The sequence below is a fragment of the Streptococcus infantarius subsp. infantarius ATCC BAA-102 genome (assembly GCF_000154985.1).
GTDB classification, from domain to species: domain Bacteria; phylum Bacillota; class Bacilli; order Lactobacillales; family Streptococcaceae; genus Streptococcus; species Streptococcus infantarius.
In genome coordinates this window covers 57,672-102,100 of the sequence record NZ_DS572682.1, presented here as the reverse complement: position 1 = coordinate 102,100, position 44,429 = coordinate 57,672, and the positions used below count along the sequence as shown (strand labels likewise).

42 protein-coding genes and 1 other RNA gene (1 of these 43 only partly in view) are annotated in these 44,429 nt (G+C 37.4%); 5 read left to right on the top strand and 38 right to left on the bottom strand.

Annotated features, from left to right (window positions below):
* Positions 1-30: 30 nt before the first annotated feature.
* The 3 genes from hpf to STRINF_RS01170 form a co-directional block, all read right to left on the bottom strand.
* Positions 31-579 (bottom strand): ribosome hibernation-promoting factor, HPF/YfiA family, encoded by a 549-nt coding sequence (gene hpf / locus STRINF_RS01180; protein ID WP_006531184.1) that lies wholly within the window; start codon positions 577-579, stop codon positions 31-33.
* A 76-nt stretch (positions 580-655) separates the two neighbouring features.
* Entirely contained in the window at positions 656-1,318 is a 663-nt protein-coding gene (locus STRINF_RS01175; protein WP_006531183.1) for a ComF family protein, read from the bottom strand.
* Positions 1,318-2,616, bottom strand: coding sequence for a DEAD/DEAH box helicase (locus STRINF_RS01170; RefSeq protein WP_006531182.1), 1,299 nt, complete (start codon positions 2,614-2,616; stop codon positions 1,318-1,320). The genes STRINF_RS01175 and STRINF_RS01170 overlap by 1 nt, the downstream gene beginning before the upstream one ends.
* Before the next feature lie 54 nt (positions 2,617-2,670).
* On the opposite strand from STRINF_RS01170, the gene STRINF_RS01165 reads away from it, so the two are divergent.
* Both STRINF_RS01165 and cysK read left to right on the top strand, forming a co-directional pair.
* The gene (locus tag STRINF_RS01165; RefSeq protein ID WP_006531181.1) at positions 2,671-3,297 is read left to right on the top strand and encodes a YigZ family protein; all 627 of its coding nucleotides are present in this window, start codon (positions 2,671-2,673) and stop codon (positions 3,295-3,297) included.
* A 99-nt stretch (positions 3,298-3,396) separates the two neighbouring features.
* Complete coding sequence (cysK, locus tag STRINF_RS01160) at positions 3,397-4,326, top strand: cysteine synthase A (RefSeq protein WP_006531180.1); 930 nt, start codon at positions 3,397-3,399, stop codon at positions 4,324-4,326.
* A gap of 100 nt (positions 4,327-4,426) precedes the next feature.
* Here the strand turns inward: cysK and STRINF_RS01155 are convergent, their stop codons facing one another.
* From STRINF_RS01155 to STRINF_RS01095, 13 genes are all read right to left on the bottom strand, one after another.
* The gene (locus tag STRINF_RS01155; protein WP_006531179.1) at positions 4,427-4,783 is read right to left on the bottom strand and encodes a S1 RNA-binding domain-containing protein; all 357 of its coding nucleotides are present in this window, start codon (positions 4,781-4,783) and stop codon (positions 4,427-4,429) included.
* Positions 4,783-6,183, bottom strand: a complete 1,401-nt coding sequence (locus tag STRINF_RS01150) for a Cof-type HAD-IIB family hydrolase (RefSeq protein ID WP_081442254.1) — start codon at positions 6,181-6,183, stop codon at positions 4,783-4,785. Before STRINF_RS01150 ends, STRINF_RS01155 begins: the two co-directional genes overlap by 1 nt.
* A 123-nt stretch (positions 6,184-6,306) precedes the next feature.
* On the bottom strand, positions 6,307-6,951 hold the full coding sequence (locus STRINF_RS01145; RefSeq protein WP_006531177.1) for a response regulator transcription factor: 645 nt from the start codon (positions 6,949-6,951) through the stop codon (positions 6,307-6,309).
* Positions 6,935-7,960, bottom strand: coding sequence for an envelope stress sensor histidine kinase LiaS (locus STRINF_RS01140; protein ID WP_006531176.1), 1,026 nt, complete (start codon positions 7,958-7,960; stop codon positions 6,935-6,937). Before STRINF_RS01140 ends, STRINF_RS01145 begins: the two co-directional genes overlap by 17 nt.
* Positions 7,957-8,652 carry a cell wall-active antibiotics response protein LiaF gene (liaF, locus tag STRINF_RS01135; RefSeq protein ID WP_006531175.1) on the bottom strand — a complete coding sequence of 232 codons (696 nt, stop codon included), beginning with the start codon at positions 8,650-8,652 and terminating at the stop codon, positions 7,957-7,959. The genes STRINF_RS01140 and liaF overlap by 4 nt, the downstream gene beginning before the upstream one ends.
* Positions 8,653-8,749: 97 nt before the next feature.
* Positions 8,750-10,639, bottom strand: coding sequence for a Stk1 family PASTA domain-containing Ser/Thr kinase (gene pknB, locus STRINF_RS01130; protein ID WP_006531174.1), 1,890 nt, complete (start codon positions 10,637-10,639; stop codon positions 8,750-8,752).
* Complete coding sequence (locus tag STRINF_RS01125) at positions 10,639-11,376, bottom strand: Stp1/IreP family PP2C-type Ser/Thr phosphatase (RefSeq protein ID WP_043878264.1); 738 nt, start codon at positions 11,374-11,376, stop codon at positions 10,639-10,641. The genes pknB and STRINF_RS01125 overlap by 1 nt, the downstream gene beginning before the upstream one ends.
* Positions 11,377-11,413: 37 nt before the next feature.
* Positions 11,414-12,736, bottom strand: coding sequence for a 16S rRNA (cytosine(967)-C(5))-methyltransferase RsmB (gene rsmB / locus STRINF_RS01120; RefSeq protein WP_006531172.1), 1,323 nt, complete (start codon positions 12,734-12,736; stop codon positions 11,414-11,416).
* A complete protein-coding gene (fmt, locus tag STRINF_RS01115; protein WP_006531171.1) occupies positions 12,726-13,661 on the bottom strand; it encodes a methionyl-tRNA formyltransferase in 936 nt (311 codons plus the stop codon). Before fmt ends, rsmB begins: the two co-directional genes overlap by 11 nt.
* 61 nt (positions 13,662-13,722) lie before the next feature.
* On the bottom strand, positions 13,723-16,113 hold the full coding sequence (locus STRINF_RS01110) for a primosomal protein N' (protein ID WP_006531170.1): 2,391 nt from the start codon (positions 16,111-16,113) through the stop codon (positions 13,723-13,725).
* A gap of 134 nt (positions 16,114-16,247) precedes the next feature.
* The gene (gene rpoZ / locus STRINF_RS01105) at positions 16,248-16,562 is read right to left on the bottom strand and encodes a DNA-directed RNA polymerase subunit omega (protein WP_014334364.1); all 315 of its coding nucleotides are present in this window, start codon (positions 16,560-16,562) and stop codon (positions 16,248-16,250) included.
* 24 nt (positions 16,563-16,586) lie between these two features.
* Positions 16,587-17,204: a guanylate kinase gene (gene gmk / locus STRINF_RS01100; RefSeq protein WP_006531168.1), complete on the bottom strand. Its 618-nt coding sequence runs from the start codon at positions 17,202-17,204 to the stop codon at positions 16,587-16,589.
* A 159-nt stretch (positions 17,205-17,363) separates the two neighbouring features.
* Positions 17,364-18,971 carry a ribonuclease Y gene (locus STRINF_RS01095; protein WP_006531167.1) on the bottom strand — a complete coding sequence of 536 codons (1,608 nt, stop codon included), beginning with the start codon at positions 18,969-18,971 and terminating at the stop codon, positions 17,364-17,366.
* Between the two features lie 149 nt (positions 18,972-19,120).
* Between STRINF_RS01095 and STRINF_RS01090 the strand changes: the two genes are divergently transcribed.
* Positions 19,121-19,606 (top strand): S-ribosylhomocysteine lyase, encoded by a 486-nt coding sequence (locus STRINF_RS01090; RefSeq protein ID WP_043878263.1) that lies wholly within the window; start codon positions 19,121-19,123, stop codon positions 19,604-19,606.
* A gap of 46 nt (positions 19,607-19,652) precedes the next feature.
* On the opposite strand, the gene STRINF_RS01085 is transcribed toward STRINF_RS01090, so the two are convergent.
* The 6 genes from STRINF_RS01085 to STRINF_RS01060 all read right to left on the bottom strand — a co-directional run bounded on the left by STRINF_RS01085 (position 19,653) and on the right by STRINF_RS01060 (position 24,911).
* Positions 19,653-20,417 (bottom strand): (S)-acetoin forming diacetyl reductase, encoded by a 765-nt coding sequence (locus tag STRINF_RS01085; protein WP_006531165.1) that lies wholly within the window; start codon positions 20,415-20,417, stop codon positions 19,653-19,655.
* Positions 20,418-20,564: 147 nt separating this feature from the next.
* Positions 20,565-22,079 carry a cell division site-positioning protein MapZ family protein gene (locus STRINF_RS01080; RefSeq protein WP_006531164.1) on the bottom strand — a complete coding sequence of 505 codons (1,515 nt, stop codon included), beginning with the start codon at positions 22,077-22,079 and terminating at the stop codon, positions 20,565-20,567.
* 63 nt (positions 22,080-22,142) lie between these two features.
* Complete coding sequence (locus STRINF_RS01075; RefSeq protein ID WP_006531163.1) at positions 22,143-23,315, bottom strand: THUMP domain-containing class I SAM-dependent RNA methyltransferase; 1,173 nt, start codon at positions 23,313-23,315, stop codon at positions 22,143-22,145.
* Positions 23,316-23,483: 168 nt separating this feature from the next.
* An RNA gene (rnpB, locus tag STRINF_RS01070) (RNase P RNA component class B) lies at positions 23,484-23,849 on the bottom strand.
* An 86-nt stretch (positions 23,850-23,935) separates the two neighbouring features.
* Positions 23,936-24,265 carry a cell division regulator GpsB gene (gpsB, locus tag STRINF_RS01065; protein ID WP_006531162.1) on the bottom strand — a complete coding sequence of 110 codons (330 nt, stop codon included), beginning with the start codon at positions 24,263-24,265 and terminating at the stop codon, positions 23,936-23,938.
* 127 nt (positions 24,266-24,392) lie between these two features.
* The gene (locus tag STRINF_RS01060; protein WP_006531161.1) at positions 24,393-24,911 is read right to left on the bottom strand and encodes an SLOG family protein; all 519 of its coding nucleotides are present in this window, start codon (positions 24,909-24,911) and stop codon (positions 24,393-24,395) included.
* A 74-nt stretch (positions 24,912-24,985) separates the two neighbouring features.
* On the opposite strand from STRINF_RS01060, the gene recU reads away from it, so the two are divergent.
* Together recU and pbp1a are read left to right on the top strand one after the other, a co-directional pair.
* Entirely contained in the window at positions 24,986-25,594 is a 609-nt protein-coding gene (gene recU, locus STRINF_RS01055) for a Holliday junction resolvase RecU (protein WP_043878262.1), read from the top strand.
* Positions 25,581-27,803 carry a penicillin-binding protein PBP1A gene (gene pbp1a / locus STRINF_RS01050; protein ID WP_006531159.1) on the top strand — a complete coding sequence of 741 codons (2,223 nt, stop codon included), beginning with the start codon at positions 25,581-25,583 and terminating at the stop codon, positions 27,801-27,803. Before recU ends, pbp1a begins: the two co-directional genes overlap by 14 nt.
* Before the next feature lie 86 nt (positions 27,804-27,889).
* Here pbp1a and pepC read toward each other — a convergent pair whose 3' ends face one another.
* From pepC to STRINF_RS00970, 16 genes are all read right to left on the bottom strand, one after another.
* On the bottom strand, positions 27,890-29,227 hold the full coding sequence (gene pepC / locus STRINF_RS01045; RefSeq protein ID WP_006531158.1) for an aminopeptidase C: 1,338 nt from the start codon (positions 29,225-29,227) through the stop codon (positions 27,890-27,892).
* 228 nt (positions 29,228-29,455) lie between these two features.
* Complete coding sequence (gene nadE / locus STRINF_RS01040) at positions 29,456-30,280, bottom strand: ammonia-dependent NAD(+) synthetase (RefSeq protein ID WP_006531157.1); 825 nt, start codon at positions 30,278-30,280, stop codon at positions 29,456-29,458.
* Positions 30,280-31,740 carry a nicotinate phosphoribosyltransferase gene (locus tag STRINF_RS01035; protein WP_043878261.1) on the bottom strand — a complete coding sequence of 487 codons (1,461 nt, stop codon included), beginning with the start codon at positions 31,738-31,740 and terminating at the stop codon, positions 30,280-30,282. The genes nadE and STRINF_RS01035 overlap by 1 nt, the downstream gene beginning before the upstream one ends.
* A 247-nt stretch (positions 31,741-31,987) precedes the next feature.
* Positions 31,988-32,902 (bottom strand): thioredoxin-disulfide reductase, encoded by a 915-nt coding sequence (gene trxB / locus STRINF_RS01030; protein ID WP_006531155.1) that lies wholly within the window; start codon positions 32,900-32,902, stop codon positions 31,988-31,990.
* Positions 32,903-32,968: 66 nt separating this feature from the next.
* The gene (locus STRINF_RS01025) at positions 32,969-33,193 is read right to left on the bottom strand and encodes a DUF4059 family protein (RefSeq protein WP_006531154.1); all 225 of its coding nucleotides are present in this window, start codon (positions 33,191-33,193) and stop codon (positions 32,969-32,971) included.
* Positions 33,194-33,275: 82 nt separating this feature from the next.
* Positions 33,276-34,019, bottom strand: a complete 744-nt coding sequence (locus tag STRINF_RS01020) for an amino acid ABC transporter ATP-binding protein (RefSeq protein ID WP_006531153.1) — start codon at positions 34,017-34,019, stop codon at positions 33,276-33,278.
* Positions 34,019-34,822, bottom strand: a complete 804-nt coding sequence (locus STRINF_RS01015; RefSeq protein WP_006531152.1) for an amino acid ABC transporter permease — start codon at positions 34,820-34,822, stop codon at positions 34,019-34,021. The genes STRINF_RS01020 and STRINF_RS01015 overlap by 1 nt, the downstream gene beginning before the upstream one ends.
* Before the next feature lie 14 nt (positions 34,823-34,836).
* Positions 34,837-35,664: a transporter substrate-binding domain-containing protein gene (locus tag STRINF_RS01010; RefSeq protein WP_006531151.1), complete on the bottom strand. Its 828-nt coding sequence runs from the start codon at positions 35,662-35,664 to the stop codon at positions 34,837-34,839.
* A gap of 192 nt (positions 35,665-35,856) precedes the next feature.
* Positions 35,857-37,200, bottom strand: coding sequence for a DEAD/DEAH box helicase (locus tag STRINF_RS01005; protein WP_006531150.1), 1,344 nt, complete (start codon positions 37,198-37,200; stop codon positions 35,857-35,859).
* 200 nt (positions 37,201-37,400) lie between these two features.
* The gene (gene mraY / locus STRINF_RS01000) at positions 37,401-38,414 is read right to left on the bottom strand and encodes a phospho-N-acetylmuramoyl-pentapeptide-transferase (protein WP_006531149.1); all 1,014 of its coding nucleotides are present in this window, start codon (positions 38,412-38,414) and stop codon (positions 37,401-37,403) included.
* A 6-nt stretch (positions 38,415-38,420) separates the two neighbouring features.
* Complete coding sequence (pbp2x, locus tag STRINF_RS00995) at positions 38,421-40,685, bottom strand: penicillin-binding protein PBP2X (RefSeq protein ID WP_006531148.1); 2,265 nt, start codon at positions 40,683-40,685, stop codon at positions 38,421-38,423.
* Positions 40,686-40,688: 3 nt separating this feature from the next.
* Positions 40,689-41,012, bottom strand: a complete 324-nt coding sequence (ftsL, locus tag STRINF_RS00990; RefSeq protein ID WP_006531147.1) for a cell division protein FtsL — start codon at positions 41,010-41,012, stop codon at positions 40,689-40,691.
* On the bottom strand, positions 41,012-41,962 hold the full coding sequence (gene rsmH, locus STRINF_RS00985; RefSeq protein ID WP_043878266.1) for a 16S rRNA (cytosine(1402)-N(4))-methyltransferase RsmH: 951 nt from the start codon (positions 41,960-41,962) through the stop codon (positions 41,012-41,014). Before rsmH ends, ftsL begins: the two co-directional genes overlap by 1 nt.
* Positions 41,963-42,072: 110 nt before the next feature.
* Positions 42,073-43,323, bottom strand: a complete 1,251-nt coding sequence (locus STRINF_RS00980; RefSeq protein ID WP_006531145.1) for a glutamate-5-semialdehyde dehydrogenase — start codon at positions 43,321-43,323, stop codon at positions 42,073-42,075.
* Positions 43,324-43,339: 16 nt separating this feature from the next.
* A complete protein-coding gene (gene proB / locus STRINF_RS00975) occupies positions 43,340-44,143 on the bottom strand; it encodes a glutamate 5-kinase (protein ID WP_006531144.1) in 804 nt (267 codons plus the stop codon).
* A 108-nt stretch (positions 44,144-44,251) separates the two neighbouring features.
* On the bottom strand, positions 44,252-44,429 hold the 3' end of the coding sequence (locus STRINF_RS00970) for a hypothetical protein (protein WP_006531143.1). Its footprint extends 1,445 nt past the window's final position; only the last 178 of its 1,623 coding nucleotides appear in the window; the start codon falls outside the window, past its right edge; its stop codon occupies positions 44,252-44,254.

Here is a 44,429-nt window from a genome sequence, read left to right as displayed (position 1 = left end):
GCTAATTTTTTTAGCAGATTTTTCTACGGGTTATTTGGCTTCGATTAAACCAAGTTCACCATCTTCACGACGATAAAGAATGTTTGTTACACCATCTTCAGCATCTGTGTAGATAAAGAAATCATGTCCCAAAAGGTCCATTTGAAGAAGCGCTTCGTCAAGATCCATCGGTTTCAAGCTAACGTGTTTTGTACGAACGACGTTTACTGCTGGTCCTTCGTCTACAGGTTCAGCTTCAAACTCACTTGTGAAAATTTGGCTAGCTGGAACTTTTTCACGATGTTTTTTAGCAATTTTAGTCTTATTTTTACGAATTTGACGTTCAATCTTGTCAGTTACCAAATCGATTGATCCATACATATCTTGTGAAACGTCTTCAGCTCTAAGAGTGATTGAATTAACCAAAATTGTTACTTCAACTTTTGCAGTTTTTTCACGGTAGACTTTTAGATTAACACGAGCATCTAATTCTTGTTCAGCATTGAAGTATTTTTCAATTTTTCCGAGTTTAGATTCGACATAGTTACGGATAGCATCTGTTACTTCTATGTTTTCTCCACGAACACTATATTTAATCATAAAAACACCTCTTTCTCGCTATAAAGCGCTTTCTTTACTCTTTTATTATACTGCTTTCATGAAAATTTGCAAGCATTTACCGTACAATTGTTAAACTTTTTACAATCTTTGCTCCTTTTTCAAAAAATAAGTGACAAATTCCTTTTAAAGTTGCTCCCGTTGTGTAAATATCATCAAGAATTAATACTTTATCTGGTATCTGAATATCTGATTTAATCCTAAAAGGACAATCACTTGTCAGTCTTTCTTTTCTACTTTTTTCAGATTGCTTTTTAATATCTTTCTTCTCTAAAATATCATGATAGGGAATTTTGGCAGCATTTAGAATGGCTGTAACTTGATTGAATTGTCTTTCTTTCATCCTTTCTTTGCTTAAGGGTACTGGAATAATAGTATAGCCTTTATAATTCTTCAAAACTTGTTTGACTTCTTTTGCAAAAACATGGCTTAGCATAGCATCTCCTTGAAATTTGTACTTTGAAAAATACTCTTTCGTGGCTTCATTGTAAGTATACAGTGCTTGGTGCGAAACTTTATGATTTTCTTTTGCCCACTTCTTGCAATCATCACACTGCTCTTTACTGCCTTTTCGGTAGCACGTTGGACAGTGGTCATCACCAATTTTTTCAAAGTTTTCCTGACACTCTTTGCAAATCAAGTAACGGCTTTTGCGCATTGTAATAATTCCTAGAAAAGTTTCCTTCTCAGAAAATTCTTGTCCGCAAAGCAAACATATCATTAAAAACCTCCTTTATGATTCATTTCTTTTATTTCAGAAATAGCTTTTTTCATAGCTTTTGTTACGCCATCATGCAAGAACAATAGCTCTCCTGTCGGTCTCTCGGCTGCTCGTCCAACTCGACCAGAAATCTGAACAAGTGCACTTTTGCTGTACAATTTATGATTTGCAAGTAGAACAAAAACATCGACACAAGGAAAGGTTACCCCACGTTCTAGAATGGTTGTCGTCACTAGTATGGTTAATTTTCCTTGTCTAAATTCTTCTACCAATTCCAAACGATTTTCAGTTTTACTTGATACAAATCCTATCCTTTCATCTGGAAAAGTGGTTTGAAAGATACTTGTAAATTCTCTACCTTGTTCAATATTTGGGAAAAATATGAGAAGTGGAAACTGGCTTTGCCTTTGTTTTTTTAAAAGAGAGATTAGTTTAGGAGGAAATTTTTTCTTTTTCATTGAAATTAGCACTTTGCTTAACCAAACCATTTTGGGGACTACCAAAGGATTGGCATGAAAACGTCTTGCCAAATGCAGCTTTGTCAACTCTCCTTTTTTCACCTTTTTATCAAGTTCATCAGTCGAAGTCGCTGTTAAAAAGAGTTTAACGCCATCATCTTTTAGCGATTGATTGACAGCGTAATAAAGCATTTTATTATCAACAAAGGGAAAGGCATCAACTTCGTCGATGATTAATAAATCAAAAGCTCGGTAAAATTTTAAAAGCTGATGGGTCGTTGCAATTACCAACTGAGAGCGTTTATACAGCTCAGAATTACCATGTAAAAGTGTAATTGGACAAGAAAAATCTCTTGATAATCGTTTATAAAGTTCTAAACAAACATCAATCCGTGGACTCGCTAAGCAGACACTTCCACCATTATCAATAACTTTAGCTAGAGATTGATAAATCATTTCAGTTTTACCAGCACCAGTCACAGCGTGAATCAATAAATCTTGTTTTTCTGTAATACCTGCAAGCATGCCTTTAGAAACTTCATCTTGATAAGAAGTTAGTTTTCCTTGCCAATTTAACGACTGAGTCTTTGTAAAAGGCTTCTGAGGGAAATAATAAAGATTAGAATCACTAGTATTTCGCCTAAAAACTAAACACTCTCTACAATAAATGCGACCAGTTTGCAACATTTGATTTGCTGCCATTACACTTCCACAGCGATTACAAATCATTTGACCTTTTTCCTTTTTAACCGAAGGAAGGACTTTTGCTTCCTTTTTCAAGTCATCTGTTAATTGACTTTCTGTAAAAATTCTTCCATAGTAATCATTCAACTCTGTCATACCTATTTATTCGAAAATTTTGCTAAATCCCAAAAAATCTTGTAAAATTTTGATATGAACTATAAAACAATTAAAAACGATGGTATTTGCGAGGAAGAGATTAAAAAATCACGCTTTATTTGCCAATTAAAACGCGTTGAAACTGAAGAAGAAGGACGAGAATTTATTGCTCAAATTAAAAAAGAACACTACAAAGCAACTCATTCTTGTTCAGCGATGATTATTGGAGAAAATGCTGAAATTAAGCGTTCTAGTGATGATGGTGAACCAAGCGGGACAGCTGGCGTTCCCATGCTAACTGTTTTAGAAAAACAAGGCTTAACAAACGTTGTTGCTGTTGTCACACGTTATTTCGGTGGTATTAAACTTGGCGCTGGTGGCTTAATTCGTGCTTACGCTGGCAGCGTTGCTAATGCTCTTAAAGAGATTGGTATCGTAGAAGTTAAGGAACAAGACGGGCTAAAACTCACCCTTTCTTACCCACAATACCAAATATTCTCCAACTTCTTACAAGCTGAAAATCTTCAAGAATTTGACACCGAATTTCTAGAAAATGTAACGACTCACATCTACCTTAATCCTGAAAATGTCCAAGAGGTCAGTGACCGTCTTGTTGAATTTTATCAAGGTAAGGTTTCTTTTGAAAAATCTGGTTCAAAAATTGTCGAAGTTGCCTTGTGATAAGATTTCCCTATCACCATGATAAGAATTATATATTTTACAAACAGTCAATTTGAGCATATACTTGACCTATAAATTTTAATTCAAGGAGAATCATTTATGGCAAAAATTTATAACTCAATTACTGAATTAATTGGAAACACTCCTATCATCAAACTTAACAACATTGTTCCTGAAGATGCTGCTGATGTTTACGTCAAAATTGAATCATTTAACCCAGGCTCATCTGTTAAAGACCGCATTGCTCTTCGTATGATTGAAGATGCTGAAAAAGCAGGTACAATCAAACCTGGTGATACAATTGTTGAACCTACATCAGGTAATACTGGTATTGGTCTTGCTTGGGTTGGTGCAGCTAAAGGATACAAAGTCATTATTGTAATGCCTGAAACAATGAGCCTTGAACGTCGTAAAATTATCCAAGCTTATGGTGCTGAACTTGTTTTGACACCAGGAAGCGAAGGAATGAAAGGTGCTATCGCTAAAGCCAAAGAAGTCGCTGCAGAGAAAAATGGATGGGTACCACTTCAATTTGCTAATCCATCTAACCCAGCTGTTCATGAAGCAACAACAGGAGCTGAAATCATTGAAGCTTTCGGTCCAAAAGGCCTTGACGCTTTCGTAGCTGGTGTTGGTACTGGAGGAACTGTTTCTGGTGTTTCTCACGCTCTTAAAAAAGCAAACCCAGACATCAAAGTCTATGCAGTTGAAGCTGATGAATCTGCTGTTCTTTCTGGTGAAAAACCTGGTCCACACAAAATTCAAGGAATTTCAGCTGGCTTTATCCCAGATACCCTTGATACTAAATCTTATGATGATGTCATTCGCGTCACATCAGACGATGCTATTGTAACAAGCCGTAACCTTGGTGGAAAAGAAGGATTCCTTGCTGGTATCTCTTCTGGCGCAGCCATCTTTGCAGCTATTGAAAAAGCCAAAGAACTTGGTAAAGGTAAAAAAGTCTTAGCCCTTCTTCCTGACAACGGCGAACGTTACCTTTCAACTTCTCTTTACGACTTTGGTGAATAAATCTATCTAAAATCAAACAAGGCTAGAGTTCTGCTCTAACCTTGTTTTCTTATAATTATGATATAAAAAATGCTGAGCACTTCGTCTCAGCATTTTTTATTTAATCTTTTGTTAGCCATTCTAGGCTTTCTTTTGTCCATTTTGGCAGATTATCTGCTAATGGTTGAAAACCAATATTTAAATGACTATTTGAAAAACGATGGCGTCTGTGAAGATGATGTTTTTCCTCTTCAAGAGTACGCAAAGAAAGGCTAGCTTTTTGCGTAAATTCATCAAAATCAATCACTTGTACCAAGACTTTCTCACCAACTTTAAGCAGTTGGTAAATATTTTCAATATAGCCTGTTTTAATTTCTGAGATATGAATAAGGCCTGTAGTCCCATTATCCAATGCGACAAAGGCACCATAAGGTTTTATACCTGTTATTGTTCCAGTAATTTTGTCGCCAATTCTCATTAATCTACTACCTCAATTGTTTCAATAACTACATCTTCAACTGGTCGGTCCTGTGCGCCAGTTTCAACGTTTGCAATTTCATCAAGAACTTTGTATGATTCTTCGTCCATGATTTGTCCAAAGACTGTGTGACGACGGTCAAGGTGAGGTGTTCCACCTTTAGCAGCATAAAGTTCTGCGATTGGTTTTGGCCAACCTCCACGTTCTAGTTCTTTTTGAGCGTATGGAATTTTGCTATTTTGAACGATAAAGAACTGGCTTCCGTTTGTATTTGGACCAGCATTTGCCATTGAAAGAGCTCCACGAACATTGTAAAGTTCTTCTGAGAATTCATCTTCAAAGCTATCGCCATAGATAGATTGTCCCCCCATACCAGTACCAGTTGGGTCACCACCTTGAATCATGAATTCAGGAATGATACGGTGGAAGATGATACCGTCATAGTAGCCATCTTTTGACAAAGCAACAAAGTTTGCTACTGTTTTTGGTGCATGATCAGGGAAAAGTTTGATTTTCATGTCACCATGATTTGTTTTAATTATCGCAACTGGACCTTCAACTGTTGATAAATCAACTTGTGGGAAATTTAATTGTTTTTCTACCAAACCGAGTGCCTCCAAAGCATATAAAATGCCATCTTCTTCTACTGTTTTTGTTACAAAGTCTGCTTTTTCTTTGAGTTCAGGTACTGCATTCCCCATGGCAATTTTCAAGCCAACATAATCAAAGATTTCCATATCATTTGGTCCATCGCCAAACATCATGGCATTGAGTGGTTTTAAGTTTTGACTTTCTAAAACGTGGGCAACCCCTGAAGCTTTAGAAACGCCAACCTTAACAACATCAGATGAGTGTTCATGCCAAGGTACCAAACGAATCTCACTAGCTAAGTCTTCTGGCAATTGCAAGTCAGCATTATTTTCAGCAAATGTCCACATTTGATAAACGTCATTTGTTAAATAAAAATCTGACTCAACATCACAAATACCATAAATAGGTTTCATAGCATCATCAATTAAGTCACAGCGTTTTGACACGACTGGTTTATCCTTACCAGTAAAGCCGTACTCAATGCCTTCTGACTTAGCCCAGTTGACGTATTTTTCAACTAAATCACGTGGAAGAGGATCACTAACAATCTCTGCTTCTTTTTTGTCAACAACATATGTTCCATTGATTGTGACAAAATAATCAGGGCTTAAATCACGGATTTCAGGAACAATACCATAGAGAGCGCGTCCCGTAGCAATCCCTGTCATAATTCCTTTTTCTTTCAAGCTTTTAAAAACATACTTGATTGATTCTGGCATATAACCTGTGACTTTGACACGTAAGGTATCATCAATATCAAAGAAAACAATCTTCGTTTTTTTAGCCTTGTATTTTGTTTTTACATCCATCTGTATCATTATGGGAAAGGAAATGGTCACTAAAATCTCATTTTCCATAAAAGTCCTTAGACTTTTGTCCCTTTTTCCTTTCTAACTTTGAAATCAAAGAAAAGCTATGTTTTTATTATAACATTAATCCTCATCTTGCGGTACTAAATGATGCTTAAAGGCATAGACAACTGCTTGTGTGCGGTCATCTACTTCTAGCTTAGCTAAGATGTTTGACACGTGGGTTTTAACTGTTTTTAGTGAAATAAACAATTCATCAGCAATGGTCTGATTGTCATAACCTTTAGCAAGAAGTCTTAAAATATCTCGTTCACGCGCTGTCAAATCTTCATGCAATTCTGGTTTCTGATCGTGGGCTTTGATTTTCTTATCAACTTCTGTTTCGATTGCTAGTTCACCACGCGCTACTTTCTGAATGGCGTTAAGAATTTCAGCGGCACTAGATGTTTTTAACATATAACCTTTAGCACCTGCTTCAATAACTGGGTAGATTTTTTCATTATCAAGATAAGATGTCAGAACAAGGATTTTAGCTTCTTTCCACTCTTTTAAGAGTTTTAAGGTCGCTTCAACGCCACTCATTTCAGGCATTACCAAATCCATTACTACCACATCTGGTTTTAACTCTAAAGCAAGTTTTATCCCTTCAATGCCATTGCCTGCTTCGCCAACAACTTCAACGTCAGGTTGCAAGTTAAAAAAACTTTTCAAACCAAGACGTACCATTTCGTGGTCATCAACTAGGATAACTCTAATTTTCTGGGTCATCTTCTTTCTCCTTGTTTTCTCCCTTAACCAACGGCAAACGAATATCCATTGATACTCCTTTTCCTTTTTGGCTCAATAATGTCATTGTCCCAGCCATGTCATCAACACGTTCTTCAATATTATTCAAGCCATAACTTAAATCATGACGTTCATCCATATCAAAACCGACACCATTATCAACCATTTTTAATTGCAATTCTGTCTCTGTCTGATTAAGGTAAACTTCCAAACGTGTCGCTTTAGCATGTTTGAGTGTGTTACTAATAAACTCTTGAGCAATACGAAAAACATTATCCTCAATCTTTTTAGGTAGTTTTCCAATATTTTTCTTATAAATAACTTCTATACTACTCTTATCTGTTAATTCTTTCAAGAGGATATCAAAACCTTCTGAAAGGGTTTTATTTTCTAATTCAGTAGGTCGTAAATGTAGGAGTAAAATACGCAAGTCTTTTTGAGCATTTTGCAGCATGCTTTCAACAGCAGTCAACTGGAATTTTAGTTGCTCTCTTTCAATCTGATCAAGATTAGCAGATACCCCTGAAAGAATCATTGAAGAAGCAAAAAGTTCTTGGCTAACCGTATCATGTAAATCACGTGCGATGCGTTTACGCTCTTGTTCTACGATTTCTTGTCCATTTTGAATACGACTATTCTCAGTATTTTGAAGACTATTTGTTAAGTGTGTCATCTTTTTAGACAAACGTGACAAATTCGTGTTGATTTCTGTATCTTCATCAAGAGATACCTCTTGATTATTCAAAATACGACGGAGATTTTGGTTAATACTTCGTTTGCTATTATCATCCAAAATAACCCAAAGTAGTAATAACAAAATAGTAACAGCTAAGATAAGAAAGACAATTGAAAAAACAAAACGTTCTCCCATCCAAAAATCTGTTATCAAACTTTTCAAATGTAACTCTAAACTATCTAGGACAATAACAACGATAGAAATGATGATAATACTTGCATAAAGAATCAAAAGTAAAAAATGATGTTTTTTCATTTACGCACCACCTCAACATCTCCTGCTAAAACATTAACAATCACCTTAACAGCTTTCAAACATTCTTCATCTTTAGGATACCATAATTTCAAAGATTCATTACGCAAATCATATTCTTCAAAATCAAAATAACGAACACTGCCATAAATTGCACTAACATTCAATTTAACCGCAACATCAATAGGAACTAAAATCTTCGTTGGACCGAAAACTTTACGAATAATCACAACATTATCCTTACCCGTTACGATGACACTGCTTAAATCAATAGTATCACTTCCTGTTAAACGAACTATGTTGATGTCATCAAAAGCATAAAAATCACTGTCATGCATATCCGCCCCAATCCATTGATTACGAATTGGTTTTACTTTCAAGTCTTCCTCACGAAAACGAACCAAAGCAAAGCGATTTTTTTTCTTGACTTGTGAAAAGCGGTTAATAACTACATAAACAACACCAAGTACAACTGCCATGATAATGTAAGGATTTAACATTAAAATCAAAAATAAAAGAACCAATCCTACTGTTAACAATAAATTATTGCGCTTGTCTTGATTATAAAAACGTAATGCCAAAAGAATTAAAACTAAAATTAAGATAAAACTCGATAAATTGTTGGCCATAATTGTCATTAAGCCCATGACTAATAAAATAGTTTCGACAATGACAAAAAATTGAACTTTCCTCATATCATACCCTTTCTTTTTCTGTATTTTACCAAAAAGAAGCGGAAATTGCTCGATTTTGACTAAAAAAGAACACCTATTTAGGTGTTCTTATAATATCTTATTGTTCAACTGATGATGAGTCGGTTTGTGAACTTTCTTCAGTGCTGCTACTGCTGCTACTTGAAGAACTTGACTCACTAGTTTCACTTGTCTCAGATGACTCAGGAACAGATTGAGATGGTGCGACTTCTGAAGACTGAGATTCACTTCCAGCTGAGAAGAAAAGTTTCACATTTCCTTCAATAGCTGCACCGAAATAAGGATATTGTTCCACAACAACTGCAGAAGCAGATGGTGTTTTGACTTGAGAGTATCCAGTTGATGAAGTAGCATCAGCTTGGAATACTGTAATATGTGAGCTTGATAAGCCAAGTGCAGTCAATTCAGCAATTGCATCTTGATAAGTATAACCAATTAAGTTCGGCATCACATAAGCTGCAACCTTGAAAGTAATCTTATCTTCACTAACTACTTTTGTACCTTTTTCAGGTGTTTGACTAATGATAGTACCACCGTCATAGTTAGTACCTGTTATCCATTCAACATCAATCTTATCACTTGAAATACCGTGCTTATCTTTGAGTTCTTTGATAACTTCCTGATAGTTTTGACCAGTATAATCTTTCATCTTGAAGCCTGAAGTTCCTTTTGATACATAAATATCAACTTTGGCACCTTCTTTCTTAGATGTGCCAGCTTTCGGATTAGTCTCAATAACCTGACCACTTGGAACAGTGTCACTATAAATTTTCCTGGTCTTTCCAACTTTAAGCCCTGCTGATGTAAGACTTGTCTTAGCAGCTTGTAAACTTGTTCCAGCTACATTTGGAACGTTGACTGAAGCTGGTGTGCTTAGCGTCAAGTAAGTAAAGATAGCAATTGCAACTACTACGACCGCAAAGAAAATTTTCACTAAAGTACCAAACATACGATGTGATTTTTTCTTCTTCGTTTTCGCTTTTGCAATTTTATTATCCGCAGCTTCACGATTAACTTTAGCCGCTTTTTGTTTTTTCAACAATTGTTCTTTAGTTGAGGGAACAGGTGTTGAAGTTGTTACTTTTGGAAGTGTCTTCGTATTTTCTGTATCTTCAAAGACAAGTTTGCGTTCACGACTGCGGTTATATGAAAGAGCAGTCATTAAATCACGGCTCATCTCAAAAGTTGAGGCGTAGCGATCACTCAGACGTTTTGCAGTTGCTTTAATGACAACATTTTCCAAAGCTTGTGGAACATTTTTATTTTCATCAATGATTGATGGAAGTGGTTTTTGGAAATGTTGAAGAGCAATTGTAACAGCTGAATCACCATCATATGGGATGTGACCAGTCAACATTTCAAACAACATAATCCCCATAGCGTAGATATCACTTTGAACAGTGGCTTTTGATCCACGCGCTTGTTCAGGTGATAAATAGTGTACACTACCAAGCATTGAGTTTGTCTGTGTTAAACTTGTTTCTGCAAAAGCTACAGCGATACCAAAGTCGGTAACTTTAACCGTTCCGTCTTTGGTTAACAAGATATTTTGTGGTTTCAAATCACGGTGAACAATTCCTTGTTGATGAGCCAAAGTCATCGCAGACAAGACTTCTTCCATGATTCTAACAACTTCATTATTAGAAAGAGGGGCATGGTCTTGAATGTATTTCTTCAAGTCCGAGCCATCAACATATTCCATTACTAAGAATTGCTGTCCGTCTTCTTCTCCAATATCACGAATCGAAACAATATTTGGATGGTTCAGCTCTGCCATGGCACGCGCTTCACGTTGGAAACGAGCAACGGCAATTTGATCTGTTTGATAATTCGTCCGAAGGACCTTGATTGCCACTTCTTCATTATCAAGAATCAAATCTTTGGCAAGATAAACATCTGCCATTCCACCCCGTCCGATAGATTTGAGGATCCGATAACGACCAGCAAATAATTTGCCAATCTGAATCATTAAGCTTCCTCACTTTCGGCGTGGATAAGAGCAATGGTGATATTATCAAGACCTCCACGTTCGTTAGCAAGAGTGACTAACTCATTATTTTTATCGTCAAGATTTTTATCTTGGCTCAAAATGCTAACAATTTCGTCATTGGTAATCATGTTTGTTAAACCATCACTGTTAATGATAAGATAATCGTCTTCTTCAAGAACTTGAACCCCTAAATCAGGTTCAACTGGATTAGCTTGTCCAATAGATTGTGTAATGATATTTTTTTGTGGGTGATTTGCAGCTTCTTCTTCTGTCAATTGACCAGCTTTCACCAATTCGTTAACGAGAGAGTGGTCACTAGTTAGCAATTTATATTCACCATTATGGAGCAATCCAATGCGTGAATCACCAACGTGAGCAAAGATAACATTGTTATCAACAATCGCTAAAGCCTCAACGGTTGTTCCCATACCTTTGTACTCATCAGTTTGACCCAGTTCATAAATTCTTTGATTTTCTGCTTCTAGCGCAGTAATCAGCCAATCACGAATTTGGCTTAATTCAGTAAAATCGGTACTAATCCATTCACGTCCAAGATCAGTGACGGTCATTTCACTAGCAATATTACCAGCACGATGACCTCCCATACCATCTGCTAGGATGACTAAAGTGATACCTTTTTTGTTATCAAATTTATTAATAAAATCCTGATTATTTGAACGTCTTTGTCCGATATCAGTTACAAGTGAAATTTTCATAGTTTTCCTTCTGACTGTGTCAGTTTCCTCCTTGAGATTACAAGATACGTTTAACTTGTCCAATAAAGAACCCGTCTGTCTGATATTGTTCAGGTGTAATAGCAATACAGCCATCTCTTACAATATCTTCTTGCGTATGACTCAGTTTTACCTGTTCGAAATTTGGATGAGTTTCTAAAAATTTATTAATAACTTGGAAGTTTTCCTTATCAAAAATCGTACAAGTGCTATAAGTTATTATACCACCTTTGCGCAATGTTTGACAAACGCTATCAAGAATTTGCAATTGAATTTCCTGTAAAGCCGTGAAATCTTGATTTTCTTTATTGTACTTAATGTCAGGTTTACGGCGGATAAGACCAATTCCTGAACATGGTGCATCAACTAAGATTTTATCAAAAGTATCTGGTGCAAAATGTTCGTGAACTGTTGTGGCATCCATTTTTTGTGTAGAAATTTTATCAGCCACATGTAGTCGTTTGGCATTATCCATTACCAAATCAAGCTTGTGATCGTATAAATCTAATGCTGTGATATGACCACTTGTCAGATAAGAAGCCATATGAGTGGTCTTTCCACCTGGAGCTGCGCAAGCATCTAAGATATTTTCATCACCCTGAATATTAAGCGTTGGGGCCACCAATTGACTAGATTCATCTTGAATCGTGATATCACCTTGGGCAAAATAGTCTGTTCCAGCAAAGTGACCTGATGTTTTAACCAAACCAACTGGAGATAAAGTAGATTGTTCTGCGCCTGTTGCAGCTTTAATCTCAGCCAATTTTTCAGGATTTGTCACTCGAATGCTTGCTTTATTTCGAACAAATAAGCTTTGCATAATGGCTTCTGCACGGTCTTCACCAAATTGGTCAATCAGTTTTTTAACCAACCAGACTGGTAAAGAATAAAGAACTGAGTAACGTTTATTTTTACGTTTAATGCTTTCAGGATTTGGGAGGTCATCTTTAGTCAAACGTCGCAAAACCGCATTGACAAATTTTTCAGCACCTTTTTTATTGCCACGATTTTTAGCAATATTAACCGCGTCATTTACTACAGCATGAGCTGGCATCTTGTCAAGATACAATAATTGATAAAGGCTCAGCATCAAAAGATAATAAACCCAAGGATCCAATTTGTCACGGTCTTCAATATAATGAGCTAAATACCATTCTAGGGTAATCTTTCGTGCCACTGTACCATAGACGATTTCTGTCACTAAAGACTTATCTTTTTGTGACAACTGAGTCTGTTTAAGTTCCTGATTGAGAGCAATATTTGAATACGCTCCTTCTTCAAAGACATTTTCAAGAACGACTAGCGCTAAGCCACGTGCTTGTTTCTTCCAATCATTCGCCAATAAGGTCACCTACTTCAAGTTTACGTCCAACACCATTTAAGAAATCCACAATGCTCATGCGTGGTTTCCCTGCTGGTTGAACTGTTTTAAGAGAAATCGCACCGTCTCCAGTTGCCACAACCAAAGTTTTCTTGCCTTTTTCAATGATTTGACCTGGTTGTCCTTGACCTTCTGCCAAGCTTGCTTCATAGATTTTGAATCGTTTGCCATCAAGAAGTGTGTGAGCAACAGGCCATGGATACAAACCACGGATGTGGTTAAAGACCTCACGCGCTGATTTATTCCAGTCAATGCGTTCTTCTTCTGATGTGATATTTGGTGAGAAAGTTGCTTTGCTTTCATCTTGTAGTTCTGGTTTGATATTGCCAGCAATGTAATCTGGTAATGTTTTCAAAAGTAAATCACGTCCAATAACGGCTAATTTTTCAAACATTGTCCCAACGTTATCTTCGTCAGTAATTGGTGTTGATGCTTTAGCAATCATGTCTCCAGCATCCATTTTCTTAACCATTTCCATGATTGTCACACCTGCTTCTTTGTCACCGTTGATGATAGCGTAGTGAATTGGTGCACCACCACGGTATTTAGGAAGCAGTGAGGCATGCACATTAACTGCAAAATCAACAGAATCAAGCAATTTTGTTGGTAAGAATTGACCAAAAGCAGCTGTTACAATACCATCTGCCCCTAAAGTCATAAGCTTAGCCATTTCATCTGAACCAGACATTTTTTCAGGTTGATAAACTGGCAAATTGTGTGCCAAAGCAACTTCTTTAACAGGTGTCATTTTGATTTCTTTTTTACGACCAACCGCGCGGTCTGGTTGCGTCACAACAGCTAAAACATCGTAGTTGGCATCATCTAGTAAACCTTCTAGAACAGTCGCTGCAAAATCAGGTGTTCCCATAAAAATTAATTTTGTCATTTTTCTTCCTCTCAAAGGATTTTATTACTTAAATTTTTCTTTATTATAGCATAGTGAGAGCCTACATAAAATTTTGTGGCTCATGGTCTATTACCAGTCGCAAATCCTTATTTTCAGGTAATTGAGTCATGTCTAAAATCTGATTCAAGACACTTTCTAAGTGGTCCTCAAAGCGATATTTGATAATGATTTGATAATGATAAAGATTGTGCGTTCTGGCAATCGGCTTAGGCGTTGGACCGAGAATTTTAATTTTGTCAGATAAATGTTGACGCAAAATTTGAAGCAATTCAAAAGACTTACGCACAACAGTCTGCTCATCCTTGTGTGACAAGGTTAAGCCAACCGTAAAATAATATGGTGGGTAAGATAATTGCTTACGAATGCCCATCTCATAAGCGTAAAAAGCTTCATAATCTTGCTTTTGGGCTAACTTGATGGCGTAGTGCTGTGGATTGTAGGTCTGAATCAAGACCTCTCCTTCTTTTTCAGCACGTCCAGCACGCCCTGCAACCTGAGTCAACAGTTGAAAAGTTCGCTCAGAAGATCTAAAATCAGGCAAATTTAGTGATGTATCCGCATTTAAGACACCAACCAAGGTAACATTTGGAAAATCAAGACCCTTAGCAATCATCTGAGTCCCAAGTAGAATATCAGCTTCATGATTCCCAAATTTATCAAGAATTCGCTGATGCGCTCCTTTTTGTCGTGTGGTATCGACATCCATTCGCAAGATGCGAGCTTGCGGGAAAACCTCTGCTAATTCATCATAAGCTTTTTGAGTTCCAGTTCCGTAATATCGGATGCTTCGACTATGACAATTTGGACAAGTGTGCGGAATGGCTTTTTCAAAACCACAGTAATGACAATTCATGGTCTTGGTATCCATATGAAGGGTCAAGGAAATATCACAATTTGGGCACTCATCCACATAGCCACAATCACGACACATGACAAAACTTGAATAGCCGCGACGATTTAGCATAAGCACTACTTGCTCTTTTTTTGCTAATCGATCTGCAATTTTTTCCAGCAGATAAGGCGTGTAATTGCTGACTTCCTGTTGCCCAACGTAATCACGAAAATCAACAATGTCAACTTTTGGAATCTTAGCCAAAGGATTGGCACGGTGAGTCAATTGTAAGAACTGATAAACATTACGGCTAGCACGCGCACGGCTCTCAATGCTTGGCGTTGCAGACCCCATTAACAAAACAGCTTTATGATATTTCGCACGAAGCAAAGCCACATCGCGCGCATGGTAACGCGGATTCGATTCTTGCTTGTAAGTTGCCTCATGCTCTTCATCGATGATAATTGCGCCAATATTTTCCATTGGAACAAAGATAGCAGATCTAGCACCTACGACAACGCGCGCTTGACCTGATTTTATCTTTCGCCATTCGTCAAATTTTTCACCATCAGACAAAGCCGAATGCATAATTGCCACTTGCTTACCAAAACGTGAAATAAAGCGATTAGTCATCTGAGGCGTCAAAGAAATTTCAGGCACCAAAACAATCGCTGTTTTACCAAGTTTCAAGACCTTATCAATAATGTGCAAATACACTTCAGTCTTACCTGAACCAGTCACGCCTTCTAACAAGAAAGGTTTAGACTCCTTGCCAATTTGACTAGTTACCTTTTCAACCACAGCAGCTTGTTCTACATTTAACTCAAGAAAATCTGTCGTTGCAACATCGAAGTATGCGTCCGAACGTTTCTTTTCTTTTTCTAAAATGGTTAGCAGATGATTTTCCACAAAGAATTTGACAACATCACGTGAAAAGAGCTGGTACAGATCTGCCAATTTTCCTGTTTCAGGATGCTCAAGCAAGTAATCACGTAACAACAAACGCTTCTTAGCTCTTGCTGAAATTTCTGCTTGAGCTAACTGGTCAGAATTAACTTGATAGAATTTCTCAGTTTTGATATTTTTCTTATCTTTAGCAAGATAATCAACTGAAATTTTTCCTGCTTGAACCAGTCTAGCAACTTTTTTAGCTTCTTCTTCAGATAAGCTTGAGTGAAGCCTGCTGTCTTTATCGCCAAATAAGGCCAATCGCTCTTCATCAGACAACGTTTCTGTCGGCATCAAGCGTTTATCGTATGTTGAATTGAGCAAATTAGGAATCATTGATTTCAAAATTGAAATCTTATAAGAAAAAATAGTATGACGCATTTGATCTGCTAAAGCAAGCTGTTCTTCATTTAAAACTGGTTCAAAATCCAGTACCTCGCAAATAGCCTTAATCTCACTGCTATCACTGTCTAAGCTTTCAGAAAAGCCGACAACAAAGCCTTGCAAAAGACGATTGCCACGACCAAAAGGAACATACACCCGTGAACCTAACATGACTTGAATTTGCATGTCTTCTGGCACAAGATACGAGAAAGGCTTATCGGTCTGCATTAACGGCACATCAACAATGACCTGAGCGATTTTTGTCATAACTATCCTTTCTAAATAAACTCAAAAAATATCCTAACGAAAAAAAGAATAATCATCGCGATAAGTAAGCTTTTAAAATACTTGTTTACTTTATCACAATGATTTATTACAAGAAAAATCTAAGATAAAATACCTTAGATTTTTTCTCCTTCTTCTTTTTCTTTAGCGATTTGTTCTTTGATTTTACGTTCTTCTTCTTCTTTCGCCAAGCGTTCTGCTTCGATACGAGCATGTACAGCAGCACGTTTTGCTTCTGGATCTGGGTGGATAACAACGTTACCAGATTCAATTTCTTCAAGAGCTTGCAAAGTAGCTTTTACTGATTTGAATTCTTGAGTTGGTTTTGCACCAGCTTCAAGTTCGTGAGCGCGTTTAGCTTGAAGAATGCAAAGTGAGTATTTTGATGGCACTTTATCAAGCAAAGTGTCAATAGAAGGTTTTAACATCATAGCTTTTTTTCTCTCTTCTCTCTTTTAGTCAATGTCTTTAATCATGTCGTTGTAACGTCCAATAACACGATCAACACGAAAATGTTCTGCTTCAATGATACGTTTAACGCGTTCAGCTGCCAAAGGCACTTCGTCATTAACAACAGCATAATCGTATTCGCGCATCAAAGCAATCTCTTCTTTAGCACGTTCGATACGTTGGCGGATAACTTCTTCGCTATCAGTACCACGACCGACCAAACGATCTTTTAATTCGTCCAAATCTGGTGGAGTCAAGAAAATGAAGACACCATCTGGAACTTTTTTCTTAACTTGAAGAGCCCCTTGAACTTCGATTTCAAGGAATACATCGATTCCTTTATCGAGCGTTTCATTAACGTAAGTCAGTGGTGTGCCGTAGTAGTTGCCTACATATTCAGCATATTCCAACATTTGACCATTTTTAATAAGCTCTTCAAATTCTTCACGAGTTCGGAAGAAATAATCAACGCTATCAACTTCTCCTGGACGCTTTTGGCGCGTTGTCATAGAAACAGAATACTCAAATTTATGATCAGGTGTTGAAAAAATTTCTTGGCGAACTGTTCCCTTACCAACCCCAGAAGGTCCTGAGAAAACAATTAACAAACCACGTTCGGTCATGCCACTCTCCTTATTATAGACTACAAGTTAAGACTTGCTTTTTATCAATTAGACTACAGTCTAGTATATCAAAGATAAGGCTATATTTCAAGGGAATTTACAAGCTCCTTCACATTAAAAAGAAGCACATCTAAAACGTACTTCTTCTTGTCTATTTCATTATTTTGCGTAATCGACTGCACGTAGTTCACGAATAACTGTAACTTTAATATTACCAGGGTAATCAAGGTTATTTTCAATTTTTTTACGAACTTTGTGTGCGATGATTGTTACCTCATCATCGGAAATTTTATTTGGTTGCACCATGATACGAATTTCACGTCCAGCTTGCAAGGCATAGCTGTTTTGAACGCCATCGAAGCTCTTGGCAATTTCTTCCAAATCACGTAGACGTTTGATGTAGTTTTCCATAGACTCATTACGAGCACCTGGACGAGCTGAGCTAAGAGCATCGGCTGCTGCCACGATAACAGCAATGACACTTTCAGGTTCTACATCGCCGTGGTGACTTGCAATTGCGTTAACCACGATTGGGTTTTCTTTGTACTTACGAGCAAATTCTGCACCAATCTCAACGTGGCTACCTTCGACTTCACGGTCAATTGCTTTACCCATATCGTGCAAGAAACCTGCACGACGAGCAAGCATTACGTTTTCGCCAAGTTCACTAGCAAGAATACCAGCCATCTTACCAACTTCAACTGAGTGACGAAGAACATTTTGACCATATGACGTTCTAAATTGCAAACGTCCCATAATTTTAATTAAATCAGGATGCAAGTTTACTGCACCGATTTCAAAAGCAGCAGCTTCACCATATTCACGAATGCGGTTATCCATTTCCAAGCGGTTCTTTTCAACCAATTCTTCAATGCGTGCTGGGTGAATTCGACCATCTTGAATCAAAGCTTCCAAGGTCATGCGAGCAATCTCACGACGGATTGGATCAAAGCCTGAAAGAACGACCACTTCAGGAGTGTCATCAATGATGACATCAATCCCTGTTAAGCTTTCAAGAGTACGGATATTACGTCCTTCACGACCAATAATACGACCTTTCATGCTATCATCAGGAAGATGAACGGTTGTAATGGTTTGCTCAGTAACGTATTCACCAGCCATTCGTTGCATGGCTTGAGCGAGAATGTTTTTAGCGAGCTTGTTAGACTTATCGCGAACCTCACGTTCAGCATCTTTAATACGAGTGGCAATTTCATGCGTCAAATTAGTTTCAGTTTCCGTCAAAATAATTTCACGCGCTTCTGCAATCGTCATCAAAGCTACACGTTCAAGTTCCGCTTTTTTCTGTTCTTCGAGTTCTCCGATTTGTTTTTCACGCTCATTAATGTGTCTAGATTTATCGGTTAGACTTTGTTCTTTACTATCCAACACTTTTTCTTTGCTGGTTAGATTTTCATCCTTGCGATCAAGAGAAGACGCTCGTTCTGTCAAACGAGTCTCCATTTGTTTTAACTCTTGTCTTTCAGATTTAAATTCTTTTTCAATCTCTTCTCGATATTTTCTAGCCTCTTCTTTTGCTTCGATCAGTAATTCTTTGCGATGAGCTTTCGTTTCTCGCTCAGCTGATTTTCTAATGTGCTCAGCTTCTAATTCAGCCTTGCCACGTAGATTCACAGCATCCTGTTCTGCATTTAAAAGAGTGAGTTCTGCAGCTTCTTTCGCAGACTTAAGTCTGATGGAAATCAGTGCATAACCAACTATCAAACCAATGAGGGCAAAAACAACCAAGATAATAATATTTGCCATGTTTTTACCTCAATAAAAATTTTAGATTTCATCTATAGAAAGCTACTTTCAAGTTTACCATAAATCGAGTTTTTTCACAATTTAAAATTGTAAAGCGTTTTACTAAAATTTATGATATGATTATTAGAGGAATAAAAAAGGAGTCTATTATGTCTAAAAAAGAAGTAACTGTAGAAAGTTTCGAACTTGACCATACAATTGTTAAAGCACCTTATGTCCGTCTTATTTCTGAGGAAGTTGGTCCTAAAGGTGATGTGATTACAAACTTTGATATTCGTCTCGTTCAACCAAATGAAAATGCTATTCCAACTGCTGGATTGCACACAATCGAACACTTGCTCGCAAAACTTATCCGTGAACGTATCGACGGAATGATTGACTGTTCACCATTTGGCTGCCGTACTGGTTTCCATTTGATTATGTGGGGTAAACACAACACCACTGAAATTGTCAAAGTCATCAAATCAAGTTTAGAAGAAATCGCTACTGGAACATCATGGGATGACGTTCCAGGTACTACTATCGAGTCTTGTGGTAACTACAAAGACCACAGTCTATTTACAGCAAAAGAATGGGCAAAACTTATTCTTAAAGATGGTATCTCAGACGATCCATTTGAACGTCACGTCATCTAATTCTTTTAAGTCAGCTAGCTGCTGGCTTTTTTGATTTATAGATGGATTAATGGAATTGCATACCACCATCCACAATAATGGTTTGTCCAGTGATGTAATCAGAATCAGGTCCTGCTAGGAAGCTAACAGCCTTAGCCACATCTTCTGGTTCAGATAAACGTTTTAGGGTAATATCTTTGGCAAAAGTTTGCATGCCCCATTCATCATCTTTACCAGCATTTTTACCAACTTCATGAGCAATATTAAACATCATCGGTGTTTTAACAATACCTGGTGCATAGGCGTTTACTGTAATACCATAATCTGCCAAATCACGTGCTAGGGTTTGTGTGATACCACGAATAGCAAATTTGCTACCACCATAAATCGTTAGATTTGGATTCCCAACGACACCAGCTTGTGAAGAAGCATTGATAATTTTACCGCCATGACCTAATTTTTTAAACTCAGCTAAAGCTGCTTGAGCACCCCAGATAGTACCACCGACATTAATGGCAAAAGTGCGTTCGAAGACTTCTTCTGTGATAGTATCTAAGGGCGTTGTCGGCGCAACACCTGCATTATTAACAACTACCGACAAATCTCCGAAATGCTCAACAACTTGTACGAATGCCTTAGCAACTTCTTCGCGTTTAGAAACATCTGCTACAACAGCATAAGCATCTTGTGGCGACAGTTCTTGAACAGCTTTCTCAGCTGTTTCTTGATTATAATCCAAGATTCCAATCTTAAATCCATCTGCGTGAAGACGTTTTGCAATGGCAAAGCCAATTCCTTGACCTGCACCAGTAACAATGGCTACTTTTATCATAAATATCACCCCTTAATCTTTAAGTTAGGTTGATTATAGCGCTTACAAAAATCACTGTCAAACTTTTTGAATATTTTCACGAAATTTTTAATTACTTTGAAAATGCAAACAAAAAGGCGCCCTATTTCTAGGAATCGCCTTTAAAAATTAATAATCCAAAGCGTCAGAGTGACCTGAACCATTACCTACAAAATAACCTGTTTTACAGTTAATTGAGAAGAGGTAAGTTCCGTCTTTTCTAAACATGTTGTAGTAACCATTACCATTGATAATATTAACTTTTTCAAGAATATAGTCATTTCCAGAGAAATAACCACGAGCTTGTGATGTTGAAACGATTTTTTCAAGTACACCATCACTAAATGTCCAAGCTGGATTATTTGAATCAGCAATCGCTGAGTCGTTATAAGGAACACGACTCTTATCACGTTGAAGGTTTGAATTATCAGAAGCTGGTGCTGCTGGCTTAGCTTCAGCTGCTTTATCATTGCTTTCTGTCTGGCTGGCAGAGTTAGCAGCTGCTTGCGCCTGGCTACTTGATTGTGCTTTAGCTGCTAATTGATTTTTACCATCAGTAATCACTGATTGCAATAAATTATCCAAGTTAGCGTCACCTGTATTCAAAACATCACTAGATAAGCTATCGAACTTGGCATCAGCTTTAACCGTTCCTGAAACTTTCTTACCATCAACAATAACATCTTTTTCAAACAAAGCATTGATTGCTTTAATAGCTGTAATGTGAGCTGCTACAGTATCGTATTGTTTTTTAGCAGCATCATAAAAATCAGTACCTTTTAGGTCATCCAATTTTTCTTTTAGGACAGAAATCTTGTCAAATTCACTATTTTTCAACTTCGTTTTAGTATCATCAGTGAACAAAGCCGCATAAGCATCATCAAATACTTTTTTAGCTTTTTTAGCAGCACTTGAACTTGATATCGTTTTTTTCTGGCTTGATGAAGTTGATGAGCTAGCTACTGTAGTTGTTGAATCTTTAGTGTAGTGTAGCGCATAGCCTGCACCAAAAATAGCGACAACAAGAACTGCTAAACCACCAATGATAACACGTTTCTTCTTAGATGTTGGCTTATTATCATCAGCTGAAAGAGCAATCGAAGTTGCTTCTTTTTCGGCTTCTTTAACCTCTTCAGCAGGAATTGCTACAGGGGCTTCTTTTGGTTCTTCAACAGCAGCTACAGCTTCTTCAACTTTCGGAGTAGTTGCTTTTACTTCTTTTGCAGCTTCTTTTTCTGCGTCAACAGTTTCTGCTTGTTCAGGCTCAGCCTCAACCTCTTTAACTTCAGCCACTTCAACAACTGGTTCCACTACATCTTCTGATTTAGGTTCAACAGTTTCCTCAAAAACATCCTTGCTAACAATACCGCTATTAACAAGCTCTTCACGTTGTTTTTTAATAAAGTTATCCAAAGCTTTTGTATCTAAATCTTCGAAATCAGATAATTTTGTTTCAAATTTTTGCGATGTTACTTCATCTCGGTGCTGTTTAATATACTTATCTAAAACGCCATCAGACTCAGTAATTCCAGCTTTCATTTCAGAACCTTTTCGAACAGCTTCTTCAATGGTTAGATTTTTAACATCTTCAAAGTTAAGCCCATCTTTTTCTTCAGAAGATGGCATGTCTTTTTTTTCTGACACGTTCTGGTCACCTCTCTAAATAAAATCTCAACTGCTTAACGATGTTGTTAAGCGCACTTTTCTTTACTTTTCTTTTGCTTGCGTGATAGCAGAGCGTTTAACACGTTCACCGTAAAATTGGTACAAATCAACTCTAAGAGTACCATTATACAATTTACGTTTTTTATCAGCTTGTGTCCCGTATTTTCGTTCAAACTGTTCATCGCTAGTCAGAATAAATTTACTCCATGTTTTAAGTGGTGCAAAGGTCTGTCCCATCTCATTATACAAGATATCTACTGCTTTGTCATCAAGCAATCGCTCACCGTAAGGTGGGTTAGAAATGATAACACCGTTGATTTTATCGGTTTTCAAGTCTTGAAGACGCATTTGTTTCAATTTGATGACATCGCCAAGTCCTGCTTCTTCTGCATTTTTCTTAGCGATTTCAATCATGCGACCATCAATATCAAATCCTGAAATGTCAAGCTCGATATCGTAGTTAGCTTTTTCTTCAGCCTCATCACGAACTTTTTGAACCAAATCAGCATCTACCCAATTCCACTCTTCAAAGGCAAAATCACGGTTAAAACCTGGTGCGATGTTCATCCCAATCATAGCAGCTTCAATACAAAATGTTCCAGAACCGCATGTTGGATCGATAAATGGTTTATCTGGGTACCAGTTTGACAATTCAATAATAGCAGCTGCCATATTTTCTTTAATCGGAGCACCACCCTTTTCCACACGGTAACCACGTTTAAAGAGACTAGCACCAGTGGTATCAATCATAACGGTTGCTTTATCTTTCAAAATAGATACTTCAATTCTGAATTCCGCACCATTTTCTTGCAAAGGAACACCATCTGGACGGTGGTAAACTTTTTGAAGTTTTTTTACAACTGCTTTTTTACTGATAGCTTGAACACTTGGCTCATTGTGCAATTTTGATTTGACACATTTTGCTTTTGAAATTGGGAATTTAGCACCTAAAGGCAAGTAATTTTCCCAATCTAATTTGTAAACTCCTTGGAATAATTCTTCAAAGGTACGTGCTGGAAATTCTCCAACAATAATTTTGACACGGTCAGCCGCACGAAGCCAAAGGTTTGTTGTAATAATTGTTCGAACATTACCTTGGAAACGTACTTTACCATTTTCAACCTGGCAATCAATCCCTAAATCACGGATTTCGCGCCCAACAACAGCTTCAAGCCCTGCAGCTGCAGTCGCCACTAAATTAAATGTTTTTTTCATTCACACATTCCTATTTCATCAAAATACTTATCTATAAGTTTAACACGTTTTACTGGCTTATAGCTAGTAAAAATCAATTAATTTTCAAATACCAAATCAAGCCTCGATTTAGTATTAAAATACAAAAATAAAAGCTAGCCTAAGCTAGCTAGATACCTATATGCAATTTTCTATAAGCCATGTTTTGTTCCAGAGATAACTAGGTCTTATCTCCTTCGATAATCATCTGTCTACTGTTTCCAGTCAGGATAGATCGTTCGGATTCCTACTATCCCGTGCCCCTACCAAAGTTTGGGTTGCTAGCTTGAGGGGTTTACCGCGTTCCACTTCTCGAGTTTCCTCAAGAACTACGTCACTGTGGCACTTTTCAGAGCTATTTAGGCATATCAAAGACTTAGCCTTTTCACTCGCCGTAACATCACAAGATGTCCCTAGGCTTATTAATTCACCTAGCACAAACACTACCGGCATCACAGCCAGTGCTAGCATGGACTTTCCTCATGGTATTAGAATACCACGCGATTATCCGAAAATTGCAATTTATCTTTCTTACCTTCGTAAAGGAAGATAAGTCACATACAAACTCATTTAATAACTTTGTCAAAACCGACTAAAAGTTATTATTCAGTGATTTGTTTACCAAAAACTTCTTTTTCCAAACGACTAATACGTTTCAAAATATCGAAGTTTGTTGCAGTTTGAGCAACACGTGCGTGCTCAGCCTGTGGAGCAACATAAGAAGTTGCTGGTGCTGCTTTTGGTTTAGCAGCCAATTCTTGTTTTAATTTTTCATTTTCAGCACGTAGTTCTTGAAGTTGAGAAATATAAGATTCATAATCTTTAATAACATCATCAAGGAACTCGTCTACTTCTTTTTTATCGTAACCACGCATGCTGGTTTTGAATTCTTGTTCAAAAATGTCCTTAGGACTAAAAATAATACTTGCCATTCTATCTCTCTCCAAACAAAACTATTCTAGTTAACCTTCGAATATAAAAACGTCATATCAAGATATATGTTACAGAAAATTTAGTGAAAAATCAAGCATTTACCTTTAAATCATTATTAAAAATTCATTACCAATCTTGAAGGAATTCATTAAGGCGATCAAAGGTTAAATACTGGATAGGATAGTTACCTTTTTCTCGCATGACTTCTACCAGATATTTCAGATTTGTTTCATTTTCTGGATCATAAAAAAGGTAAGCACCGTCTGTATTATCTACTAAAAATTGATTGTACGCTCTAAACTGACTTGGATTTTCATACTCTTTATAGGAATACTTCACAAAATCCACCTGTTTGAACTCACTCAATTTGACTTGATTGGCTTCGTTCCAATTATGACCATGATTTTCAAAAGTAAAAATAGTAGCAATACTAAAATCATACTCCTCTTGGAGCTCTTTTGCAACCTGTGATGCCCAATATTCAAATCCAAGGTTTCCCATAAAGATTAACCAATCAACTCCTTCATCAAAATAACGAATCAAATCATGCCTAATCGCCTTCTTGATAATCTCGATTCGTTGGTCTTTTTCTTGAAAAATACCAAGTTCAAAACTCTTATAGCCCGTGACGAGAATTGCAGTCATAACCTGTTTCCTTTCTAAAAATATGTTATAATAGTAGTGCTTATATTGACTTAAGCATGAATGTTAGGAGTTTTATGGTTAATTACCCTCATCATCTTATTCGAAAACAAGCAGCCCCAGCTTCTAGGAAGAACACAAAATCAACGATTAACTTTGCTAATCGTGGGATGAGTTTTGAAGCAGCAATCAATGAAACTAATAATTACTATTTATCTCGTGATATTGCTGTCGTTCACAAAAAACCAACCCCAATTCAAATTGTAAAAGTTGATTATCCCAAAAGAAGCCGTGCCAAAATTGTAGAAGCTTACTTTCGCCAAGCATCCACGACCGATTATTCTGGTGTCTACAAAGGACGCTACATTGACTTTGAAGCGAAAGAAACGCGACAAAAGACTTCCATGCCCTTAAAAAACTTCCACGCTCACCAGATTGAGCACATGGAACATGTCTTAAAGCAAGACGGCATCTGCTTTATACTACTTCACTTTTCGACACTTAAGGAAACTTATTTCTTACCTGCTAGCGCTCTAGTAGACTTTTACCAAATCAACCTCGGCACCAAATCCATGCCACTTGATTATATCAGAAAAAATGGGTATATGGTGACAACAAGTTCACTCCCTCAAGTTCCTTATTTGGACATTATCGATCAAAAAATATTAGGCGGTGATCACAATTAAAAAGAAAACAACAAAATACAGACGAACAAGTAATCCTGCAGCTAAAGCAACTGCTCTTAAGGTGCTAAAATACGGTTTAATCACTATGATGTCTTTGGTTGTTGCTGGTTTTCTAATTGGTGGCTCAATCTTTGCATTCTATGTTAGCAGCACACCAAAACTAACAGCGGCTAAATTATCATCAACTAACTCAAGTCTGATTTATGATACCAACGGAACCTTAATTGCTGACTTGGGTTCTGAAAAACGTGAGAGCGTATCAGCTAACAGTATTCCATTGAACTTAGTTAATGCAGTGACTTCTATCGAAGATAAACGTTTCTTCAAACACCGTGGTATCGATGTTTACCGTATCCTCGGAGCAGCGCTAAATAACTTTACAAGTTCTAGCACACAAGGTGGTTCAACACTTGACCAACAGTTAATCAAATTAGCTTACTTCTCAACAAGTGAATCTGACCAAACCTTGAAACGTAAAGCTCAAGAAGCTTGGCTAGCTCTTCAAATGGAACGTAAGTATACCAAAGAAGAAATTCTTACCTTCTACATTAACAAAGTGTACATGGGTAACGGTAACTATGGTATGCTAACAGCAGCTAAATCTTACTACGGTAAAGATTTGAAAGATTTGTCTATTGCACAGTTGGCTTTACTTGCTGGTATTCCTCAAGCACCAAGTCAATATGATCCTTACACAAATCCAGAAGCTGCTCAAAATCGTCGTGATACTGTTCTTGCTGAAATGTATGAAGATGGTAACATTACAAAATCTGAATACGATACAGCTCGTGCTACTCCAATCACAGATGGTCTGCAAACACTAACTGAATCAACAAGTTATGAACCTTATTTTGATAACTACATCAAAGAAGTTATCCAAGAAGTAAGCGAAAAAACTGGTCAAGATATCTACTCAGCTGGTTTGAAAGTTTACACAAACGTTGATACAGAAGCTCAAAAATACCTCTGGGACATCTACAACACTGACTCTTACGTCTATTATCCAGATACAGACTTACAAGTTGCCTCAACTGTTGTTGACGTAAGCACTGGTAAAGTTATTGCTCAACTTGGTTCACGTAACCAAGATACAACCGTTTCACTCGGAACTAATCAAGCCGTTCTAACTGACCGTGACTGGGGTTCTACAATGAAACCAATCACAGACTACGCTCCAGCGATTGAAAATGGTATCTACACAAGTACTGCTGCTGTCACTAGCGATAGCAAATACTACTGGCCAGGCACTTCAACTCAAATTTATAACTGGGACCGTCAATACTACGGTAACATGACCATTCAAACCGCTATCCAACAATCACGTAACGTGCCAGCGGTTAGAGCCCTTGAATCTGTCGGCTTAAATAAAGCTAAATCATTCTTGGAAGGTCTTGGTATTTACTACCCACAACTTTACTACTCAAATGCTATTTCAAGTTCAACAAGTGATTCTAGCCAAAAATACGGCGCAAGTAGTGAAAAAATGGCTGCTGCCTATGCCGCATTTGCTAACGGTGGAATCTACTACGAACCACAATATGTCAACAAAATCGAATTCAACGATGGTACAAGTAAGTCATTTAGCGCATCTGGTAGCCGTGCAATGAAAGAAACAACAGCTTACTTGATGACTTCAATGATGAAAACTGTTTTGACATACGGTACTGGTACGAGAGCTGCTCTCCCAGGTATCTACCAAGCTGGTAAAACAGGTACATCAAACTACTCAGATGATGAACTTGCTGAAATCGAAGAATCAACAGGCATTTACAACAGTGCTGTCGGAACAATGGCTCCTGATGAAATGTTTGTCGGATACACACCACAGTACTCAATGGCTGTTTGGACAGGTTACAAAAACCGTATGACACCAATTTACGGTAACGGTCTAAACGTTGCAGCTGATGTTTACAAAGCTATGCAAAGCTACCTCAACGAAAAATATGGTAGCGGAAGCGAAGACTTTGAAGTTCCTAAAGGTGTTTACACAAGCGGCGGCTATGCTTACTTAAGCGGCTCAAGCAATTACACTTATTCACCATCATCAAGCTCAGTCTATAGCAACATCTATGGTTCAAGCTCTTCTGAAGAAGCTTCATCTAGTCAATCATCTAGTCAATCATCTAGCGAAGATACTTCATCAAAAGAAGCTAGCTCAGAAAGCAGCGAATCTACTGATACTAACAGCAGCACTGAAGGTAACGAATAATAAAAAATCACCTCTGCTTAGTCAGAGGTGATTTTATTGTGCCAAAAAAACGTTAGCTGATACCAGCTAACATTTTTAGTTTTATATTATTTGCTTGCAAGAGCTCCCATTGGATCCCAAGGTGCAAGAACGATTGGTTCAGCTTCATAAGCAGCGCGTTCTTCTGCTGTCAAGAATTCTTTACGTACCACGATTTGGTAAGTGAATTCATCCATCCAAGCATCAGAAGCAACAAAGTAACCTTTGTTACCAACTTTATCTCCCCATGAATTTTCAACTTTCCATTTAAGAGATTTGCCATTTTCATCCAAATCAACACCTGTAAGAACCATAGCGTGTGTCATCAAGCTTTCGCTGTAATCAAGACGACCTGCTTTATCTTGTGTGAAGTTTATATCCATAGCTGTTTCAAAATCGTAAACATTTGTTGCCATGATACCTTTTTGGCGGTCTGAAATTTGGCCAACATCAGAACCAAACCAAACAGTTTCACCAGCTTGCATTTGAGCAATAGCCAATTCTTTGAAACGTTCCATATCAAGGTTGATGTAACGAACATCACGGCTACCAACCACGTTACCAAGCATTTCAACAGTGTATGATTTACCATAAGGTTTATCAGCTGTTGGGGCATTGATAACTGATACGTATTCAGAAAGATCTAAACCAACATATTTTTTGAAGAATTCTTGTGGTGTGATATTTTTATCTGAATGATAGTTATTGTCTTTATCACGGTAAGCAAAATCAAATGTACGTGGTGGCAAGCCAAGATTAATAGCTAAGAAATTGAAGACTTCTTGAAGAAAAGCTTCTTTTTTAGTTTGAACAGCTTTGTCATCAGCACCTGCTGCAATTGCTTCACGCAAAATTTGTGCATCTTGACGCAACAATTTGTTAAGGTATTGGTTCAATTCACGACTGTTGCTTGATGAAATTGATTCTGGGTAAGCAGCTTTGGGCACAACACCGTATTTTTCAAAAAGAGCAACAACCATATCCCATTGACCACCATCTTGTTGTGGCACATCAAGTAAGAATTTTACTTTACGGCTACCAAGTTCTTGGTCAGCAGTTGCAATAACTTGTTCTAAGAACCAGTTTGATTTTTCGTATTTGTCCCAGAAGAATGTGTGCGCTTGAGAAAGTTCGAAGTTTTCCAAGTTAAGGTCTGAGATCATTTTATGACGGAAAGTATTAAGAGCTGCAAACATCCAGCAACGACCTGAAGCTTTTTGGTTAGCAACTTTATCTTTTGTTAAATCAATTGAAAAAGCGTGGTCGTTTTCCATTTCACTTTGACGTGTTTCAAGTGATTTTAACAATCCATTGTGAGTTACAGCATTTTCAACAGCACGCAATTTGCTATCAGCTTGAAAGTCAGTAAATAGCTTATCAGTAAATGTTGATGATAATTCTGACATAATTCCTCCTATAATGTGGCTAAGTTCTCATGTAATATTTTCTGACTTAACCTAACTTAACTAATAACCATTATAACGCTTATTAAGCATTTTTCAAGAGAAATTGTAGAACTTTTTAAAACTTTCAAAAAAATGCGTAAACTTTCATAACAGTATATGTCAGAATCTTCAAATAATAATACTAAAACCAAACAAAAAAGCCCAAATAGGGCTTTTTGATTTTGAAATTTATTTCCAGAAATCGTCAAATACTGTGATTGGCAAGTGACGTTTGTGTTCTGTTTTATTCCACCAGTTTTCGATTTTAGCTTGTGCTTCTGCTGAAACTGTTTTACCTTCAAGATAATCATCAATATCGTTGTAAGTAACGCCTAATGCCACTTCATCAGCGATACCTGGACGGTTTTCTTCCAAATCAGCTGTTGGAATTTTTTCGTAGATAGCTGGGTCAGCACCAAGCTCTGCCAATAATTGTTTACCTTGACGTTTGTTAAGGCGATAAAGTGGAATCACGTCAGCACCACCATCACCAAATTTTGTAAAGAATCCAGTGATGTTTTCTGCAGCGTGGTCAGTACCGATAACAGCACCGCTATTTGCACCTGCTACAGCGTATTGAGTAATCATACGTTGACGAGCTTTGATGTTCCCTTTGTTAAAGTCAGAAACGTCAATTCCTGCTTTTTCAAGTTCATGAACTTGTCCATCAACCGCTTCTTTGATGTTTACAGCAATGCTAACATCTGGTTTGATGAATTTAAGCGCACGTTGTGCATCTTCTTCGTCAGCTTGAACACCGTATGGCAAACGAACTGCGATGAATTTGTAGCTGTCATCACCAGTTTCAGCACGCAATTCTTCCATAGCGATTTGTGCCAAACGTCCTGTCAAGCTAGAATCTTGACCACCAGAAATACCAAGCACATAAGATTTCAAGAAAGAGTGTTTTTTCATGTAATCTTTCAAGAAATCAACAGACACACGGATTTCTTCTTTAGGGTCAATACTTGGTTTAACACCTAATTCAGCAATGATTTTTTCTTGTAATGTCATTACTTAACTTCTCCTTTTTGTTGAGCTTCTTTGCGAATACGGTCGATAAGATCCATTTTGTTTTGCCAAACTTCTTGTGACAAGTCAACTGGATAATCTTGTGGGTTAAGTAGACGTTTGTATTCGTCCCAAAGTTTGTCGTACTCTTTGCGAGCATAATCTTGGATTTCAGCAAGTGTTGGTAAATCGTAAACCAATTCACCTTTATCAAAGATATCAACAAGGAGAGGAACAGCTTTGAAATCTTTTACTGTCTTATTGATGTAAGTGTATGTTGGGTGGAACATGTAAACTTCATCAAGTTGGTTAACGTCTGTATCAGTGAAAGTGATGTAATCACCTTCTGTTTTATTTCTTTCGCGACTTGTGATGCGCCAAACTTGTTTTTTACCTGGGGTAGACACTTTTTCAGCGTTGTTAGACAATTTGATAGTGTCTTGCATTACACCGTTTTCATCTTCGATTGAGACAATTTTGTAAACAGCACCAAGAGCTGGTTGGTCATAAGCTGTGATAAGTTTTGTACCAACACCCCAAACGTCAATTTTGGCTTTTTGCATTTTAAGGTTAAGAATGGTATTTTCATCCAAATCATTTGAAGCGTAAATTTTAGCATCTGGGTAACCTGCAGCATCCAATTGTTCGCGGATTTTTTTAGACAAGTAAGCCATATCACCAGAGTCAATACGAACTCCAAGGAAGTTAATCTTGTCGCCAAGTTCATTGGCTACACGAATAGCTGCTGGAACACCCAAACGAAGTGTATCATAAGTATCAACCAAAAAGACGCAATCTTTGTGAGTGCCTGCGTAAGCCATGAAGGCTTCATAGTCATCTCCGTAAGCTTGAACAAGAGCATGTGCATGTGTTCCTGACACTGGAATATCAAATATTTTACCAGCACGAACATTTGATGTGGCATTAGCACCACCGATTACAGCAGCACGTGTTCCCCAAATTGCTGCATCCATTTCTTGGGCACGACGGCTACCGAATTCTAACAATGGTTCGTCATTAATAACTGAACGAATACGAGCAGCTTTTGTGGCAATCAACGTTTGGAAGTTTACGATGTTAAGCAAAGCTGTTTCAACCAATTGACATTGTGCCAAAGGTCCTTCCACTTGGACGATTGGTTCATTAGCGAAAACAAGGTCACCTTCTTGAGCTGAACGAATGGTTAATTCTAATTTAAAATCTTTCAAATAAGCGATGAAATCAGCTGGATAACCTAAATCTTCTAAGTAAGCAATATCTGTTTCTGTAAAACGAAGGTTTTTAATGTATTCAACCATACGTTGCAAACCAGCAAAAACAGCATAGCCATTTGAAAATGGTTCTTTACGGAAAAAGACTTCAAAAACCGCTTTACGGTTGTGAATGCCTTTATCGAAATAAACTTGCATCATGTTAATTTGATACAAATCCGTGTGGAGAGTTAAACTATCGTCTTGATACATGTGGTATCCCCTTTTTAAAAATATCGACCCAATGCTAGTCTTATCATATCTGGTTTTAACAACCTCTGCTAGCATCTGTCAAAAGATTAATTATCCCCCATATTATAGCACAATTACGAGAGACTGGCTAAAACTTTGTGAGGTTTTGCGCAAAGATTTGAAAAAAATCTGACTTTCAGAAAAGTTTTTCACAATCTTTCTACCTTTTCAGACACTAAAAAAACCGAGAAATAATCTCGGTTTTCTGTTATTTCATATTTTCAATATATTGATAAACACCTTGTCCAGCAATAGCACCATCACCAACTGCTGTTGTGATTTGACGGAGTTCTTTCTTACGTACATCACCGATGGCAAAGATACCTGGAATAGCTGTCTTCATGTGGTCATCTGTAATAACCCAACCAGCTTCATCTGTAATACCAAGTCCTTCAACCATTTTTGAAACTGGGTCAACACCAACGTAGATGAAAATACCACCAAACTCATGTTCACTGATTTCACCAGTTTTAACATTTTCTACAACAACACCTGAAACCTTGATATCATTTCCTTTGATTTCTTTAACAACGGAATCCCAGATGAAATTGATTTTCTCGTTAGCAAAGGCACGGTCTTGCAAAATCTTTTGTGCGCGTAATTCATCGCGACGATGAATAATGGTTACTGATTTTGCAAATTGTGTTAAATAACCAGCTTCTTCAACAGCTGAGTCACCACCACCGACAACTAATAAATCTTGGTTACGGAAGAATGCTCCATCACAAACTGCACAGTATGACACCCCACGGCTTGTGTACTCTTCTTCACCAGCTACGCCAAGGGAACGGTTTTTAGCACCAGTCGCCAAAATAATTGTCTTAGCTTCATAAGTAGCATCTTCAGTGATGACGCGCTTAACATCACCAGCATCTTCAATGCTTTTAACGATACCATAAATATTCTCCACACCAAATTTTTCAAGCGGTGCGTGCATTTTCATTGACAATTCTGGTCCAGAAATGTGATCGTAACCTGGGTAGTTTTCAATTTCTGATGTATTATTCATTTGCCCACCAGGAGCACCTTGTTCAATAATACCAATTTTCAAGTTAGCACGGGCGGCATAAAGCCCAGCAGTCATCCCTGCAGGACCTGAACCAATAATTAATGTATCGTACATGTATTTTTTACCTCGTTTTATCGATTATTTTTCTATTCTATCAAGCTCATCTCTAAAACACAATTATTATGCTTTAAACATCAATAAAATGGCCATAAAGGCAAAAGAAAGAACTGGAATGACCATAATAGATATCATCAAAATATCATATAAAAAAGCTTGGCGTTCTTTGGCTGTTTTATCATATTTGCGTCTAGCTCGCCAAAAATTCCAAAAAATACCAACTAAAAAAACACTGATAATTGATAAAAGTAATCCCTGAATATAGAGACTAAAAATTTCTAAAAACATATTTTACCTTGCACTCGTATTCTATTTTGCTCTAAAAAAGCTGAAAAAAACTTTCAGCTCTTATTATATCAAATCTGTGTCTTTAAATATACGTTTTTGAATAATTTGCAAAGAATTCTTTGGTTCTTGCTTCTTTGGGATGTTTAAAAATCTCTTCTGGTCGACCAGCTTCAAGAATACGTCCCTTATCCAAAAAGAGAACTTTATCAGCCACTTGATAAACAAAATTCATATCATGGCTCACCAAAATCATGGTTTGTCCTGCCTTTGCAGCATCTGCAATTGATTTTTCCACTTCTCCGACCAACTCTGGATCAAGGGCAGAAGTAGGTTCATCTAAAAGAAGAACATCAGGTTTCATGGCAAGGGCTCTCGCTAAAGCCACGCGCTGCTTTTGCCCACCAGATAAATGCCTTGGGTAATGATTCTCACGATCAGATAACCCAACTTTAGCTAATTCTTCTTTAGCAATCTTAGTCGCCTCTACATCTGATAGTTTTTTGACAATCTTTAAGCCTTCTTTGACATTTTCAAGTGCGGTACGGCGTTCAAAAAGGTTAAATTGCTGAAAAACCATGGCCAGTTTTCGACGCAACTCAAGCACTTCTTCTTTGGTAATGTTTTGAAAATCAACTTTGAAATCATCGATAGCAATGCTACCATAATCCGCTTGTTCCAAATAATTTAAGCTACGTAAAAATGTTGATTTTCCCGCTCCAGATGCCCCGACAAGAGCTAAAACTTCACCCTTTTTAATAGCCACATCTAAACCATCTAAAACTTTCTGACCAGAGAATGCTTTTGTTAATTTTGTAATCTTAATCATTAGCGAATGTCTCCTGTTATCGTATCTTGGCTTATTTTTGGAGTATCAATAGTCATTTTTTTCTCAATTAAACGCCCAATTTGTTCGATAATAATACTGATAATCCAGTAAACCAGAGCGACCGAAATATATCGTTCAAAGTAACGATAATCTGACCCACCTAAAATTTGAGCTTGGGCAAAAATTTCAACAATTCCAGCATTAAAGGCTAGTGATGTTCCTTTAGTTAAGCCAATTAAACTATTAATCAAAGTTGGTGTGGCAATCACCGCAGCATTTGGAATAATCACACGGCGATAAACTTGAAACGAAGTCATTCCAAGACTACGCGCAGCTTCGATTTCACCAACATTTACAGCTTGAATGGCCGCACGAATGGTCTCACTGGTGTAGGCAGCTTCATTAAAAGCAAAAGCTGTCACAGCAAAGACCGATGCAGGAATGGCATTGATATTCCAGTCAAATCCGTATTTTAGTTTAAGAAATTTTAAAAAGAGTGGAATGCCGTAATAAGTCAGCATCAACTGAACCAAAATCGGTGTTCCACGTAAAAAACTGACAAAAACAGCTTGAATAGGATACAAAACTTTAGGACGATTGATTTTCACAATAGCAAAGACTAAAGCTAAAATCAAACCAAAGAAAGCACCTGCTAAAGTCAAGCCAAGAGTTGTTGGCAAATGTCCCAGCAAATCAGGGATAGCATCAAAAACCGCTCGCCAGCTAAAGAGCTGACCTTCAGGAATTTTTTCAACTAACTTATCATACCAAGATAAGCCAGTTGTAAGTATTGTAAAAGACATGAATACTCCTTCTTTTAAGATTTAACAGATGAGACGAAATCTCCACCAAAGTAAGTTTGACTTAATTCAGTTAACGTTCCATCTTCTTTTAGAGTTTTAAGACGTTTATTAACGAATGCTTGCAGTTCTTTACCCTCACTAGTATCAGCAAACAAGAGATATTCTAGTCCGTCGTTTTCGCCACCAATTTCACCTTTAACATTAGTTACTATTAAATTAAAGCCTTGGTCTTCAATCAAATAATTTGATGAAATGGCATCATAAAGAATAAAATCAATCGTTCCATTTTCAATGTGTTGAACACGTGTCGTTAATCCAGTTGAGCTTGCAGCATACTTGATTTTAATCGGTTCTTTATCTGGATTATCCTTGTTCCATTTTTCCAAAACTTGCGCGTAATTTGACCCTGAAATAACTTCCGTTTTTTTACCCGATAAATCATCTAAACTATCATAGCTTGTCCCTTCAGCACTCGTAATCGCATAATTGGAGTGTGAAATTGGATCTGAGAAAAGGTATTTTTGCGCACGTTCTTCATTGTAATTAAAATCATTTGCCGCAATTTGATAACGGTCTGCATCCACACCCGTCAAAATAGAATCAAAAGCTGTTGTCACAAACTCCACTTTGTATTCCTTTGAGTCCTTGAAAATAGCTTTTACCACATCGATATCATAACCTTTAAAGGCTTTATTTTCCTTATAAGTAAATGGTGCTGTGTCTGAATCAGTCGCTACTTTGATGACCTTTTTACCACCAGATTGCGTTTGAGTTGAGCAAGCTGAAAGCACCAAAGCAACTACCGCCAAAAAGGCTACTGTTAAAAGGTTTGTCTTTTTCATCTCTCTTCCTCTTTTCTAATCATCTTTGTTACAGTCTACCAAACTTAGAGGCGCCTGCCCAATATATATTTTCTATGACCTTGATAGAGAAAAACTATCATGAGATCGAGCTAAGTTCTTGACATGATAGTCTAATTTTTTATTTGAGCCTAAAAAATAGCCTGAAACTTTTGTTTCAGACTACTTTTGATATTAGAAAGTTTGTTTTCTTGCTTTACGTTCGGCACGCCCTTTAGCACGGTTAGCTGCACGGCGTTCGCGTTTGCGTTTTTCATCAACTTTCCATTGAATTTTTTTCTTGTAACCAGGTTTGATTTTTTTCTTTTTCTTCTTAACCAAACCAATCATTTCAGTATCAAGTTTTTGGTATGATTTTTCACGGTTGGCACGGCGATCACGATCATAAGTATCTTGGAATTCACCATTTTTAAGCATTTTTGGTACGAATTTAATACCTAATTTTTCAAGTTCACGAATATCTGAATCGTCACTTGGTTGGTAAAGTGTGATGGCAATACCATTCAAACCGTTACGTCCTGTACGTCCAACACGGTGAACAAAGAATGACAAATCTTGCGGAATCGCATCGTTGATAACGTGACTAACCCCTTCAATATCAATCCCACGCGCTGCCAAATCTGTTGCCACGATGTATTCGTAAGAAAGTTTTTTGGTTTGGTTCATCGTACGTTTACGTTCACGTGGTGGAATACCACCGTGGATTTTAGCAACTTTCAAACCATTTGATACAAGGTAGCTGTGCAATTCATCCGCACGTTCTTTGGTGTTCACGAAAATCATAGCAAGGTATGGGTTAAGAGCTTTTGTGATTTCCAAAATTTGAGCATTTTTATCACGACCTTTAGTGGATACCAACCAGTTATCGATGGTATCTGCGATAACTGTTGTTGTCTTTATTTTTTCCATGACAGGATTTGTCAAATATTTCTTCAAGAACGGTTGTAATTTTTGTGGAATAGTTGCTGAGAAGACCAAAATTTGAACATCTTTTGGCAATGTGCTAGCAATCTTATCAACCGTATCAAGAAATCCCATATCAAGCGTCATATCAGCTTCATCAACTACAAAAGTGTGTGCCTTGTAGATTTCAAGGTCGCCAGATTTAACCAAATCATAGATACGACCAGGTGTTCCGATGACGATATGTGGTTGAGATGATTTTAGTTTTTCAATTTGACGAAGTTTATCTGTCCCACCAACATAATTTGCTACACGAATTTCTGTTTCAGATTTATCTGCAATTTGTTTTGTAGCTTGATAGATTTGTGTTACCAATTCACGGCTTGGTGCTGTGATAACAACTTGGACGTTGTCGCTTGTTTCATCCAATTTTTCAAAGATTGGTAGCAAGAAAGTGTGTGTTTTCCCTGAACCAGTTTTTGATTCACCTACCAGATCACGACCTGAACGTACAACGGGAATTAATTTTTGTTGCACTTCTGTCGGATTTTTGAATTTAAGCTCTGCGAGTGCAACACGGATGTAGGGCTTAAAATTAAAATCGTTAAAAGACATGTTTTACCTCAATTTCTTATCTCATCAAGTTTTACTTGAAATTTCTCTATATCTGTTTATCGTTTCATCCCTAGCTAACATAGCTAGGCGAATTTTTTCATTCCTTTCTATTATATCATTAAAAGGGGGATAAAAGCAAAGCACTATGCGCTTTAAGAACTAAAAAAACGAGCTGAGAATTTCTCAACTCGCTTTCCTTATTATAAGACATAAAGGAAAATCAATGTGAGGATGCTTGCGATAGCTCCAACGCTCCACAAGAAAGCATCAACTTTCCATTCAGACCATTTTTCTGATTTTCCGGACAAACCACCAAGCTCCAAATGATGATGGAATGGTGTCATACGGAAGATACGACGACCTTCACCATATTTTTTCTTAGTGTATTTGAAGTAAGATACTTGAAGCATTACTGAAGCTGTTTCAAAAACGTAAACAAATCCAATGATTAGCAATGTCCATTCTTGGCGAAGGGCAATTGAAATTGCAGCAAGCATCGCACCCAATGCCAAGCTTCCCACATCACCCATGAAGACCTTAGCTGGTTTGTGATTGAAAACAAAGAAACCAAACAAAGCACCAATCATAGTAACAATAATCAAAAGTACATCAAATTGTTTTTGAACAACTGCGATAACGCTATAAGCTGCTAAACTAATAGCTACTGAGATTGAAGCTAAACCATCAATCCCATCAGTCAAGTTAACTGCATTTGAAAATCCAACAATCCAGAAAAGAACAAAGAGAACATAAAGAACACCTAGATGTAAATTAAATCCACAGACATTCAAATCATCTGTTCCACTTGGACGCACGTGAACAAAATAGAAAATCAAACCACCAATAATTTGCAAACTCATTTTTTGCCAAGGTGTCAAACCTTCATTGATCTGTTTAAAGATTTTCAAGAAATCATCAAGGAATCCAACAATTCCATAAATCAAAAGAACCATTAAAATTCCTACAGTTGCTCCCATTGAAGCACCAGCTTGTCTTTCGATAAAGAAACTAAAGACAAGACTAACAAGAATGGCAACTGTTAGAAAGACTGTCCCACCCATTGTTGGTGTTCCAGCTTTAGTCAAATGTTGTTTGACATCCTCGTGCATTTGTTGCCCACCGATTTTTTTCAATTGATAAATACGAATAAAATGCGGCATAGCAAATACTGTCAAGGCAAAGGCGACAATACCTGCAATTAAACTTAAAAACATTTTAGTTTAGTCTCCTAGAGTAATTTTAATTTTTTTGACTTTGTCAATATCTTTTCCGGTATCGACACTTTGCTTAATGACTTTTGAACCAGAGCCTTTAATGGTTACTTTGATTCCAGTCCACTTCGCAAATTTTTCAACATTTTCTTTCGTCCAGCCATACATGTCTGGCATTGTTTTTAATTTTCCTGTCCAAAGTAGCACTTGTTCATTTTGTGAAAGGTTACTACCGACTTTTTTAGACATTTTCTTGATTTTGCTACCTGACCCAACAACAACTGGTTGAACAAGATTATTACGAAGTTCCTGAGCAGTATCACCAGGTGTTTTTCCGATGTAATCTTTCAATTGGTATTTAGTTTCTGTATCTGTACCAGTCACGGCTGTACTTGTCAAAGTATCCTTAATCATCATAGCACGTTCAAGAACAGGATTAACCACGTCTTTCCAGAAAGAACGTTTGAAAGTCGTTGTTGGTTGTTGAAGGGTAACATACATGATAAAGTCAGGATCATCTGATGGCACCATGGCAACAACTGAGTTGATATAGTCATTATCACCAGTCAAATATCCTCCGCCCTCATCCGCAGATGCGGCAATTTGGGCTGTACCAGATTTGACAGCAACTGAATAATCACCGACCTGAATAACCGGTGCCCCTTCTGTGCTATCATACAAGGTACCATACTGTGAATCTGTACCAACCGTTACCATGTAATCAAGTGTTTGGTTGGCAGCATTTTCTGAGACCGGTTTACCAGAGACTTCAGCTGATGCTTTACGGGCTGTATTATTATTTGGGTCGTAGATTTGACTAATAAATTGTGGTTCAAGCATAACTCCTTTATTAGAAATCGCAGAAAAGGCACGAAGCATTTGAACTTGTGTCACACCAATACCTTGACCGAAAGCACTCATGGCAATGGTTACTTCATTGTCTGATGGTAACAAGCCACTACCTTCATTGACCATACCAAAACGTGTTGGGTAACCAAACTTAAACTTAGACAAGTAGTTTAGCCATTTGTCATTACCCATTTTTTGTTCAAGACTTGTCATAGCAACGTTACTTGACCAAGCAAACCCTTGAGCATACGTCATATATTGAACAGAAGTATTACCTTCATTGACGTTCCAGTCATTGATTTTTGTATCAGCAACTGTAATACCGTTGATTGTTGAAATCACTTCATTTGGCGTAAAAATACCATCATCGATAGCTGAGGCAAGTGTCATTACTTTCATGGTTGACCCTGGTTCATAATAGCTTTGATATAGAAGGGTATTCCATGTTTTTAGGTTATCTTCATTATAACCTTCCATTGTCTGTGCATTATAAGTTGGACGTTGTGTCGTTGCTAAGATTTCTCCTGTCTTAGCATTAACCACTGTCGCACTGGCATATTTACCTTGAGCATCATTTTGGAAAATATCCATTTGTGACTCAAGATAAGATTGCAATGGTTCAGAAAGTGTTGTATAGACATCTTTTCCATCAACAGCACGTTTAACAGTCGTTTCCGTACCAAGTAACAAGTTACCATTTTTATCTTTTTGATAGGTTACTTTTCCGTCTGACCCTGATAGCACATCGTTTAATGAGGCTTCTAAACCTGATGTTCCGACAAGGCTCGATGTTTTACCATCTTTGTTTTCTTTTAATTGGGCAAGTCCTAAGAATTGCGAAGCAAAGACACCATTTGGATACATACGTCCAGGTGTTGATTCAAATCCAATTCCCTTAATTCCAGCGTCCTTCATAGCTGTTTCAATTTCTGATTTCTTACTGTATGATAAACCAGACCCTGAACTTCCGAATGACACTTGGAAAAGCCCACTTTGATTCAATTGTTTTAAGACTTCGTCTTTATCAATACCGATTTGGGCATTCAAAATCTTAGCAACTTTATCGTATTGAGATTTTTTAACGTAGAGTTTTTCACCAGTTGTTGACACATAAGATTTCGAAATAATAGCATAAACACTATAAGTTGTCGAATCCTCAGCCAGTGCAACACCATTACGGTCATAAATCGTACCACGTTTAGCTTGAACCGTCACTGTTTGTTGGTAAACATCTGAGGCTTCTTTAGATAGATTATGACCAAACTTGGTATCTGTTCCCACAATAATCGCGAAATTGATAATAAACACAAAGAAAAGGAAGACTGCCAAAATCATCAGATTTTGACCAACACGCTCGCGATTCTTATCGGGTGTGCGTCTGTCCTTTACCACATAGTCTAAAAAACGATTCATTAATTTTTTCATAGACTACTCCACCTGTTTAATATTATCCTGTTGGCTTGTTAAACCAGCATTTTGGGCAATTTGCTCAACACGGTCACGACTTGACAGTTCGTTAACCTCTTGTTTAGCATTGTCGTAATTTGTCTGTACTTCAGTAATCTGACTATTTAAATCAGTGATTTGCTGTTGTACTTGAAGATTACGACTTTGAAGGTAAATAATACTAATCGCCATGGTAATAGCCGTTAAAATAATTGAACCATAAAAAGCTTTTTCAATGCGTGAAAACTTTCGAATACGACGTTTAAGAGCCTTAGCAATGGCTTCGTTACGATGTTTATCAGTCATTACTTACGAACCTTTCTAGCCACGCGCAATTTTGCTGAGTGTGAACGATTGTTGGCTTCTAACTCTTCTTGACGCGGTAAAATTGGTTTACGATTTACAAGAGTTAGTTTTGGCTGCATATCATCTGGAATAAAAGGTAAACCTTTTGGAACTTCCACTGTAGACGCTTCTTTAAACAATTGTTTTGTCAAACGGTCTTCAAGCGAGTGGAAAGTAATTACGGAAATACGACCATCAACTGCTAATAAGTCAATCGCTTGTTGGATAGACTCATCTGCCGCTCCCAATTCATCGTTAACTTCGATACGAATGGCTTGGAAAATTTGCTTAGCAGGGTGCCCTTTTTTCTTAAGTTCTTTAGCCGGCTTAGCTGATTTGATGATTTCTGCCAACTCAGTCGTTGTTTCAATCGGCTTTTCTTGTCTAGCTTGTTCAATTTTGCGCGCAATTTGTTTTGAAAACTTATCTTCACCGTATTTGTAGAAAATACGAACCAAATCATAGTAATCGTAAGTATTCACCACATCATAAGCCGTTAAGTCTTGCTCACGGTTCATACGCATATCAAGCGGAGCATCTTTTTTATAAGAAAAACCACGCTCACGCTCATCTAGTTGCGGACTTGACACCCCAAGGTCATATAAAATACCATCAATCTCAGTTACTCCATGCATTGCTAAATTTGAAGCAAGATTGCGGAAGTTGTCCTTGATAAAAGTGACTTGTCCTTTTTCAATATAATCTTTTAATCGAATTTGTGCATTATCAATAGCCGTCTGGTCTTGGTCAAAAGCATAAAGATGACCATTCGGGCCAAGCTTAGAGAGGAGATATTCACTGTGTCCTGCTCCTCCTAGCGTTGCATCTACATAGATTCCATCTGGCTCGATATCAAGCATATCAACGGTTTCATGTAGAAGTACTGTAATATGATGAAAGTCTTTTGTCATACCTTTCATTATAACACAAATAGAAAATTTCTTCCTTAAAAGATAGAGATAAAAATAAAAACCAAGCATCTCGTGTTTAAGACACTTGGTACTTACTCATCTGAAAAATATTATTCTCTGATTTGTCCTTTACCGTTAATATAAAATTTTGTGCTTGTTAATGCTTCTAAGCCCATTGGACCACGCGCATGCATTTTTTGGGTAGAAATTCCAATTTCAGCACCCAAACCAAAGACAAAACCATCTGTAAAGCGTGTTGACGCATTAACGTAAACTGCCGCTGCATCCACTTCATCTTGGAAACGTTCGGCGTGCTCAAGGTCTTTTGTCACAATCGCTTCAGAATGATGCGTTGTGTAACGATTTACCCAATCAATAGCCTTATCTAGTGAATCAACAACCTTAACAGACATAATGTAATCTAAAAACTCAGTTGCATAATCATCAGCCGTTGCAGCTACTGCATTTTTAAAAATGGCTAACGCTCTCTCATCAGCTCGAAACTCAACCGCATGAACCTTGTTAATAGCCTCTTCCAATTGAGGCAAGAACTGCTCTGCAATTTTTTCATGAACCACAAGACACTCAGCTGCATTACAAACGCTTGGGCGTTGTGTTTTGGCATTGATGACAATCTTAGTCGCCATGTCCAAATCAGCTGTTTCATCAACAAAAATGTGACAATTCCCAACTCCAGTTTCAATGACTGGAACTTTAGATTTTTCTTTAACCGTTTGAATCAAGCGTGCGCCACCACGTGGAATTAACACATCAACATAGTCGACAGCTTGCATTAATTCTTCAGCAACAGCGTGGCTAGTATCTTCGACTAATTGAACCACATTTTGGTCGATCCCTTCCTCAGCTAGAGCTTTTCTGATAACTGTTACAAGTGCTGTATTTGAATGAATAGCATCACGACCACCACGTAAAATAATGGCATTACTTGTTTTGAAAGCAAGGCTAAAAGCATCGACAGAGACATTTGGACGGCTTTCAAAAATCATGGCAATGACACCAAGCGCAACACGTTTTTGCACAATTTTTAAGCCATCAAGATTTGTATAGCCTCGAACAACTTGACCAATCGGATCTTGAAGATCAGCTACTTGACGAACACCTTCGACAATACCTTCAATGCGGCCAGCATCTAGGCGCAAGCGATCCACCATAACTGGTGAAATGCCATTTTCTTGCGCTTTTGCCACATCACGTGCATTTTCTTGCAAGATAAAATCTGTTTCAGCAAGCAAAGCATCCGCTACTTGAGCCAAGATTTTATTTTTCTCTGCTGTTCCAAGTTTTACTAGACTTAGAGAAGCGATTTTTACATTTTTCCCTAGTTCATCAATATAGCCCATCTCAAGACCTCCTTAATTACTTAGATTGTGAAAACCATGTTCCAATATTAGCACCATCAAGGGCACGTAAAATATCGCGTGGATTAGCTCCATTCATCAAAATCATTTGACTATTATTGTCAAAAATCATTTGGGCACTCTTAATCTTGCTAAGCATGCCACCTGTACCAAATTTGCTACCAGCACCGCCAGCTGACTTAATGATTTCATCAGTGATTTCACTAACATGTTCACGAAGTTTAGCATCTTCATAAACATTTGGATTTTTATCATAAAGGCCATCAATATCTGACAACATGATTAGCAAATCAGCTTTAGTCACTTTAGCTACAATGGCTGACAAACGGTCATTGTCTCCAAATTTTGTGGCATGATCCATTTCATCAACACTGATAGCATCATTTTCATTAACGATTGGAACAATTCCCATTGAAAGAAGAGTTTCAAAAGCGTTGGTGAAGTTTGCCAAACTTTCTGGATACTCAATAACATCACGTGTAATTAAAAGCTGACTAACTTCTGTCTGATAGTGTGAAAAGATTTGCGAATAAAGGCTCATCATGGCCACCTGACCGACACTTGATACGGCCTGTTGTCGTGCAATTTCTGTTGGACGTTTATCCATATTAAGAACATTAAGTCCAAACCCCATGGCACCAGATGATACCAAGACAACTTCCATCCCTTTATTCATCAAACTAGAGATAACAAAGGCTAGCTGATCAACTTTTTCTAAATTTATTTTGCCATTTGGCATAACAAGGGAACTTGTCCCGATTTTTATAACAATGCGTTTTACTGATTCAAAATTACGTTTCATACGCTTATTATACACTAAAAAAACAGTCCTAGGAACTGTTTTTCTAAGGTTTTATCTAAGTATTTAGTCAACTTTAATTCACATCTTAATTTCAGGAGATTTTAGAAATTAATGTGAGATTTTCTTCCAAAATTTATGACTAATCAAGATTTGAGAAATAAGCGCTAAGACCAAAAGAACAATTGATAGCGTCATGTTAATCAGCAGAATTTGCTGTGTGATATTGCCAAGAATAACTAAACCTACTGCTAAGCCACCACCAAGAAGATAAGCTGCCATCATAATC

Excerpts from the sequence above, each read along its gene's own strand:
- STRINF_RS01170 (WP_006531182.1), bottom strand. The coding sequence starts at position 2,616 with ATGACAGAGTTGAATGATTACTATGGAAGAATTTTTACAGAAAGTCAA.
- trxB (WP_006531155.1), bottom strand. The coding sequence starts at position 32,902 with ATGTACGATACATTAATTATTGGTTCAGGTCCTGCAGGGATGACTGCT.
- STRINF_RS01125 (WP_043878264.1), bottom strand. The coding sequence starts at position 11,376 with ATGAAAATTTCACTTGTAACTGATATCGGACAAAGACGTTCAAATAAT.
- fmt (WP_006531171.1), bottom strand. The coding sequence starts at position 13,661 with ATGACAAAATTAATTTTTATGGGAACACCTGATTTTGCAGCGACTGTT.
- STRINF_RS00980 (WP_006531145.1), bottom strand. The coding sequence starts at position 43,323 with ATGGGCTATATTGATGAACTAGGGAAAAATGTAAAAATCGCTTCTCTA.
- gpsB (WP_006531162.1), bottom strand. The coding sequence starts at position 24,265 with ATGGCAAGTATTATTTTTAGTCCTAAGGACATTTTTGAACAAGAATTC.
- STRINF_RS01155 (WP_006531179.1), bottom strand. The coding sequence starts at position 4,783 with ATGAGAATTGGCGACAAAATTACTGGAACAATAACAGGTATAAAACCT.
- STRINF_RS01025 (WP_006531154.1), bottom strand. The coding sequence starts at position 33,193 with ATGTTTTTAGAAATTTTTAGTCTCTATATTCAGGGATTACTTTTATCA.
- STRINF_RS01085 (WP_006531165.1), bottom strand. The coding sequence starts at position 20,417 with ATGATAAAAGTAGCCATTGTTACTGGTGCAGGTCAAGGAATTGGCTTT.
- mraY (WP_006531149.1), bottom strand. The coding sequence starts at position 38,414 with ATGTTTTTAAGTTTAATTGCAGGTATTGTCGCCTTTGCCTTGACAGTA.
- STRINF_RS01150 (WP_081442254.1), bottom strand. The coding sequence starts at position 6,183 with ATGGATGTAAAAACAAAATACAAGGCTAAAAAAACGAAGATTGTTTTC.
- pbp2x (WP_006531148.1), bottom strand. The coding sequence starts at position 40,685 with ATGAAAAAATTAATGAATCGTTTTTTAGACTATGTGGTAAAGGACAGA.
- STRINF_RS01075 (WP_006531163.1), bottom strand. The coding sequence starts at position 23,315 with ATGAAAAAAACATTTAATTTAGTGGCGACTGCAGCTGCAGGGCTTGAA.
- pepC (WP_006531158.1), bottom strand. The coding sequence starts at position 29,227 with ATGTCAGAATTATCATCAACATTTACTGATAAGCTATTTACTGACTTT.
- STRINF_RS01020 (WP_006531153.1), bottom strand. The coding sequence starts at position 34,019 with ATGATTAAGATTACAAAATTAACAAAAGCATTCTCTGGTCAGAAAGTT.
- STRINF_RS01140 (WP_006531176.1), bottom strand. The coding sequence starts at position 7,960 with ATGAAAAAACATCATTTTTTACTTTTGATTCTTTATGCAAGTATTATC.
- STRINF_RS01145 (WP_006531177.1), bottom strand. The coding sequence starts at position 6,951 with ATGACCCAGAAAATTAGAGTTATCCTAGTTGATGACCACGAAATGGTA.
- STRINF_RS01015 (WP_006531152.1), bottom strand. The coding sequence starts at position 34,822 with ATGTCTTTTACAATACTTACAACTGGCTTATCTTGGTATGATAAGTTA.
- ftsL (WP_006531147.1), bottom strand. The coding sequence starts at position 41,012 with ATGACTGATAAACATCGTAACGAAGCCATTGCTAAGGCTCTTAAACGT.
- STRINF_RS01060 (WP_006531161.1), bottom strand. The coding sequence starts at position 24,911 with ATGACTGCAATTCTCGTCACGGGCTATAAGAGTTTTGAACTTGGTATT.
- cysK (WP_006531180.1), top strand. The coding sequence starts at position 3,397 with ATGGCAAAAATTTATAACTCAATTACTGAATTAATTGGAAACACTCCT.
- liaF (WP_006531175.1), bottom strand. The coding sequence starts at position 8,652 with ATGAGGAAAGTTCAATTTTTTGTCATTGTCGAAACTATTTTATTAGTC.
- STRINF_RS01010 (WP_006531151.1), bottom strand. The coding sequence starts at position 35,664 with ATGAAAAAGACAAACCTTTTAACAGTAGCCTTTTTGGCGGTAGTTGCT.
- STRINF_RS01035 (WP_043878261.1), bottom strand. The coding sequence starts at position 31,740 with ATGTATCAAGACGATAGTTTAACTCTCCACACGGATTTGTATCAAATT.
- gmk (WP_006531168.1), bottom strand. The coding sequence starts at position 17,204 with ATGACCGAACGTGGTTTGTTAATTGTTTTCTCAGGACCTTCTGGGGTT.
- rpoZ (WP_014334364.1), bottom strand. The coding sequence starts at position 16,562 with ATGATGTTAAAACCTTCTATTGACACTTTGCTTGATAAAGTGCCATCA.
- hpf (WP_006531184.1), bottom strand. The coding sequence starts at position 579 with ATGATTAAATATAGTGTTCGTGGAGAAAACATAGAAGTAACAGATGCT.
- recU (WP_043878262.1), top strand. The coding sequence starts at position 24,986 with ATGGTTAATTACCCTCATCATCTTATTCGAAAACAAGCAGCCCCAGCT.
- STRINF_RS01175 (WP_006531183.1), bottom strand. The coding sequence starts at position 1,318 with ATGATATGTTTGCTTTGCGGACAAGAATTTTCTGAGAAGGAAACTTTT.
- STRINF_RS01005 (WP_006531150.1), bottom strand. The coding sequence starts at position 37,200 with ATGTCTTTTAACGATTTTAATTTTAAGCCCTACATCCGTGTTGCACTC.
- nadE (WP_006531157.1), bottom strand. The coding sequence starts at position 30,280 with ATGACATTACAAGAAAAAATCATTGCTGAATTAGGTGTTAAACCAAGT.
- STRINF_RS01165 (WP_006531181.1), top strand. The coding sequence starts at position 2,671 with ATGAACTATAAAACAATTAAAAACGATGGTATTTGCGAGGAAGAGATT.
- STRINF_RS01090 (WP_043878263.1), top strand. The coding sequence starts at position 19,121 with ATGTCTAAAAAAGAAGTAACTGTAGAAAGTTTCGAACTTGACCATACA.
- STRINF_RS01110 (WP_006531170.1), bottom strand. The coding sequence starts at position 16,113 with ATGACAAAAATCGCTCAGGTCATTGTTGATGTGCCGTTAATGCAGACC.
- STRINF_RS01095 (WP_006531167.1), bottom strand. The coding sequence starts at position 18,971 with ATGGCAAATATTATTATCTTGGTTGTTTTTGCCCTCATTGGTTTGATA.
- proB (WP_006531144.1), bottom strand. The coding sequence starts at position 44,143 with ATGAAACGTAATTTTGAATCAGTAAAACGCATTGTTATAAAAATCGGG.
- pknB (WP_006531174.1), bottom strand. The coding sequence starts at position 10,639 with ATGATTCAGATTGGCAAATTATTTGCTGGTCGTTATCGGATCCTCAAA.
- rsmH (WP_043878266.1), bottom strand. The coding sequence starts at position 41,962 with ATGACAAAAGACTTTCATCATATTACAGTACTTCTACATGAAACCGTT.